This is a genomic window from Bradyrhizobium sp. UBA2491 (genome assembly GCF_002341725.1).
GTDB lineage: Bacteria > Pseudomonadota > Alphaproteobacteria > Rhizobiales > Xanthobacteraceae > Bradyrhizobium.
Genome location: NZ_DDOP01000006.1, coordinates 178,147 through 221,407 on the forward strand (window position 1 = coordinate 178,147; position 43,261 = coordinate 221,407).

The 43,261-nt window shown below is 65.4% G+C and carries 41 protein-coding genes, 1 tRNA gene and 1 riboswitch (1 of these 43 cut by a window edge); of the genes, 23 read left to right on the forward strand and 19 right to left on the reverse strand.

Features of this window, described 5'->3' with window-relative positions; translation table 11 throughout:
* From pimA to B2W55_RS02285, 5 genes are all read left to right on the forward strand, one after another.
* On the forward strand, positions 1-899 hold the 3' portion of the coding sequence (gene pimA, locus B2W55_RS02265; RefSeq protein WP_024581734.1) for a dicarboxylate--CoA ligase PimA. It extends 787 nt beyond the left edge of the window; only the last 899 of its 1,686 coding nucleotides appear in the window; its start codon lies beyond the left edge, outside the window; it ends in the stop codon at positions 897-899.
* Positions 896-2,083 (forward strand): acetyl-CoA C-acyltransferase, encoded by a 1,188-nt coding sequence (locus B2W55_RS02270; protein ID WP_024581735.1) that lies wholly within the window; start codon positions 896-898, stop codon positions 2,081-2,083. Before pimA ends, B2W55_RS02270 begins: the two co-directional genes overlap by 4 nt.
* 166 nt (positions 2,084-2,249) lie before the next feature.
* Positions 2,250-3,440, forward strand: a complete 1,191-nt coding sequence (pimC, locus tag B2W55_RS02275) for a pimeloyl-CoA dehydrogenase large subunit (RefSeq protein WP_024581736.1) — start codon at positions 2,250-2,252, stop codon at positions 3,438-3,440.
* A gap of 162 nt (positions 3,441-3,602) precedes the next feature.
* Positions 3,603-4,748, forward strand: a complete 1,146-nt coding sequence (pimD, locus tag B2W55_RS02280; RefSeq protein ID WP_024581737.1) for a pimeloyl-CoA dehydrogenase small subunit — start codon at positions 3,603-3,605, stop codon at positions 4,746-4,748.
* A 133-nt stretch (positions 4,749-4,881) separates the two neighbouring features.
* Positions 4,882-5,655 (forward strand): SDR family NAD(P)-dependent oxidoreductase, encoded by a 774-nt coding sequence (locus tag B2W55_RS02285; protein ID WP_024581738.1) that lies wholly within the window; start codon positions 4,882-4,884, stop codon positions 5,653-5,655.
* Between the two features lie 149 nt (positions 5,656-5,804).
* Here B2W55_RS02285 and B2W55_RS02290 read toward each other — a convergent pair whose 3' ends face one another.
* Positions 5,805-7,013, reverse strand: a complete 1,209-nt coding sequence (locus tag B2W55_RS02290; protein ID WP_024581739.1) for an O-succinylhomoserine sulfhydrylase — start codon at positions 7,011-7,013, stop codon at positions 5,805-5,807.
* Between the two features lie 76 nt (positions 7,014-7,089).
* Positions 7,090-7,169: riboswitch (SAM riboswitch) on the reverse strand.
* 133 nt (positions 7,170-7,302) lie between these two features.
* Here B2W55_RS02290 and B2W55_RS02295 point away from each other — a divergent pair.
* The 3 genes from B2W55_RS02295 (at position 7,303) to B2W55_RS02305 (ending at position 11,391) form a co-directional block, all read left to right on the forward strand.
* Positions 7,303-8,409: a 2'-deoxycytidine 5'-triphosphate deaminase gene (locus B2W55_RS02295; protein ID WP_024581740.1), complete on the forward strand. Its 1,107-nt coding sequence runs from the start codon at positions 7,303-7,305 to the stop codon at positions 8,407-8,409.
* Positions 8,410-8,763: 354 nt separating this feature from the next.
* Positions 8,764-9,819, forward strand: a complete 1,056-nt coding sequence (locus B2W55_RS02300; protein ID WP_024581741.1) for a hypothetical protein — start codon at positions 8,764-8,766, stop codon at positions 9,817-9,819.
* Positions 9,820-9,948: 129 nt separating this feature from the next.
* Positions 9,949-11,391 (forward strand): MATE family efflux transporter, encoded by a 1,443-nt coding sequence (locus tag B2W55_RS02305; RefSeq protein WP_024581742.1) that lies wholly within the window; start codon positions 9,949-9,951, stop codon positions 11,389-11,391.
* Positions 11,392-11,651: 260 nt separating this feature from the next.
* On the opposite strand, the gene B2W55_RS02310 is transcribed toward B2W55_RS02305, so the two are convergent.
* Genes B2W55_RS02310 through B2W55_RS02320 form a run of 3 tightly spaced genes read right to left on the reverse strand, consistent with a single transcriptional unit; the run spans position 11,652 to position 13,494 of the window.
* The gene (locus B2W55_RS02310) at positions 11,652-12,011 is read right to left on the reverse strand and encodes a VOC family protein (RefSeq protein ID WP_024581743.1); all 360 of its coding nucleotides are present in this window, start codon (positions 12,009-12,011) and stop codon (positions 11,652-11,654) included.
* Between the two features lie 55 nt (positions 12,012-12,066).
* Positions 12,067-12,906, reverse strand: coding sequence for a helix-turn-helix domain-containing protein (locus B2W55_RS02315; RefSeq protein ID WP_024581744.1), 840 nt, complete (start codon positions 12,904-12,906; stop codon positions 12,067-12,069).
* A gap of 9 nt (positions 12,907-12,915) precedes the next feature.
* Positions 12,916-13,494 (reverse strand): methylated-DNA--[protein]-cysteine S-methyltransferase, encoded by a 579-nt coding sequence (locus B2W55_RS02320; RefSeq protein ID WP_024581745.1) that lies wholly within the window; start codon positions 13,492-13,494, stop codon positions 12,916-12,918.
* 185 nt (positions 13,495-13,679) lie between these two features.
* Here B2W55_RS02320 and B2W55_RS02325 point away from each other — a divergent pair, with 185 nt between their 5' ends.
* From B2W55_RS02325 to B2W55_RS02340, 4 genes are all read left to right on the forward strand, one after another.
* Positions 13,680-15,197, forward strand: coding sequence for a 4-amino-4-deoxy-L-arabinose transferase (locus B2W55_RS02325; protein ID WP_035636012.1), 1,518 nt, complete (start codon positions 13,680-13,682; stop codon positions 15,195-15,197).
* A gap of 204 nt (positions 15,198-15,401) precedes the next feature.
* On the forward strand, positions 15,402-15,824 hold the full coding sequence (locus B2W55_RS02330; RefSeq protein WP_024581747.1) for a hypothetical protein: 423 nt from the start codon (positions 15,402-15,404) through the stop codon (positions 15,822-15,824).
* 169 nt (positions 15,825-15,993) lie between these two features.
* Positions 15,994-16,067: transfer RNA gene (locus tag B2W55_RS02335), tRNA-Gly, on the forward strand.
* A 132-nt stretch (positions 16,068-16,199) separates the two neighbouring features.
* Complete coding sequence (locus B2W55_RS02340; protein ID WP_371412471.1) at positions 16,200-16,406, forward strand: DUF3551 domain-containing protein; 207 nt, start codon at positions 16,200-16,202, stop codon at positions 16,404-16,406.
* A 174-nt stretch (positions 16,407-16,580) separates the two neighbouring features.
* Here B2W55_RS02340 and B2W55_RS02345 read toward each other — a convergent pair whose 3' ends face one another.
* A complete protein-coding gene (locus B2W55_RS02345) occupies positions 16,581-17,600 on the reverse strand; it encodes an LLM class flavin-dependent oxidoreductase (protein WP_024581749.1) in 1,020 nt (339 codons plus the stop codon).
* A gap of 249 nt (positions 17,601-17,849) precedes the next feature.
* Between B2W55_RS02345 and B2W55_RS02350 the strand changes: the two genes are divergently transcribed.
* The 4 genes from B2W55_RS02350 (at position 17,850) to B2W55_RS02365 (ending at position 21,429) form a co-directional block, all read left to right on the forward strand.
* Positions 17,850-19,016: an NADH:flavin oxidoreductase/NADH oxidase gene (locus B2W55_RS02350; protein ID WP_024581750.1), complete on the forward strand. Its 1,167-nt coding sequence runs from the start codon at positions 17,850-17,852 to the stop codon at positions 19,014-19,016.
* A gap of 38 nt (positions 19,017-19,054) precedes the next feature.
* On the forward strand, positions 19,055-19,984 hold the full coding sequence (locus tag B2W55_RS02355) for a dihydrodipicolinate synthase family protein (RefSeq protein ID WP_024581751.1): 930 nt from the start codon (positions 19,055-19,057) through the stop codon (positions 19,982-19,984).
* A gap of 141 nt (positions 19,985-20,125) precedes the next feature.
* The gene (locus B2W55_RS02360) at positions 20,126-21,229 is read left to right on the forward strand and encodes a hypothetical protein (RefSeq protein WP_024581752.1); all 1,104 of its coding nucleotides are present in this window, start codon (positions 20,126-20,128) and stop codon (positions 21,227-21,229) included.
* 5 nt (positions 21,230-21,234) lie between these two features.
* Entirely contained in the window at positions 21,235-21,429 is a 195-nt protein-coding gene (locus tag B2W55_RS02365) for a hypothetical protein (protein ID WP_145987201.1), read from the forward strand.
* A gap of 125 nt (positions 21,430-21,554) precedes the next feature.
* On the opposite strand, the gene B2W55_RS02370 is transcribed toward B2W55_RS02365, so the two are convergent.
* The 10 genes from B2W55_RS02370 to B2W55_RS02415 all read right to left on the reverse strand — a co-directional run bounded on the left by B2W55_RS02370 (position 21,555) and on the right by B2W55_RS02415 (position 31,973).
* Positions 21,555-22,787, reverse strand: a complete 1,233-nt coding sequence (locus B2W55_RS02370) for a DUF445 domain-containing protein (RefSeq protein WP_029879201.1) — start codon at positions 22,785-22,787, stop codon at positions 21,555-21,557.
* A gap of 30 nt (positions 22,788-22,817) precedes the next feature.
* Positions 22,818-23,657 carry an EcsC family protein gene (locus B2W55_RS02375; protein ID WP_024581755.1) on the reverse strand — a complete coding sequence of 280 codons (840 nt, stop codon included), beginning with the start codon at positions 23,655-23,657 and terminating at the stop codon, positions 22,818-22,820.
* Positions 23,654-25,771 carry a heavy metal translocating P-type ATPase gene (locus B2W55_RS02380; protein ID WP_024581756.1) on the reverse strand — a complete coding sequence of 706 codons (2,118 nt, stop codon included), beginning with the start codon at positions 25,769-25,771 and terminating at the stop codon, positions 23,654-23,656. Before B2W55_RS02380 ends, B2W55_RS02375 begins: the two co-directional genes overlap by 4 nt.
* 26 nt (positions 25,772-25,797) lie before the next feature.
* On the reverse strand, positions 25,798-26,355 hold the full coding sequence (locus tag B2W55_RS02385) for an HMA2 domain-containing protein (RefSeq protein ID WP_024581757.1): 558 nt from the start codon (positions 26,353-26,355) through the stop codon (positions 25,798-25,800).
* A 245-nt stretch (positions 26,356-26,600) separates the two neighbouring features.
* Entirely contained in the window at positions 26,601-26,993 is a 393-nt protein-coding gene (locus B2W55_RS02390; RefSeq protein WP_024581758.1) for a DUF5132 domain-containing protein, read from the reverse strand.
* 300 nt (positions 26,994-27,293) lie between these two features.
* Complete coding sequence (locus B2W55_RS02395) at positions 27,294-28,463, reverse strand: cytochrome P450 (RefSeq protein ID WP_024581759.1); 1,170 nt, start codon at positions 28,461-28,463, stop codon at positions 27,294-27,296.
* A 93-nt stretch (positions 28,464-28,556) separates the two neighbouring features.
* Positions 28,557-29,306: a haloacid dehalogenase type II gene (locus B2W55_RS02400; protein WP_029879207.1), complete on the reverse strand. Its 750-nt coding sequence runs from the start codon at positions 29,304-29,306 to the stop codon at positions 28,557-28,559.
* A gap of 232 nt (positions 29,307-29,538) precedes the next feature.
* Positions 29,539-30,336 carry a helix-turn-helix transcriptional regulator gene (locus B2W55_RS02405; protein WP_024581761.1) on the reverse strand — a complete coding sequence of 266 codons (798 nt, stop codon included), beginning with the start codon at positions 30,334-30,336 and terminating at the stop codon, positions 29,539-29,541.
* Positions 30,337-30,595: 259 nt separating this feature from the next.
* Complete coding sequence (locus B2W55_RS02410; RefSeq protein WP_024581762.1) at positions 30,596-30,958, reverse strand: nuclear transport factor 2 family protein; 363 nt, start codon at positions 30,956-30,958, stop codon at positions 30,596-30,598.
* 106 nt (positions 30,959-31,064) lie between these two features.
* Complete coding sequence (locus B2W55_RS02415; RefSeq protein ID WP_024581763.1) at positions 31,065-31,973, reverse strand: LysR family transcriptional regulator; 909 nt, start codon at positions 31,971-31,973, stop codon at positions 31,065-31,067.
* 106 nt (positions 31,974-32,079) lie between these two features.
* Between B2W55_RS02415 and B2W55_RS02420 the strand changes: the two genes are divergently transcribed.
* On the forward strand, positions 32,080-33,147 hold the full coding sequence (locus B2W55_RS02420; protein WP_051404294.1) for an aromatic ring-hydroxylating dioxygenase subunit alpha: 1,068 nt from the start codon (positions 32,080-32,082) through the stop codon (positions 33,145-33,147).
* Between the two features lie 131 nt (positions 33,148-33,278).
* On the opposite strand, the gene B2W55_RS02425 is transcribed toward B2W55_RS02420, so the two are convergent.
* Positions 33,279-33,629, reverse strand: coding sequence for a RidA family protein (locus B2W55_RS02425; RefSeq protein WP_024581765.1), 351 nt, complete (start codon positions 33,627-33,629; stop codon positions 33,279-33,281).
* A gap of 105 nt (positions 33,630-33,734) precedes the next feature.
* The gene (locus tag B2W55_RS02430; protein ID WP_035635976.1) at positions 33,735-35,183 is read right to left on the reverse strand and encodes a CDGSH iron-sulfur domain-containing protein; all 1,449 of its coding nucleotides are present in this window, start codon (positions 35,181-35,183) and stop codon (positions 33,735-33,737) included.
* Between the two features lie 104 nt (positions 35,184-35,287).
* Here B2W55_RS02430 and B2W55_RS02435 point away from each other — a divergent pair, with 104 nt between their 5' ends.
* Positions 35,288-35,635: a winged helix-turn-helix transcriptional regulator gene (locus B2W55_RS02435; protein ID WP_029879210.1), complete on the forward strand. Its 348-nt coding sequence runs from the start codon at positions 35,288-35,290 to the stop codon at positions 35,633-35,635.
* Positions 35,636-35,710: 75 nt separating this feature from the next.
* Here B2W55_RS02435 and B2W55_RS02440 read toward each other — a convergent pair whose 3' ends face one another.
* Complete coding sequence (locus B2W55_RS02440) at positions 35,711-36,895, reverse strand: MFS transporter (RefSeq protein WP_024581767.1); 1,185 nt, start codon at positions 36,893-36,895, stop codon at positions 35,711-35,713.
* Between the two features lie 69 nt (positions 36,896-36,964).
* Between B2W55_RS02440 and B2W55_RS02445 the strand changes: the two genes are divergently transcribed.
* A complete protein-coding gene (locus tag B2W55_RS02445) occupies positions 36,965-38,560 on the forward strand; it encodes a PLP-dependent aminotransferase family protein (RefSeq protein ID WP_080891013.1) in 1,596 nt (531 codons plus the stop codon).
* Positions 38,561-38,762: 202 nt separating this feature from the next.
* On the opposite strand, the gene B2W55_RS02450 is transcribed toward B2W55_RS02445, so the two are convergent.
* Positions 38,763-40,421, reverse strand: a complete 1,659-nt coding sequence (locus B2W55_RS02450; protein ID WP_024581769.1) for an FAD-binding dehydrogenase — start codon at positions 40,419-40,421, stop codon at positions 38,763-38,765.
* Positions 40,422-40,698: 277 nt separating this feature from the next.
* On the opposite strand from B2W55_RS02450, the gene B2W55_RS02455 reads away from it, so the two are divergent.
* From B2W55_RS02455 to B2W55_RS02470, 4 genes are all read left to right on the forward strand, one after another.
* The gene (locus tag B2W55_RS02455) at positions 40,699-41,166 is read left to right on the forward strand and encodes a hypothetical protein (RefSeq protein ID WP_024581770.1); all 468 of its coding nucleotides are present in this window, start codon (positions 40,699-40,701) and stop codon (positions 41,164-41,166) included.
* 111 nt (positions 41,167-41,277) lie between these two features.
* A complete protein-coding gene (locus tag B2W55_RS02460) occupies positions 41,278-41,466 on the forward strand; it encodes a hypothetical protein (RefSeq protein ID WP_024581771.1) in 189 nt (62 codons plus the stop codon).
* 19 nt (positions 41,467-41,485) lie between these two features.
* Positions 41,486-42,076, forward strand: a complete 591-nt coding sequence (locus B2W55_RS02465) for an SCO family protein (protein WP_024581772.1) — start codon at positions 41,486-41,488, stop codon at positions 42,074-42,076.
* A 91-nt stretch (positions 42,077-42,167) separates the two neighbouring features.
* A complete protein-coding gene (locus B2W55_RS02470; RefSeq protein WP_291532177.1) occupies positions 42,168-43,175 on the forward strand; it encodes a transporter substrate-binding domain-containing protein in 1,008 nt (335 codons plus the stop codon).
* Positions 43,176-43,261 lie beyond the last annotated feature (86 nt).

Here is a 43,261-nt window from a genome sequence, read left to right on the forward strand (position 1 = left end):
GGCGCGGCCATCTGATCTCGCTGCATCAGCGCTTCGATGTCGAAGCCGTGATGCGCGACATCGAGGTCAAGCGCGCGACGGTGTTTCCGGGCGTGCCGACGATGTGGATCGCGATCGCCTCGCTGCCCGATCTCGACAAGCGCGATCTGTCTTCGCTGGTGGTTGCCGGCTCCGGCGGCGCGCCGCTGCCGGTGGAGGTCGCCAAGATCTTCGAGCGCCGCGTCGGCATGAAGCTAAAGAGCGGCTGGGGCATGACCGAGACCTGCTCGCCCGGCACCGGCCACCCGAAGGACGGACCGGAGAAGCCGGGCTCGATCGGGCTGATGCTGCCCGGCATCGAGATGGACGTGGTGTCGCTGGAGGATTCCACCAGGGTGATGCCGGTCGGCGAGGTCGGCGAAATCCGCATCCGCGGCCCGAACGTCACCAAGGGCTACTGGAACAGGCCGGCGGAGACCGCAGAGGCCTTCGTCGGCGACCGCTTCCTCACCGGCGACATCGGCTACATGGATGCCGACGGCTATTTCTACCTGGTCGACCGCAAGAAGGACATGATCATCTCCGGCGGCTTCAACGTCTATCCGCAGATGATCGAGCAGGCGATCTATACCCATCCCGCCGTGCAGGAGGTGATCGTGATCGGCATTCCCGACGATTACCGCGGCGAGGCGGCGAAGGCCTTCATCAAGCTGCGCGACGGCCAGCAGCCGTTCTCGAACGACGAACTGCGCGCCTTCCTCACCGGCAAGCTTGGCAAGCACGAATTGCCGGCGGCGGTCGAGTTCGTCGACGAGCTGCCGCGTACCCCGGTTGGCAAGCTGTCGCGTCACGAACTGCGCCAGCAACAGCCCAAATCATCTCCATCCACCCAACAACAGACTACAGGATCCCGTTCATGACCGACGCCGTTATCGTCTCCACCGCCCGCACGCCGATCGGCAAGGCCTATCGCGGCGCGCTCAACGCCACCGAAGGCGCGACCTTGCTCGGTCACGCGATCGGCGAGGCGGTGGCGCGCGCCAAGGTCGATCCGAAGGAGATCGAGGACGTCGTGATGGGCGCGGCGATGCAGCAGGGCGCGACCGGCGGCAACATCGCGCGCAAGGCGCTGCTGCGCGCCGGCCTGCCGGTGACGGTCGCCGGCACCACCATCGATCGTCAGTGCGCTTCCGGCTTGCAGGCGATCGCGCTCGCCGCGCGTTCGGTGATCTTCGACGGCGTCGAGATCGCGGTCGGCGGCGGCGGCGAGTCGATCTCGCTGGTGCAGAACGACAAGATGAATGGCTTCCATGCCCAGGATCCGGCGCTGCTCAAGATCAAGGGCGAGGTCTACATGCCGATGATCGACACCGCGGAGATCGTCGCCAAGCGCTACAACATCTCGCGCGAGAGGCAGGACGAATATGGCCTGGAGAGCCAGCGCCGCACCGCGGCCGCGCAGCAGGGCGGCAAGTTCAAGGACGAGCTCGCGCCGATCACCACCATGATGGCGGTGACCGACAAGGCGACCGGTGCCGTCACGATGAAGGAAGTGACGCTGTCGCAGGACGAAGGTCCGCGGCCCGAGACCACGGCCGAAGGGCTCGCCAGCCTCAAGGCGGTGCGCGGCGAGGGCTTCACCATCACCGCCGGCAATGCCAGCCAGCTGTCGGACGGTGCCAGCGCCTCGGTGATCATGAGCGACAAGGAAGCCGCCAAGCGCGGGCTCAAGCCGCTCGGCATCTTCCGCGGCTTCGTCTCCGCCGGCTGCGAGCCGGACGAGATGGGCATCGGCCCGGTGTTCGCGGTGCCGCGGCTGTTGAAGCGCCATGGCCTCACGGTCGACGACATCGACCTCTGGGAGCTCAACGAGGCGTTCGCGGTTCAGGTGCTGTACTGCCGCGACAAGCTCGGCATCGATCCGGAGAAGATCAACGTCAATGGCGGCGCGATTTCGGTCGGCCATCCCTACGGCATGTCGGGTGCGCGGCTCACCGGCCACGCGCTGATCGAGGGCCGCCGCCGCAAGGCCAAGTATGCCGTCGTGACCATGTGCGTCGGTGGCGGCATGGGCGCGGCCGGGTTGTTCGAGGTGTTGCAGTAATCCACCGTCGTCCTGGCGAAAGCCAGGACCCGTACCCCGCGGCCGGGGTGAGGGGCACAGACGGTAGTCGCCTTCGCAAGACAACGAAGGCCGGTGGTAATGGGTCCTGGCTTTCGCCAGGACGACAACGAAACAAGGCGTTAGATTTCGCTCAAAGGAGGATCCGATGGATCTCGCTTTCACCAAGGAAGAGATAGCGTTTCGCGAGGAGGTGCGGGAGTTCTTCAAGAACAACGTGCCGCCGGAGACACGGCGCAAGCTGCAGGAAGGCCGTCATCTGTCGAAGGACGAGATGGTCACCTGGTGGCGCATCCTCAACAAGAAGGGCTGGGGCGTCACCCATTGGCCGAAGGAACATGGCGGCACCGGCTGGACCACCGTGCAGCACTACATCTTCAATGAGGAGTTGCAATCCTATCCGGCGCCGCAGCCGCTCGCCTTCGGCGTCAGCATGGTCGGCCCGGTGATCTACACCTTCGGCAACGAGAAGCAGAAGAAGGAATACCTGCCGCGCATCGCCAATGTCGACGACTGGTGGTGCCAGGGCTTCTCGGAGCCGGGCTCGGGTTCGGACCTCGCTTCGCTGAAGACCACGGCCGAGCGCAAGGGCGACAAGTGGATCATCAACGGCCAGAAGACCTGGACCACGCTGGCCCAGCACGCCGACATGATCTTCTGCCTCTGCCGCACCGACAAGAACGCGAAGAAGCAGATGGGCATCTCCTTCATCGTGTTCAGCATGAAGTCGAAGGGTGTCACCGTGCGCCCGATCCAGACCATCGACGGCGGCCACGAGGTCAACGAAGTGTTCTTCGACGACGTCGAGGTGCCCTACGAGAACCTGATCGGCGAGGAGAACAAGGGCTGGGACTACGCCAAGTTCCTGCTCGGCAATGAGCGCACCGGCATTGCCCGGGTCGGCGTCTCGAAGGAGCGGCTGCGCCGCATTCGCGCGCTGGCCTCCAAGGTCGAGTCCGGTGGCCGTCCCGTGATCGAGGATCCGGCGTTCCGCGAGAAGCTCACCGCCTGCGAGATCGAGCTGAAGGCGCTCGAGCTGACCCAGCTCCGCGTCGTCGCCGACGAGGGCAAGCACGGCAAGGGCAAGCCCAACCCGGCCTCCTCGGTGCTCAAGATCAAGGGCTCGGAAATCCAGCAGACCACGACCGAGCTCCTGATGGAGATCATCGGCCCGTTCGCCGCGCCCTATGACGAGCACGGCGATGCCGGCTCCAACGAGAGCATGGATTGGACCGCGCAGATCGCGCCGAGCTACTTCAACAACCGCAAGGTCTCGATCTACGGCGGCTCCAACGAGATCCAGCGCAACATCATCAGCAAGGCCGTGCTGGGGCTGTAGGCCACACATTCAGCTGTCGTCCCCCGCCTGGTGCGGGGGACCCAGTACGCCGCGGCGGCCGTCATTCGCAATGAACGCCGCCGAGTACTGGATCCCCGCTTTCGCGGGGACGACGAGTGGAGATCAGGGCAAGTGCCCTCGTGATTTTGGAGAGATGGTAAAATGGATTTTGATCTGTCCGAGGAGCAGCGGCTTCTCAAGGAAAGCGTCGACGGGTTGCTGGCGGATGCCTACGACTTCGATGCACGCAAGAAGTACATGAAGGAGAAGGGCGGCTGGAGCAAAGCGCTCTGGGGCAAGCTCGCCGAGCAGGGCCTGCTTGGTCTGCCCTTCGCCGAGACCGACGGCGGCTTCGGCGCCGGCGCGGTCGAGACCATGATCGTGATGGAAGCGCTCGGCAAGGCGCTGGTGGTCGAGCCATATCTCGCGACCGTGGTGGTCGCCGGCGGCTTCCTGCGCCATGGCGGCTCGGCCGAGCAGAAGGCCAAGTACATCCCGGGCATCATCGACGGCAGCAAGACCTTCGGCTTCGCCCAGCTCGAGAAGAACTCGCGCTACGATCTGTTCGACGTCGTGACCACGGCCAAGAAGAAGGGCGACGGTTGGGTGATCGACGGCGAGAAGTTCGTCGTGCTCAACGGCGAGAACGCCGACACGCTGATCGTGACCGCGCGCACCAAGGGCGGCCAGCGCGACAAGAGCGGCATCGGCGTGTTCCTGGTCCCGGCCGATGCCAAGGGCGTCACCAAGAAGGGCTATCCGACCCAGGACGGCCTGCATGCGGCCGACATCACCTTCACCAATGTCGAGGTCGGTGCGGACGCTGCGATCGGCGATCCCGAGAACGGCCTGCCCCTGATCGAGCGCGTCGCCGATGAAGCCCGCATTGCGCTGTGCGCGGAAGCGGTCGGCGCGATGGATCAGTCGCTGAAGGACACCGTCGAGTACATCAAGACCCGCAAGCAGTTCGGCGTCGCGATCGGCTCGTTCCAGAGCCTGCAACACCGCGCCGCCGACATGTTCGTGGCGCTGGAGCAGGCCCGCAGCATGTCGATGTTCGCGACCATGGCGTCGGATTTCAGCGATGCCAAGGAGCGTGCGTCGGCGGTCGCGGCCGCCAAGGTGCAGATCGGCAAGTCGCTGAAGTTCGTCGGCCAGCAGTCGATCCAGCTGCATGGCGGCATCGGCATGACCATGGAAGCCAAGATCGGCCACTACTTCAAGCGGCTGACCATGATCGAGAACACGCTCGGTGATACCGACTACCACCTCCGTCGCGTCAGCGAGGGCGGCGGGTTGCTGGCGTAAGTCTCAACTGTCATTCCGGGGCGTCGCAAAGCGGCGAGCCCGGAATCCATTTCACCACCAATGATGCGGCCCAATGGATTCCGGGTTCTCGCTTCGCGAGCCCCGGAATGACGGAGCCGGGGAGGCAACAACAATGAAAAACACCCCGTTCGATCTCACCGGGCAGGTCGCCGTCATCACCGGCTCGAGCCGTGGCATCGGCCGCTCCTCGGCCGAGTTGCTGGCCAAGCTCGGCGCCAAGGTTGTGGTCTCGTCGCGCAAGGCGGATGCCTGCCAGGAGGTCGCCGACGGCATCAAGAAGGCCGGCGGCGACGCGCTCGTCATTCCCTGCAACATCGCGCGCCGCAACGAGGTCGAGGCGCTGGTCTCCGGCACGATCAAGCATTACGGCAAGATCGACATCCTGGTCTGCAACGCCGCGGTGAATCCGTATTACGGCCCGCTGCTCGACATCACGGACGAGGCCTTCGACAAGATCATGGGCTCCAACGTCAAGAGCAACATCTGGCTCTCCGCGCTGGCGATCCCGCAAATGGCCGAGCGCGGCAAGGGCTCGGTCGTCATCATCTCCTCGATCGGCGGCTTGCGCGGCTCGACCGTGATCGGCGCCTACGGCATCTCCAAGGCAGCCGACTTCGCGCTGTGCCGCAGCCTCGCCGGCGAATGGGGCCCGAAGGGCGTGCGGGTCAATTGCGTCGCGCCGGGCCTGGTGAAGACCGATTTCGCCCGCGCGCTGTGGGAGGATCCGGACAATCTGAAGCGCCGCACCGCGTCGACGCCGCTCCGCCGCATCGGCGAGCCCGACGAGATCGCGGGTGCGGTGGCTTATCTCGCCTCCGATGCCTCCACCTTCATGACCGGCCAGACCATCGTGGTCGACGGCGGCGTCACGACGGCGGCGACGTAAAGTTCGCTCGCTTGACGGAATAGCGCTCGATCGCCCACAATTTCGTCATGCCCGGCCTTGTGCCGGGCATCCACGTCTTTGGCGGTTGCTGCGAGCAAGACGTGGATGGCCGGGACAAGCCCGGCCACGACAAGTCTTTCGCATCAGCCTCAGACCTGCTCCAGCGCGCGCTGGAAATCCTCGATCAGATCGTCGGGATGCTCCAGCCCGGCCGAGAAGCGGATGAAGCCCTCGCTGATGCCGAGTTCGGCACGGGCCTCCGGCGCCAGGCGCTGATGCGTCGTGGTGGCGGGGTGCGTGACCAGGCTCTTGGCGTCGCCGAGATTGTTCGAGATGCGCGAGATCTTCAGCGCGTTGAGGCAGCGGAAGGCGCCAGCCTTGCCGTCCTTGACCTCGAAGCCGACCAGCGTCGAGCCGGCGCCCATCTGCTTCTTCACCGTCGCGGCCTGCGGATGATCGGCGCGGCCGGGGTAGACCAGCCGGGTGACCTTCGGATGGCTCGCCAGCGCCTCGGCGATCTTCGCCGCGTTCTCGGTCTGGGCGCGGACGCGGACGCCGAGCGTCTCCAGCCCCTTCAGCAGCACCCAGGCGTTGAACGGCGACAGCGACGGGCCGGTCTGGCGCATGAAATTGTGGATGTGCTCGGCGATGAAGGCCTCCGACGACAGGATGATGCCGCCGAGGCAGCGGCCCTGGCCGTCGATATGCTTGGTCGCCGAATAGACCACGACGTCGGCGCCGAGCGACAGCGGGCTCTGCCAGATCGGGGTCGCGAACACGTTGTCGACGATCAGCCGGGCGCCGCCACTATGCGCGATCCTGGCGATCGCGCCGATATCGAGCACGTCGAGCGTCGGGTTGGTCGGGCTCTCCAGGAAGAAGGTCTTGGTGTTCGGCCGCAACGCGCGCTGCCACTGGTCGAGGTCGAGCCCGTCGACCAGCGTCGTCTCGATGCCGTAGCGCGGCAGCAAATCCTGCACGACATAGAGGCAGGAGCCGAACAGCGCCTTCGACGCCACCACGTGATCGCCGGCCTTCAGCGGGGCGAGGATCGCGGTGGTCACCGCGGCCATCCCGGTCGCGGTCGAGCGCGCGGCCTCCGCGCCCTCGAGCTCGATCATGCGGCGTTCGAACATCGCAATGGTCGGGTTGGAATAGCGCGAATAGATGAAGCCGGGATCCTGGCCCTTGAAGCGCGCCTCGCATTGCTCGGCGCTGTCGTAGACATAGCCCTGGGTGAGAAACAGCCCTTCCGACGTCTCCCCGAATTGCGAGCGCAACGTGCCGCCATGGACCAGGCGGGTTTCGGGACGGAAGCGGGCGGTATCCTTGGATTCAGAAGACTTGGATTCAGACATGTGACCTCCGAAGTGGCCATTTCCTAGCGAAAACGGCCACAAAAAAACCGGCCTGGAGTAACCTCCACAGACCGGGATCACACTGTCCCCGGCCTGTTTAGCGACTTATTTAACGTGGCTGCAAGCCGGCCGGCTCAAATCACCACGGGATAAGTGCTGCTGATATTCCCTCGCGCCCTTTCCGTCAAGACGGTCATCGGATAACCCGTAAAAGCCTATATTTTGGGGCTTGATGGCCGCTCAGAGGTTGATTTTGGGCCATCTCAAGGGATCGCCGAGGGACCGCATCGTGTCGTTCACGCTGGAAGATGAATCCAACGGAATCCTGCCCGACCGCATGATCGCGGAGATGGCGGAGGCTGGCCTCATCCTGCCCGCCTATGATTTTGTCGAGAGCCAGATCCAGCCGGCGAGCCTCGATCTGCGGCTCGGCGACATCGCCTATCGCGTCCGCGCCAGCTTCCTGCCGGGACCGGACGCCACCGTCGCCGAGCGGATCGACCAGTTGAAGCTGCACGAGATCGACCTGTCCGACGGCGCGGTGCTGGAGACCAATTGCGTCTACATCGTCCCGCTGCTGGAGAGCCTGGCGTTGCCCCGGGAGATCGTCGCTGCGGCCAACCCGAAGAGCTCGACCGGCCGGCTCGACGTCTTCACCCGCGTGATCGCCGACGGCACCCGCCGCTTCGACATGATCGGCGCCGGCTATCACGGCCCGCTCTATGCCGAGATCTCACCAAAGACGTTTCCCGTCCTGCTGCGTGAGGGCTCGCGGCTCAGCCAGGTCCGCTTCCGGATCGGCGAGGCGACGCTGTCCGCCGACGAGCTCGATGCGCTGCATGCCGCCGAGCGGCTGGTCGATATCGACGATGCCGATCTCACCCATGGCGTCGCGCTGTCGGTCGATCTGTCCGGCGAGAGCTCGGGTGGCTTCGTCGGCTATCGCGCCAAGCGTCACACCGGCGTGGTCGATGTCGATCGCCGCGGCGGCTATGCCGTTGATGATTTCTGGGAGCCGATCAAGGCCCGGTCCGACGGCAGCCTGATCCTCGATCCCGGCGAGTTCTACATCCTGGCTTCGAAAGAGGCCGTGCAGGTGCCGCCGGACTACGCCGCCGAGATGGTGCCGTTCGATCCCTTGGTCGGCGAATTCCGCGTCCACTATGCCGGCTTCTTCGATCCCGGCTTCGGCTATGCCGGCGCCGGCGGCAAGGGCGCGCGCGCCGTGCTCGAAGTGCGCTCGCGCGAGGTGCCGTTCATCCTCGAGCATGGCCAGATCGTCGGCCGCCTGGTCTATGAACGCATGCTGGAGCGCCCCGATGCGCTCTACGGCCAGCGCATCGGCTCGAACTACCAGGCGCAGGGTCTGAAGCTCTCCAAGCATTTTCGCGTGTAGCGATCTCTCCCCGTCATCCTGAGGTGCGAGCCCAGCGGCGCAATTGCGCCGCAAGGCTCGCACCTCAGGATGACGGGATCGATAGTCCTTGACCCGGAAGCCCTCAAAGCATTCTCGCGTGTAATTCCGCGCGCCGGATTTCATGTCGCGAGATAACGTGATCTCGCCGTCATTCCCCGCTGTCATTCCCCGCGAAAGCGGGGAATCCAGTACGCCGCGGCCTCTCCATCGATAACGACCGTTTCTGGAATACTGGATCGCCCGATCGAGTCGGGCGATGACACCGAGTGTGGGTTGGTTGCACCGCCGCTTCGGCGATGACACATTCCGGCAAACAGCAAATCGGGAGTGAACATGAGCGCCGCAACAGATTCAGCGCAGCAAGAAGTGCAATGGCAGAAGTGGCGCAGCGTCGCCGATCTCTATCACGCGTTCTTCACCGGGCTGATCCTTACCGTGGTGACGCGGCGCGGCACGGCTGACGCCGCCGAGTTCGTCTTTCGCGTGTTTCGCCGCCAGCAGCAGGAGCGCTTCCTGCCCGGCCTGAAGAAGCTCGGCCTCGACGGCCTGCCGCCGGCGGTCGCGGCCGCGCGGTATCACTATCTCTCCAACTGGATCGGTGGCGTGCATGTCGAATACATGTACGAGACCGACCGCAAGGCCTGGATCCGCTATCCGCCGCCGCGCTGGATCTGGAAGGGCACCGCGATCTGCGGCGTGCCCGGCGAGGTCTCGCGCGCGATGCTGCGCGGCTGGCATGCCAACAATGGCGTGGCGCTCGGCGATCTCAGGCTCGGCTTCGTCTGCACCAAGCAGAGCGTCGACGGCCAGGACGGGCTCGAGGGCTATTACTGCGAATACGATCATCCGCTCGAGCTCGATCAGCGGCTGGTGTTCGCGCGCCACCTCGAGGCGCCGGCATTTGATGCGAAGGCCGCACCGGCGCTGCCGGTCGATAGTTGGCCGCGTCGGCGGTTGGAGAAGGCCTATCGCAACTACGCGATGGAATATGTGAAGACGGCAGCTCCCGTCATCGTGCAGGTGTTTGGCCCGGAGGATGCGAGCTATCTGCTGCATCTCACCGGAAAGCTGATCGGCATGCAGTATTACGACGAGGTTGCGCAGGCGCTCGGCGCCAGCCGTGGCCGTGCCACGGAATTTGCCGCATTCCTGCGCGCGCTGTTCGAGTCGCAGGATGACGTCGCCGAGATCAGCGAGTCCGAAGGCCAGTTCGAAATCCGCCAGCAGGGCTGGAAGCTGATGGCCGATGTCGCCGATTATCATCCGGCCTGCGCCAGCGTGCTGACGGGCCTGTTCGATGGGCTCGCCGCAGGCTGCGGACGGCACATTCCGGTGCATCTGAAGCCGAACAGCACCGCCGGCGCGCCGTTCGTCTGGTCGATCGGCTAGGTCAGAGGTTCATCAAGCGTCACCTGCAATCGCGCAGGCCCCCATTGCGTCCCGCGCACGTGGAATCCGCCGCCGCCATGGTAGGGAAACACCATGGCGCGCTTCCGAACGACGCGCTCGGGAGCAGAAATGTCCGATCTCGGCCTCGCCGAAATACCTGTCGACGAACAAGAGCGGCCGCTGCCGCCGCCGGTCACGAAGCCGGCGCGCAACGCGCTGCTCGACGGGCCGATCCTGCGCACGCTGGTGTGGCTGGCATGGCCGAACGTGATCGCGCTCTCCGCCGGCACCTGCGTCGTGATCGCGGAGACCTCCTATATCGGCCGGCTCGGCGTCGAGTCGCTCGCGGCGATGGCGCTGGTGTTTCCCTGCGTGATCCTGACCATGACGATGTCCGGCGGCGCGATGGGCGGCGGCGTCGCATCCGCGATCGCGCGCGCGCTCGGCGCCGGCGAGATCGAGCGCGCCTCGACCTTGGCGATGCATGCGCTGCTGATCGGCCTGACGTTTGGTTTGACCTTCATGCTCGGCATGCTGATCTTCGGCCCGCGCCTGCTCGAACTGCTCGGCGGCCGCGGCAATGTGCTGGCGCAGGCGATCGCCTATTCGCAGATCTTCTTCGGCGGCGCGATCCTGCCCTGGCTGATGAACACGATGGCCGGCATCCTGCGCGGCACCGGCAACATGAAGCTGCCGTCGACCATGATCCTGTCGTCGGCGGTGTGGCAGATCATGCTCGGCGGCACGCTCGGGCTCGGCCTCGGGCCGGTGCCGCAATTCGGCATGCGCGGCGTCGCCGCCGGCTCCCTGATCGCCTATTCGATCAGCATCAGCGTGATGGGCTGGTACCTGTTCTCCGGCCGCGCCCGCGTCAAGCCGAAGCTGAAGGGGCTGCGCGTGCAATGGGTGATGTTCATCGACATTCTCAAGGTCGGTGCGGTCTCCTGCTTCTCGCCGCTGCAATCGGTGCTGACGATCTCGATCTTCACCCACATGCTGGCGCAGTTCGGCACCGCGGTGCTCGCCGGCTACGGCATCGGCGCGCGGCTCGAATTCATGCTGACCTCGGTGGCGTTCGCGGTCGGCATCGCCTCGGTGCCGATGATCGGCATGGCGGTCGGCGCCGAGCGCGTCGCGCGTGCGCGGCGCATCGCCTGGACCGCGGGCACGGTGTCGTTCCTTTCGGTCGGCGTGGTCGGCAGCTTCATCGCCGTATTCCCCGACCTCTGGGTCAATCTGTTCACCAGCGATCCGCATGTGCGGGCGACCAGCCACCAGTATCTCTCGACCGCCGCGCCGATGTACGCCTTCATCGGCCTTGCGATGTCGATGTATTTCTCCTCGCAGGGCGCCGCCAAGGTGCTAGGGCCGGTGCTGGCGCAGACCGCGCGGCTGATCTTCATCGGCACCGGCGGCTGGTGGCTGTCGACGCATGACGCCAGTGCGCAAGACTTCTTCACACTCGCCGCCGCCTCGATGGGCGTGCTCGGCGTGCTGTCCTGCCTCAGCGTGATCCTGACGCGCTGGGGCAAGTCAGTGCCGCTCACCGAAGCGCAGCCGGCGTTGTCGTAGGGCTCTGCGCTGTTATCCCCGGCTCCCACACCGTCATCCCGAGAGAATGTGATTGTATTCGGCGTCCTCCTGGCGAAAGCCAGGACCCATGACCCCAACCGTTTGTTGTTGAGCGGCGCTGCGGCCACTGGATTGTGATCCTCCGATTGTAAGGCGTCATTGCGAGGAGCAGGGCGACGAAGCAATCCCTGCTTCCCCGCATGCGGTGCTATGGATTGCTTCGCTCTGCGCGCAATGACGGCGGAGATTGTGGCAAGCGCTTACGTCGACACCGCCTCGACATTGTTGCCGTCGGGGTCGAGCAGGAAGGCCGCGTAGTAGGTCGGGCTGTAGTCCTTGCGATGGCCGGCCGCGCCATTGTCCTTGCCGCCGGCCTTCAGGCCAGCGCCGTGGAATGCCTTGATCGCCTCGTGGCTCGGTGCGCGGAACGCGATGTGCGCGCCGCCTTGCGCCTTGCCCTTGTGCAGACGCAGCCAGAGCGCGGGCTCGCCCTTCGGGCCGAAGCCGGCGCCGCTGTCGTCGCGCGAGCACAGCACGAAGCCGAGCGGCGCCAGCACCGCGGTGTAGAAACGCACGCTGGCGTCGAGGTCGGCGACGCGCAATCCGATGTGATCGTACATGGTGGGATCTCCAGTCGTTGGGCGCGTCGGTGACGCGCGGACCGGAGCAACCCTGCTATTGCAGCGCAAGCCGTTCTTGGAGAATCTTGCGGTCGCCGCGGGAGGCCTGGCGGAACTTGAGCGGCGAGGCCCCGGCGGCGCGGTGGAAGCTGCGCACGAAATTGGAGAGGTCGCCGAAGCCGACATCATAGGCGATGTCGGTGATCGGGCTGTCGTCGTCGACCAGCCGTCGCGCCGCATGGCGCAGCCGCGAGCGCACCAGATATTGATGCGGGGTGACGCCGAGCACGGCGGAGAACAGCCGCAGGAAGTGGAACGTGCTTAGGCCCACCTGCTCGGCGGCATCGTCGAGATCGATCTGATGTTGCGAATGGGCGTCGATCCACAGCGCGGCCTCGACGGCGCGGCGGCGATCGCGCAAGCCTGCGGTGAGCGGCTTTGCCTTGCGGTCGGACACCAGCTCGACGAGGCGGCTGGCGAGGATGTGACCGATCTCGTCGAGGCCGACATCGCTGTTGCCCGCTGCCGCCGTCTGGGCGAGCTCGCCGATCACCATCAATTCCGGCAGCGGCGGCACCGAGCCGACCTGCCAGACCTCCGTGCGGTCGCCGATCGCCTCGACCAGCTCGGGGTCGAGGAAGAACGACAGGCATTCGTCGCCGACCACGTGGTCGTGCGTGCAGGTGTATTCGTCGCCGGGATGGCCGACCAGGATCGAGCCCGCCACCAGCTCATGGAAGCGGCCGCGGCAATGGCAGCCGAAGCTGCCGCTGCGCACATAGGATACGGAATGGCAGGCGAATTGCTCGGCGAACGGCCTGTCGCCGGGCTCCGCCGTGCAGCGAAACTCGTTCACCGTGATGCGATCGCGCCGCAACAGCGTGGTCCGGTTCATGCCCCAGATCTAGGCTTGGGGTCGGGGCCTTGCAACTGGCAGCAGCACGTCGAACAGCGTCTTGCTGGTGGTCGGCTGGCCGCCTTCGATCGAGAGCAGCCGCCGCTTCGAGACGCTGCCGCCATTCGGCGAAATCCGGTCGGCATAATGGCCCGTCTCCAGCACGCGGTGGCAAGGGACGATGATCATGAACGGATTGCGGCCGAGCGCCTGCGCCACCGAATACACCGCCCCGGATGCGCGCAGCGCACGCGCGACCTCGTCATAGGTCCACGTCTCGCCGCGGGGAACCGCGCGGACGGCCTGGTAGACGCGCTGGTTGAACGCTGGAATGCCGGTCATGTCGAGCGCAACGCCGGCAAGGTCGCCATCGCCGCCGCGCAGGGTCGCCGCGATCCCCTCGATCGCGAAAGCGATCTCCTCCGGCGGCCGCGTCTCGCGCGCATCGGGATAGAGCTGGAACAGGCGCTTGCGGGTGTCGATCTCGCGCAGTTCGGGGAGCTGGACGCCGGCAACGCCAAGCTCGCCCCATGCGATGCCGCATCGGCCGATTGCCGTGTCGAAAATGGTGTACCCACGCCCCGCCATGACGCCACCAACCCCCACACGATCATAACATTCCCGCAGTTCCGCGCATCCGGAATCTTGACGTTCGGTTAAGCATGTCGTGGCCGGGCTGAGTGCGGTCCAGCCAGGCCGCAGTCATTCATCTTAAAGGCTTTGCCCGCTATCTGGTCGCCAGCATGCTGCTCCACGATACGATCGGCGGAACGATGACGAGCACGAGCGCCACGGCCGCGCCCGGCAGTGCCGGCACGGTCGGCAGGGCGACGGGGTGGTCTCATCCGCTGTTCGCATTGCTGCTGCTGGCGCTGGTCGTCCGGCTTGCCGCCGCCGTCTGGCCCAATGTGATGTATCCCGACGAGATCTTTCAGTATCTCGAGCCGGCGCGGCAGATGCTCGGTCACGACAGCATCCTGACGTGGGAATGGCGTACGGGCATCCGCGGCTGGCTGTTGCCGACATTGCTGGCCGGACCGGTCGCGATCGGTGATGCGGTTGCGCCCGGTGGCACCGGCGCTTTCCTGGCGGCGCGGCTGGTGGTCGCATCCGCGTCATTGTCGATCGTGGTCAGCGCCTGGTTCCTTGGCGCGCGGATCTCGCGCGTCCACGCCATCGTCGCGGCCTTCGTCGCCGCGGTCTGGTTCGAACTGGTCCTGCTCGCGCCACACACATTGGGCGAGCCGCTGGCAACGGCGCTGATCGTGCCGGCGGCGCTGCTGGTAACCAACGGTCCATCGCCGCGGCGTCTCGCGATCGGCGGCGCGTTGCTCGCCTTCGCCTTTGTCTGCCGCTTTCAGTATGCGCCGGCGATCGCCGTGCTCGCGCTCGGCGCCTGCTGGCCGCGCTGGCGAAACCTGTTGCCGCTGGTCGCCGGCGGGCTCGCCGCGCTGTTGCTGGCGGCCGTGATCGACCTCGCGCATGGCGTGGTGCCGTTTGCCTGGCTGGTCGGGAATATCGAGGAGAACCTGCTGCACGATCGCGCTGCCGACTTCGGCGTGACGCCGCCATCGGCCTATCTCGGCAACTTCCTGGTGGTCTGGTCGGCGGCAATCATGCTGCCGATCGTCGCGATCTGGCGCGGCTGGCGGCACGCGCCGCTGCTGCTCGCCGTGGCGCTGGTGAACCTCGCCTTCCACAGCCTGATCGCGCACAAGGAATACCGCTTCGTCTTCCTCTCGGTGGTGTTGCTCATTCTGGTTGCCGCGCTGGGGTCGGCCGATTGGGTCCAATCGCTCCGTGCCAAACCCGGATGGCGCCGCTGGGCGCTGCCGGTCGTCACGGCCGGCTGGGCCTTGCTCTCGGTGGCGCTCGCCGGTGCCAGCGAAGCGATGCGCGACTACTGGACCCGTGGTGTCGGCGCGGCACAACTCGCCGCCGAGCTGCGCCATGATCCGCAGATGTGCGGCCTCGCGCTCTACAACGTGCGCTTTCAGCTGCTGCCGGGGCGCGACCGGCTGGTCGGATCGGTGCCGCTCTATGTGCTCGCGCCCGCCGACCCGCTCGCCGAGCTGATATTGCCGCCGCTGTTGCAGGCGACCAGCCCGGCCTTCAATCGCATCATCGCCCGGCCCGCGGCGGCCGGCGATCTGCCGGCGGATTTCTCACGGCAGAGCTGTACCCATGTCGGCATCGGCGACGCCTGCATCTATGCGCGCAGCGGCAGTTGCGACGCATCTGTCGGGGCGCCGTTTGTGATCAACGACGTGCTCGTGCGCATGGGGCACTAAGGTGTGATGAATGCGGTGGGTCGTCGTCTTGCCCGAGCGTGTGGCAGGCCGGCCCTACCGGCAAGTAGCGCGATCACGCTGATTCAGACCGCCGACGTTGCGGTGTGGCCCATGCCGCTGACAGGTCGATTGGCGATATGGGACTGTTTGCTGGCTGTTCCCAGACAGATTAGAATGACGAGCGGCTAGCGAGGCTGGAGCAAGATGGCCAAGGTCGAGCCGATCGATGCTTCGATTTTCTCCGCGTGGCGAGCTGCGTGGGAAGACGCTGCGCTTTTCTCAGATGACGCTATTCGCGATCTCCGGGCGCGGATCGGTTCTCATCATTTTTACGTCGTCATAAGTGTTACAATTCACGGCCAGCCGATTAGCTGCGTATTCCAAAATGTGCCGCCCCGACCCCAGCCTGTGCGGTCGACCGACCGGTCCAAGGCCGCCCATTTCAGCCCGGACGGGTGGGGCTCGGACCCAGGAATCTACCTGAGAAGGTTTGATCCGATCATCTCGATGCAGGGCGAACAGCCGTGCTCTTTCGCGGAGGCGCTGGCGCACGCCGAGGAATTGGCACAGTGGGAGAACTGTCCGACGATCTATGCTCATGACGATACGTTTCACGGGCGGGCCTGATGAGGCAGTTGCCCGACGCGCCCAAGGGATCGTCCCCCGCGTCTTGTCGATCAACGCTAACCGGCGCGCGCCGCGGCGGTGGGGGCTAGATTTCGCAGACCTCACGCGGTACACCTTAAGCACGCGGCCGCTGTCGACGGACGGATTGTGCCGCTAAAGCATTGGTTTTGCGGGCGTAGTTCAATGGTAGAACGGCAGCTTCCCAAGCTGCATACGAGGGTTCGATTCCCTTCGCCCGCTCCAATCTTCAGGCCCATTCGCGAGGCAGTTTTGTCGGCGAGACGACCGCTCCGCGAACTGGGGCGGCATAGGTGACGCGGGAGACCGGACGTGAAGTGGCTTGGAGTGTTGTTGCTGGCGCTGGGCGCGCTCTGGATGGCCACCCCGGCATCCGCACAAACGTATGATCCGCGCTACCCGATCTGTATGCATGTTTACGGCGTGCTGATCGGCGAACGAATGGATTGCAACTTCACGTCGCTCGATCAGTGCCAGGCCGGAGCTGTGGGACTTCCGGCGACCTGTCTGGTCAATCCTTATTATGCGCCAGCCTCGCCGCGCCGTTACAGGCGGGAGCGCTAACCGGTCGGCTTGCGTCGCCGCTCCGGGAGACTACGGCGATCTGTTCACGCAACGTCCGCGTTTTGCGAACGGTACCCGACCTGTTCTTCACATAACGCGCCGTTGTGTTTCCGTAGTTCTCCGCGTTTGCGAACAAAGTTCCGGCGGAACGGTCGCGCTGCTGCCGGTGTCGATTCAGCGCCACCCCATCGCCGGCGCGACATGGGTCAAGATGCTCTCGATCACATGCGCGTTGTAGGCGACGCCGAGCTGGTTGGGGACGGTCAGCAGCAGCGTGTCGGCCTCGGCGATCGCCTCGTCGGTCTTGAGCTGCTCGATCAATTTGTCGGGCTCGGCGGCGTAGCCGCGGCCGAAGATCGCGCGCGTCCGCTCGTCGATAAAGCCGATCTGGTCTTCCTCCTGCCCGTTGCCGAAATAGGCGCGATCGCGATCATCGACCAGCGCGAAGATGCTGCGGCTCACCGAGACCCGCGGCTCCCTTGTGTGGCCGGCCTCCTTCCAGGCGGCACGGTAGGCCCGGATCTGCGCGGCCTGCTGGATGTGAAAGGCTTCGCCGGTCTCGTCGCTCTTCAGCGTCGAGCTCTGTAAATTCATCCCGAGCTTCGCCGCCCAGACCGCGGTGGCGTTCGATCCGGCGCCCCACCAGATCCGCTCGCGCAGGCTTTCCGACAGCGGCTCGAGCCGCAGCAGGCCCGGCGGATTGGGAAACATCGGCCGCGGATTCGGCTGCGCGAAACCCTGTCCGCGCAGCATGTCGAAGAAGATCTGGGCATGACGCCGGCCCATGTCGGCGTCGGTCTCACCTTCGCCCGGCTGGTAACCGAAATAGCGCCAGCCATCGATCACCTGCTCGGGCGAGCCGCGGCTGATGCCGAGTTGCAGGCGACCGCCCGCGATCAGGTCGGCCGCGCCGGCATCCTCGATCATGTACAGCGGGTTCTCGTAGCGCATGTCGATCACGGCGGTGCCGATCTCGATGCGGCTGGTCCTGGCGCCGACTGCCGCCAGCAGCGGGAAGGGCGAAGCGAGCTGCCGGGCGAAGTGATGGACCCGGAAATAGGCGCCGTCGGCGCCGAGCTCCTCGGCGGCGACCGCGAGGTCGATCGATTGCAACAGCACATCGGCGGCCGAGCGGGCCTGCGATTGCGGCGAGGGCGTCCAGTGCCCGAAGGAGAGGAATCCGATCTTTTTCATGAGCGCAATGTAGGCATGTCCGCGACGAATTGCGATTGTCCGCGTGACCCGGCCATGACGGAAAGCATTTACCGACCGGGAAAAATTTCTGCGGCAGACGCTGCGGGTTACGCGGAGCGCGCCATCGCATATCGGCGGCATGCGCGCAGGTCTTGCGGCCTGCGCCACCGCGCCGCTTGCGATCGGGGGGCGCGCCGCATAGCTTTCCCGCCGCCATCTCGCCCCGCCACAACATTCGCACAGGTTCCGATGTCGCAGCCGCTTCTGTTTCAGCCGATCACGCTTCGCGGCGTGACCTCCCGAAACCGCATCCTGATTTCACCGATGTGCCAGTATTCGGCAACCGATGGCCTCGCCAATGACTGGCATCTTGTTCATCTGGGTAAGTTTGCCCAGGGCGGCGCCGGGCTCGTGATGGTCGAGGCCGCGGCGGTGGCCGCCGAGGGCCGCATCACTCATGGCGATGTCGGCATCTGGAACGACGAGCAGATCGCTCCGCTCGAGCGCATCGCCGCTTTCCTGAAGGACAACGGCGCAGTGCCCGCGATCCAGCTCGCGCATGCCGGCCGTAAGGCCAGCATGCAGCGTCCGTGGTATGGCAATGCCGCGCTCGACGATGCCGACCACGCCCGCGGCGATCTGCCGTGGCGGACGGTGGCGCCGAGCGCGATCGCGATGGAGCAGGGCTGGCTGATGCCGCACGCGCTCGATGTCGAGGAGCTCGCCGCGTTGCGCGAGCAATGGCGGCGCGCCACCTTGCGCGCGGTGGAGGCCGGCTTCGAGTTCGTCGAGGTGCATTGCGCGCACGGCTATCTGCTGCACCAATTCCTCTCGCCGCTGTCGAACCACCGCAGCGACGCCTATGGCGGCGACCGCGCCGGACGGATGCGCTATCCGCTCGAGATCATCGAAACCGTGCGCGCCGCCTGGCCCGCGGAGCGGCCGCTGGCGGTGCGGATCTCCTCGGTCGACGGTGTCGACGGTGGCTTGACGCTCGAGGATCAGATCGCGTTCGCCAGCGAAGCCAAGGCGCGCGGCGCTGATCTGATCGATTGCTCATCGGGCGGGCTGCTCGGCTCGGCGACCGCGGCGCGCATTCCGCGCGGCTATGGTTTTCAGGTGCCCTATGCGGACGAAATCCGCCGTTCCGCCGAGATCGCCACCATCGCGGTCGGCCTGATCCTGCATCCGCAGCAGGCCGAAGACGTGCTGGCCAATGGCCACGCCGATCTGGTGGCGATCGGCCGCGAGGCGCTGTTCGATCCGAACTGGCCGCTGCATGCCGAGCTTGCGCTGGGTGGCGGAGCCGGCGAGGTGTTCGCATCCTGGCCCCGGCAGTATGGTTGGTGGCTGGAGCGCCGCGAGCCCGGCCTGCGCCGGCTCGAAGGCCCGCCGCTGCCGTTCCGCAACGCGTGACCAAACAAGCCGCGACGGATCATGAGGGAGGATTTGAGATGACGAGTTCAGCGCAGCGTCCCTATCGCGGCGTCTTCCCGGTCGCGCCGACCATCTTCGACGCCAATGGCAATCTCGACCTCGACGGACAGCGTCGCTGCATCGATTTCATGATCGATGCCGGCTCGCACGGCATCTGCATCCTCGCCAACTTCTCCGAGCAGTTCGTGCTGACCGATGCGGAGCGTGAGACCGTGATGCATGCCGTGCTCGAGCACGTCGCGGGCCGTATCCCCGTCATCGTCACCACGACGCATTTCTCCTCCGCGGTGTGCGCCGCGCGCAGCCGCGAGGCACAGGCCGCCGGTGCCGCGATGGTCATGATCATGCCGCCCTATCACGGCGCGACCTTCCGCGTCGGCGAGCCGGCGATCTACGAGTTCTATCGCGTGGTCTCCGACGCGATCGGCATCCCGATCATGATCCAGGACGCGCCGGTCGCCGGCACGCCGCTGTCGGTCGATTTCCTGGCGCGGATGGCGAAGGAACTGGCCAATGTCAGGTACTTCAAGATCGAGGTGCCGATGGCCGCGAACAAGCTGCGTGGCCTGATCGAGAAGGGCGGCAGCGTGATCGAGGGGCCGTGGGACGGCGAGGAGGCGATCACGCTGATGGCCGATCTCGATGCCGGCGCAACCGGCGCGATGACCGGCGGCGGCTATCCCGACGGCATCCGCCAGATCATGGATCCGTTCTTCGCCGGCCGCCGCGACGAGGCGATCCAGGCCTATGCGCGCTGGCTGCCGCTGATCAATTACGAGAACCGGCAATGCGGGCTGAGCGCCTGCAAGGTGCTGATGCGCGAGGGCGGCGTCATCAAGTCGGACATGGTCCGCCACCCGTTGCAGCCGTTGCATCCGGCGACGCGCGCCGGGCTGATCGAGATTGCCCGCACGCTCGATCCGGTCGTGCTGCGCTGGGGGCGCTGAGCGCGTGACCCGGTAAGGCACGCGCCGGCCCGCATTCACATAACCGTCAACAACGGCCTCTACCGTTCTTCAGCGGTACGGGGGGCGGGCCCGTTGTCTCGCGGGCATCATGGACATGTCGGACCGGTCAGGCAGCGACGGATGATCGAAACCTTCCGGGTTGGCCGTTTTGCCATGCGCTACGGTCATTTCGTTCCGCGGCTCTACAATTATTGCCGTTCGCTTGGCTTCCAGCGCCAGCACATGCTGCCATCGCGGGCGTTCTGCTCCGATGAGAGCCAGGGCTATCCGGTGATGCTGTTGGCCCAGCATTTCGGAACGTTTCCGTTCGACCACGGGCGGGTTGGCGGCAAGGTCGCGATCAACCGCCACGGGCCCTATGCCCATCATGGCGAGGACCTGGTGCTGATCCAGGCCAGCCATGTCGGCTACAATCCCGATGACGGCCGCTTCGGTGTCTATCAGCGCCACCGCACCGACGGCTGCCGGTTCGGCGATTGCTGCGGAAAGCTGTGCGGCGTGTTGCGCTGGTATCAGGACGAACACGCCCATGCCTGCCGGCAGGTGCAATGCGTCCGGATCGATGGCGAGCCGGCGTTCCAGATCGACAATCAATATCTGGATGACAGTCGTGGCGAAGGGCTCTTCCTCCGGCTCGACCGGATGGTCGAGATGCCGCTTCAGCCGCTCAAGGTGCTCAGCACATCGAAGCTGTTTCGCGCCGGTCCGGCGATCCGCGAGCGGCTCGGCGAGAGCCGTTTCCGCGAGGAGCCTGCGCCGATCGGCGCTGCGCTGTCGCCGGAGCTGTTTCACTTCCGTCGCGCGCCGGCCGAGGGTCCCGAGGGCCACGACATCCTCGAAGCGGCGCTCGGCCCGGTGATGCCCGCGCTGGTGACGTCGCCGCACCCGGCATTGGATGCCGCGCGCTACGTCACCCAGGCCGAGTTCGACCGCACCTATCGCAGCATCCGGCGCGAGCCGGCGTTCCAGGGCAAGAACGTGCTGTTCGTCTCCGGCCTCAACATCGACGTCTCGCCGCGCGAGGGCTTCCCGTTTCCGTTCACCAAATTCGTGCCCTGGGCGGCCTATGCGCGGTTGCGCGACGGCCGCTCGTTCCTGCTCGAGCAGGAGCAACTGGCGGAGACGCTGCGCGGGATGCCGGGCGACAATCCGGACTGCCTGTCGTTCGACGGAACGATCGAGCAGATGACCGCCGCGCCGGAAATCCGCATTCCGATCGGTTGATGCACATGACGACGCTCCCCGCCCTGCGTACGCCCACTGCTCTCGAGCCGCGCCTCGAGCGTCTCGAATTCGCGGACCGTGAGCGTGGTCTGACCCGCCGTCACTTCATTTTCGCCTGCCTCGGTCTGGCGGCAAGCCAGGTGGTTCGGCTGGTCGACAAGCTCGAACAGTTGCCGCTGCTCCGCATTCGCTTTCCCTGATCGTGGGCAGGCCTTAAAGCCTGATGAGTTTGAATAGAATCGGTCCGGCCTCGCACTGCTTCACCTCTCCCCTGGGGAGAGGTGAAGCCCGCTGTCGATCCATTTCAAACTAATCTCATGACGCGCTACAGCCAGCGTGACACTGAGAAGATCAATAAGCCGACGAGACCGCCGACGACGGTGCCGTTGATCCGGATGAACTGCAAATCGCGCCCGACCTGCAATTCGATCCGCATGATCAGCGTTTCGGTGTCCCAGTTCTCCACCACCTTGCGGATGAAGGCCGCGATCTCCTGGCGGCGCGATGCAACGGCGCGCAGCGCGGCGACGCGAAGCCAGCGGTTGATGCGGTCGCGCATCTCGGCATCGTCCCGGATCCGCGCGGCGACCGACATCAGGGCGGTTTCGATCGCGTCGGCGATCGCCGCCGACGTCGCCGCGGAATTCAGCCGCACCTCGATGGCGTGCCACATCGCGTCGATCTGTCCGATCACGGCGGGATTGTCGAGCATCTGCTGCTTCAGCTCCTCGCCTTTGGCGAGGTATTCCGGATCGGTGGCGAGCCGGTCGATCAGGCGCTCGATCTCGGCCTTGAGCTCGACGCGCCAGGGATGATCCGGCTCGCGCATCTCGTCGAGCGTCTGGCTGACGCCCGATATGACGCGGTCGGCCACCATGCCGTCGACCCATTTGGGAACGAACCGGTAGGAGCGCTGCGAGACCTTCTTGCGGATCGTCTCCTTGTTGTTGGCGAGCGCGACGCTTGCCGAATTGATCAGGCGCTCGACCAGCGCCTGCGCATTGCCATGCGCCCACAACAGTGCCAGCACGCGGGAGGCGAGCGGCGCGGCGGGAATCGCCGCGATGCCCTGCCGGGTGCGGCGGGTCAGAAAGGCGTTGAGGTCGGCGCTAGGCGTGGTCTGCATCGCCTGGTGGACCGCCGAGACCGTGCGCTGCGCCGCGCTGCGGGCATGCGACGGCCGCTCGATCCATTGCGCCGCCCAGCCCGCGATGTCGACGTCGCGGATGCGATCGCCGACCACGCGCGGCGACAGGAAGTTGTTGGCGATGAAGCGGCCCAGCGCGACCGCGATGCGTTGCTTGCTCTGCGGAACGATCGCGGTGTGCGGAATCGGAATCCCGAGCGGATGACGGAACAGTGCCACCACGGCGAACCAGTCGGCGCAGGCGCCGATCATCCCGGCCTCGGCGAAGGCGCGCGGATAGGCCAGCCACGGCCAGTGCGGTTGCGCCATCGAGGTCGCCAGAAACACCAGCAGCATGAATACGAGCAGACCCGTGGCCAGCGTGCGCATCCGGCGAAGGTCGCGCAGTCTGGTGTCCTCAGGCGGAAGCACGGCGCCGATGTCCAATTGCTGCCGATCGCCTCATGCGGTCGCGACGCCGCGCTGCGGCGCCAGCCGGGCTGCGATCGCCGCATAATGTTGCCGAACGCCGGCGCTGCCGTGGAGCCGCTCCAGCCGGCGAACGGTGAAGTGGCCCTTCGCGATCTTCTGGAAATGGTCCATGAAGATGACGTTGACGGTGGCGCCGAATGCCGCGCCGATGATCGGCACCGCGCCGGCCGCGGCCTTGTCCGAGACCACCAGCCCGAACCGGGAGACGATCTCGCTGACCAGATTGGAGATCACCGGCGCGGACGCATCGACCGCGCCGCGCTCCAGAATATAGGCGGCGGCGTCGCTGGTGTATTTGCTGATCAGCGCGCGCGCGGCATAGTAGCCGACGTCGATCGTCTCGTCGGTTCGCTTGGTGCCGTAGGCGAACACTTCGAGACAGGCGAGTCTGGCCTCGATCTTGGAGAGATCCTCGCCCTGGTGCCGCGCGATCTCTGCGATCGCACGCAGCATTAATGTCGTCGTCAGCGGCAACTCGACCGCGAGCGCGCCGAAACCGAACAGGCCGCTGACGCCTCCGGTCACGCCGGCGAGGAACGACGAGAAGGTGACCGCGGGTGCCGGCGGTGGCTTCTCGTCGAGCGTGTCGACCGCGACTTCCAGCCCCTTCATCACCGCCGTGCGCACCAGCCCGCTGAGTTGACGGTTGGCGGCCTTCGGCAGCAGGTTCAGGACGCGGTTGACGGGGACGCCGGCATAGTCGGCGATCCTTGCCGCGAGATTGGAGCTTTCCAGCGTCTTGACCGCGGCCTGGAGTGCGGCGTGATCGCCGGGAGGGAGAAGGACGAGCTGGGTGACATCCTGGCTCATTGATACCTGAGAATTGGCCGGATGCCGTTGAGGCTCGCCAGGATCGCCGAGCCGTTGCTGATGATGGCGGTCACCTCGGGCGTGATCAGGCCGCCCGGCAACGCCAGTCCCAGCGCCAGCGTGTTGAGCGCGGCGACGATGCCGTAGTTCTGCTTGATGAGCTGGACCGCGCCCTGCGAGATCTCGACGGCCTTGACGAGCTTCCACAGCGAATCCTCCATCAGGATGACGTCGGCGGATTCGTGCGTGACCTCGGCGCCGTGCTTCATCGCGATTCCGACATCGGCGAAGCTGAGCGCGGGAGAATCGTTGATGCCGTCGCCGACCATGGCGACCCGGCGTCCCTGGCGTTGCAGCTCCTGGATGACGCTGGCCTTGTCGGCGGGCAGCATGTCCGCGAAGTGCTCGGTGAGCCCCAGCCGGTTGCAGACGGCGCGCGCCACCACGGCATTGTCGCCGGTCAGCATGATGCTGTTCTTGACGCCCAGCTCATGCAGGCGCTGGATCACCGGGCGGCTCTCCTCGCGGATCTCGTCGGAGTAGGGCACGAGGCCCGCGAGCTTGCCATCGACTGCGATGTAGAGGCTCGAATAGCCGCGCTCGTCGAGCGCGGCGCGGTCGTGCACCGCGGCGTCGACGATGATCTCGCTCTGGCGCATGAAGCGCTGGTTGCCGACATGGACGTAATAGCCATTGACCTGGCCCTCGACGCCGAGGCCGAGGCGGTAGGTGGTCTCGTTGCACGGCGGGATGTTGACCGCGAGCTGGCGGGCCCGGCTGCGCAACGCCTCGGCGACCGGATGTTGCAGCTTGGTCTCGGCCGCCGCGGCGAGCCCGAGCAGATGGTTCGGCGTGATGTATTTCTGATACGAGATCACATCGATGACCGCCGGCGTGCCATGGGTGAGCGTGCCGGTCTTGTCGAATACCATGGTGTCGATGCCGGCGAGCTTCTCCATGTGGCCGCCGCTCTTGATGATCATGCCGGTGCGGGCGGCAAGCGTCATCGAGGACAGCACCGAGGTCGGCGCCGCGACGCGGATGCCGGTGCCGTAGTCGACGATCACCAGCGAGAGGAAGCGGTTGAAGTCGCCGGAGACCATGGCGGTGCCGGTGGCGAGCGCCAGCGTCGGGGCCACCAGCCGGTCGGCGAAGCGCTCGGCATGGTTCTGCATCCGGGTGTCGCCGATCGGCGCCGATTCGATCAGCCGCACGATCTGGCCGGCGGTGGTGGCCGATCCGACGCGCAGCGCCCGCAACGTGATCTGGCCTTCGCGGATCACAGTAGCGGCGAAGGCGGCTTCGCCCTTGCTTCGATGCACCGGCAGCCCCTCGCCGGTGATGGTCTTCTGGTCGATGGTGGCGGAGCCTTCGATGATCTCGCCATCGACCGGGATCATTTCTCCGGGATACACCACGACGATGTCGCCGTTCTGCAATTCCGCGGCGGGGATCGAGACCACCTCGCCCTCGCGCAGCACCCAGGCGGTCTTCGACTGGAACTCGAGCAGCTCGTTGATCGCCTTCCGCGAGCCCGCGGCGGTCAGGTCGCGGATCCAGTCGCCGAGCTTGATCAGCCAGGTGACGATGCAGCCGGCCAGCGGATTGCCTTGCAGCACCGACGCGCTGATCGCGAGCGTATCGAGCACGTCGATGTTCAGCCGGCTCTCGTTCGCCCACACCTTCCAGGCGCGCTTGGCGATCGGGATCGCGTTCCACAGCATCAGCGGCATGTTGATCGCCGTGACCACCGGATTGGCGCTGAACGCCATGAACAGCGACAATGTCGGCAATGTGAGGGGTGAGCGCTTCGAGACCTCCGGTGCGCCGGCGCGTGGCATATCGGCGGTTGGCGCGGCGCGCGCGCACAGCGCCTTGAAATCCGCCAGGCTCATGGCCTTGAAGCCGCTCAGCAGCGCGAGCAGCCGCTGCTCATGTGCCGGATCGTATTCCAGCACGAGGCTCGCGCAATCGTAGTTGATCCGCGCGGTCCTGATGCCGTCCTGCGCCCGCAGCCATCCAAGGCATGCCTCGCCGAGCTTGCGGTTCTGCCCGAGCGCGGGGATGCTCAGACGAATGCGCCCTGGCATGGAATGGCAGAAACTGAAATCCATGACGTTGCAATCTCACCCCTGGCGGGTCAGGCCGTCGCGCGCGCCGGCTCCGCCTGCTCGGTGGCGGCCATGTTGGCCTGGATCATGTGGTTGAGTGCAAACACCGCCAGGGTGACCCAGACCGGCGTTGCGGCGGTGGCGCCAACCTCGAACACGGTGAAGCCGGCGATGCCGGCCGCCAGCACGATCTTCAGATCGATCACGTTGCCGCTGGCGACCTTGATGCCGTGGTCGAAATCCCGGAAGAAGTCGACGATGACCTTGGCCGTGTGCGAATGCTCGGCGAGGTACTCGGCTTCCTGTTCGATCTTGTTGGCCAGCGCGTCGATCTCGTTGGTCGGCGGCCTGTAGTGACCGCCGGTGTGATGCTCCAGCCGGCCGTGAAATTCGTCATGCCGGTCGGTGTCGTAGTGCAGCACGACGCTTCCCGTAGTCGGGTTGATCGTCACTTCCTCGATGCCGGGGATGACGCTGAAGGTCTGCTTGATCTGTTCGAGAAGCTCGGGATTTTCCTTCGCCGACGGAACCTTCATGCGTATCCGGCCGGGCACCTGATGCGCAATTTGCAGCTTCATCTTGGTCATCGGATTCCTCTAAGGCATGATCCGGAAAAGTGCGAAGCGGCTTTCCGAAAAGATCATGCGTCAACAAGAAGCTGAGGCGAGATGACGGTTCAATCTCATCTCATCTCATCTCGCTTGAGCAGCGTTCCGACGCCGGCATGGCACGCGAATGAGGCCGTCGTGAAACACGATTGCGCGCCGCGCCGAGGTCGCAAGGTCGATCATCGGCGCGGTGCGTCGCTTTGCATCGATCGGTCCGACCTGGTTCAGGCCGCCGACGACGTCCGGCTGCTCGCCGCCTTGGTATCTGCCTGGTTCTCGGACTTCACTTCCGCGACGATGTCGTTCACCTGCTCTTGTGCCTCGGCAAACATCTCGCGCGATTTCTGCGCGAACTTGTAGGTGCCGCGAACGGTCGATTTGAAGAGCGGGTTGAGCGCACCGGCCAGCTTCGGCAGGTACTTCGGCGCCGCCACTGCGGCAACGCCAAGCGCAAGTCCCGGGAGCAAGGCAGCTTCGAACACGGCAGCACCCACAGCCACCACCGCGACAACCGCGACCGTCTTGTTGATGCCGCCGCCCTCCTCGGATTCCTGCTCGGGGGCTTCATGGTGGAAGGCGGTATCGTCGTGACTGCTACCGTTGGTGTTCGGGTTCATCGGAAATCCCTTGTGACAGCTCAACTGACTGCAGTTTCATCAATAACGGCCGATTGAAATGGATTCATGACAGTTTGATAACAGTCGTCCGACCCTTGGCGGCGGCATGATGCCGCGGCGCAGCCGGACGCGTGTTCGCGGCTGAAACCGCGACATCGGCACAGCTTGCGATGTGATTGCGCAATGAAAAACGCGCGGGCGCGCGATTGCCGTGTATCTGGATCTACCTACATTGCTGGATTTACATCAATGTGACGCGCGCCTCACAGATCGGCGGCTTGCGCGTCCATGGGCTGGGTCCTACCGATCCCACGTCACCGGCAGATCGAGCAGGCCGCGGAAGGCCCAGCCGCCGATCCGCGGCGGTCGATCGTCGATCAGGCGCAGGCCCTTCAGCCGGCCGAAGATCGCGGGCAGCGCGACGTCGGCGACCATGGCACGTGAGGCCCAGGCACCGGCGCAGAAATGCGGACCGGCACCGAACGCGATGCTCTTGCTGGCGTCGCGCCGCACCTCGAAGATGTCGGGCCGGTCGAAATGCTTCTCGTCGCGGTTCGCCGAGCCGAACATCAGGAACACCCGTTCATCGGTCTCGAACGCGATGTCGCGGATCGTCCATGGCTTGGCGATCCGCCGCGGCGACATGCCGATCGGCGAGATCCAGCGCGCATATTCCTCGAACGCCTGCAACCACGGGACCGCGCCGCTCGTCGCCAGCGCCAGCTGATCGGGATGGGTCAGCAGCGCCCACACCGAGCCGGCAATGGCGTCGCGCGGCTCGTTCTGGCCGCCGGAGATCGCCAGCTTGATGTTGGCGCGTATGCTGTCCATCGGCATGTCGGTCTGCAACAGCACGCCGAGCAGGCTGAGGTCGGGCGTCTTGCGCAACACCGGCACCATGTCGTCGATCGCGGCATCGATGCCCGAGGTGGCGGCATGGCAACGCGCCTCGATCGCGGGATCGCCGACATAATTGGCGATGCCGTCGATCATGTTCTGCGACCAGGCGTTCATGTCCTGGAAGCGCATGTTGGTGAGGCCGGTGATCGATTTCAGGCACTCGGCCGAGAACGGCAGCGCGAACGCCTGCACGAAGTCCACCACGCCGTCCGGCTCCAGTTCGTCGAGGATGCGGTTCGCGTGTCCGGCGAACTGCGCCGTCCAGTGCGACCTGACGGTCTTCGGCGAGATCGCCGGGAAGATCGCCTTGCGCTCGTTCATATGCGCATCGCCGTCCTTGCGCATCATGTTGTGGCCCATCAGTCGGTTCATCAGCCCCTCGGGCTGGTGCGACGAGAACACGTCGATCTGCTTCTCGGAGACGAAGATGTCGTCGCGATTGCACAGCAGCGTGCTGCCGAGCTGCGGCACGAAGGCGATCGGCGCCTCCTTGCGCATGCGCGCCAGGGTCGGATAGGGGTCCTGCCAGAAGGCGGGGACATCGATGTCGAAACGGGGCGCAGTGCTCACGGCAGTATCCTCGGGGCTCGATCCGCGCCAGGATAATGCCGAAGCCTGCCGGCGGTCTGTCCCCACGTCAGGGGACAGGCGGCGAGACGCAGCTCAGGCGGGCGACCCCGCACCGAGCGCTTCGGCGAGTGCGGTGAAGCTGTCGACATGGAGGTCGAGCCAGTCCTCTGCTGTCACATCGGGCGTCACGTCCGGCCCAAATTCGAGCGGACGCGCGACGAACGCCGTGCGCATGCCGAAGGCGCGCGCGGCCCTCAGATCATATTTGTGGCAGGCCACCATCACAATCTGATCCGGCCGATAGCCGAGGAAGTCGACCGCCAATTGATAGACTGACGGGGCCGGCTTGTAGCTATGGGCGAGTTCCGCGGTGAGGATGGCATCGAACGGCAGGTCGGCATGCTTCACGACAGCCACCACCGCCGCCATTCCGGCGTTCGACAGCGTTGCGGTGGTGAAGCGCCGCCGCAAGCGCGCAAGCCCCGCCGCGGTGTCAGGCCAGGCGTCGAGCCTGGTCCAGACATTGTTCAACTCGTCGCGCTCCTGTGGCGTGAACGCCTCGCCGAGGCCCTGTCGCTCCAGTAGGAGGTCAAGCGCTTCACGATAGATCCGATCGACCCGCAGCCACGGCCGCTGTCCGGCGATCACGGCATCGAGCGCGACGCGATACAGATCGCGCCATTCCGCCAGCAGCCTGGTCCAGTCGATCGCCAGTCCCTTGTCGCGATTGATCGCCGCACCGGCGCGAAGCACCGGTTGATAGAAGTCGACGCAGGTGCCCTGGACGTCGAATGCGAGCGCCTTGATATCGTCGACGTTGCGAAATTGCGTGAATGCCTGCACCTGTGCCGTCCTCTTCCAACTGATCTTGCTGATCTCTCCCAAGGGAGAGGTGAGTCTCCGCTGCCGATCATGTTCAACCTGATCCCACGCACATCACTAGCAGCCGCGCCAGGAAACGGTACATCGTTCAGGGAATAACGATGAGATGATGTCACAGATGTCACGCGGACTCTGTAAGGTTGTCACATCGGACATGCGTGTCCGGCCGCAGCGGCTGCGCGTGCGATCGGCTCTAATTCAGGCTGCGGGCCGAGGCCATCAGGCGCAGCGCGATCGCGAACAATTCGTTCTGCGAGGAGATGCCGAGCTTGTCGTAGGCGCGCTTGCGGTAGGTGAGGGCGGAGTGCAATCCGATGCCGAGGTCGGCTGCGATCGCTTCCGAGCTGAGGCCCGAGAGAATGCGCAGGCAGACCTCTTTCTCGCGCCCGGTCAGCCTGGCGAGCGGCTCGGCGGTCGCGAACAGGCCCGTCAGGCGCTCGACCGGATCGACATCCGCCGCCGTTTCGCACTGGAAGTGCCGCGCCACCGCGGCCGTCAACGCCGGCGCGACCGCGGAGAGGCGTGCGATCTGTTCGCGGTTGAAGCGGCCCTGCGCGGTGATCTGGTAAAAATTGACATAGAAGCAGGTGTCGCCGGTCCAGATCGCGGCGGCGAATTTGTCGACGATGTCGGAATCGTCGAAGAAGATCTTGCGGTAGCCGTCGCTGTACATCCGGCGCGCAAAGGTCGGCAGCATGATCGCCGTGGCCTGTGCCTGCCCCTCGAACACCGCGTCCCGATTCGGGTCGGACCGGTGGAAATGTTCGGAATAGGCGATCCCGAGGTCGCGCCCGGTCGGGATGTTGCCGACGTCGAGCAGGCACGACGCGGACCGCGGGCCGGTGAACGAGAACACCATGCAGTGGCCGACCCCGGCGACGCGGCGCAGCGCGCCGATCAGGGCCTGCGGAAAGCCGTCGCGGCCAATCGCCAGCAGCGCCGGCGTGATGTCGCTGACGACAGACGTGGTGAAGGCGAAATCTGCCTTCATGGTGTCCTCCCTGTGTTTCGGGAAGACTAGCAGCGGGATCGCGGGCGTGGAAGCCGTTGGCGCTATTGCCCTGGGTCTCAAACCCCCCGTCGTCATTCCGGGCGACGCGTAGCGTCGAGCCCGGAATCCTTTCGCCGCAGGCTCTGTGGCCCGATGGATTCCGGGCTCTCGCTTCGCGAGCCCCGGAATGACGAGGGTGGAAGTTGCCCGATGGATTCCGGGCTCGACGCTACGCGTCGCCCCGGAATGACGGAACCGGTTAAGCCCCCGGCACCTGGTCGAGGAAGCCGGTGATGCTCCTGATCCGGCCGTCCTTCAGCATGGCGAAGTCGGTGCCCTTGATCGGGCTGTCGACGCCGTCGGGTCCGAGGCCCCAGGAGAAGCGGACATGGTCGCCGAAGCCGTTCGGCTCGCCGATCAGCTTGAAGGTGAAGTCCGGAAACTTCTGCTGCACGCCCGCGATCAGCGCGTCGACGCCCTCATGGCCGTCGCCGGCCATCAGCGGATCGACATAGCGGGCGTCACTGGTCCAGTTTGCGCTCAGCATCTCGCGGCGGCGGCTCGGCGTTCGCTCGTTCCAGAGTGCGATGTAGTTGCGGGCGACGGTGGCATGATCGGTCATGGTGCTCTCCTGATGTGCCGGACTGTGCGGCTGTCCGGACTATCGAAGGTTTGCGGGCGTCGATCGATTACCTCTGACGTCATCGCGCGCGTGACGGGGGTGCGGGCTATGGCTTGATGTAGGCCTCGGGATCGCCGCGCGCATGCGCTTCCATCGCATCGAGGAAGCAGCGCACCTTGGCCGGGACAAATTGCCGCGCGGGCAACAGCGCGTGCACGTTGAGTGGTTCGCAGGCATGGTCGGGCAACAGCCGCCGCAACTGGCCGGCCGCGACCGCGGCGCGGGTGTAGCTCGCGGTGACCCGCAGCACGCCATGGCCGGCGAGCGCAGCTTGCAGGCGGACATGGGCATTCGAAGAGGTGAGCCGCGCGCGATCGACCGCGAGATGCTCGACCGCGCCGCCGGGTGCGGTGATCGCCCATGGCGGATCGCTCGGGCCGGTCAGCAGCGGCAGCTTCCTCAACTCGTCCAGCGTGCGCGGCTCGCCTGATGTCTCGAGCAGCGCCGGCGCTGCGAACAGGCCGCGCTCCAGCGTGAAGACGCGGCGGATCACGATGCCGGCCGACGGCAGCGGCGCTTCCAGCATCGCGAACACGATGTCGTAATTCTCCGCGATCGGGTTGACGATGTCGTGCTCGACATCGATCCGGATCGCGAGCTCCGGATAGCGGCCCATCACCGCGCAGGCGACCGGCCCGGCGTGATGCGCGCCGAATTCGTACGGCGCCTTGATGCGCAGGGTACCGGCGACCGCGCTCGACATCGCCAGCGCCTCGCTGTGGGTGTCGTGCAGCGCGGCGAACAGCGGGCGGACCTTGCGATAGATCGTCTCGCCGGAATCGGTCAGCCGCAGATGCCGCGTGGTCCGCTCGATCAGCCGCAGCCCGAGATTGGCCTCGAGCCGTTGCACCGCAGCACTCAGGCTCGATTTGGGGTGCCCGAGCACGCGCGCAGCCGCGGTGAAGCCGCCATGCTCGACAACCTCGCAAAACAGCTCCCAGTCACGCCACTCCATGGCCGATTGTCCATCCACCGGTACAGTGTGTCCAGCCAAATCGGATTATCCCGACGGCTGCAATCCCCTAACCTCGTTGCAAGCAATATTGCATCGGGAGGGTGAATTGGCTGACGACGACGGAATTTTCCTGCGCAACGCCTGGTACGTGGCGGCGCTGAATCACGAGCTAATCGACGGCAAGAAGCTGGCGCGCACCATCCTGGAGCGGCCGATCGTGATCTATCGCGGCGCCAGCGGAAAGGTGGTCGCGCTCGACGACCGTTGCTGCCATCGCGCCGCGCCGCTCTCGATGGGGCGGGTCGAGGGCGATGACATCAGGTGCATGTATCACGGCATGAAGTTCGCGGCCGACGGCAAGTGCATCCAGATCCCTGGCCAGGACGCGATCCCCGCCAAGCTCGGCGTGCGCAGCTATCCCGTGGTCGAGCGCTACAACATGATCTTCATCTGGACCGGCGATCCCGAGAAGGCCGATCCGAAGCTGATCCTCGACTATCCGCCGCTGGAAGATCCCACATGGCGCGGCCTGCCGGGCTACATGCACTACAAGGCCAACTGGCTCCTGATCGTCGACAATCTCAGCGATTTCGCGCATCTCGCTTTCGTGCACACCAACACGCTGGGCGGTTCGGAGGAATATGCCTACAAGACCAAGCCGGTCGCGATCGAGAAGCTGGACGACGGTTTCCGCGTCGAGCGCTGGCACATGGGCGCCGATGCGCCGCCCTACCACAAGAAGGTGATCTCCAACCGGGACGACATGGTCGATCGCCGCAATGTCGGCCGCATGATCGTGCCGGGTATCTTCACGCTCGATACCATGTTCGCGCCGGCCGGGCAGGGCGCGGAGAAGGGCGTCCAGGTTCCGGGCACGCGGCAATACCGTAACGCGCAGTTCATGACGCCGGAGACGCGCTCCTCGACGCATTTCTTCTGGAACTATCTGCACGATTTCGATATCGGCGACCCGAACATCGCGCTGTCGCTGCGGTACTCCCTGGAGGAGGCCTTCAACGAGGACAAGGATTTCATCGAGGCGCAGCAGAAGGTGCTCGACGCCGATCCGGATTATCAGTTGCTGGCGATCGGCGCCGACGCGCCGCTGACCTATTTCCGCTGGCTGTTTGCGCGCAGGCTCGATGCGGAGAAGGGCACGGCGCGCGCCGCATAGACACAGCGGCAGAAATGAGAATGGCGCGGTGGCCTGTGGCCGCCGCGCCATTCTGCAAAGCGGGATGAGTTTTGGTTCACTCGGCTCGGCGCGCTCTCGATTCACCTCGCCCAAGGGAGAGGTGAACGCTCTTACTTCGCCGCGACAACCATGATCTCGACATTGTACTGCGGCGCCGCGAGCTTGGCCTCGACGGTGGCGCGCGCCGGGGTGTTACCCTGGGAGACCCAGGCGTCCCACGCCGCGTTCATTTCCGGGAACGTCTTCATGTCGGTGATGTAGATGGTCGCGCTGAGCAGCTTCGACTTGTCGGTGCCGGCCTTGGCGAGGTGGCCGTCGATGATCGACAGGATGTCCTTGGTCTGGTCGGTGACGCTGCCGCCGGCGGCCTTGCCGGCGACGACGCCGGCCAGATAGACGGTGTTGCCGTGCACCACGGCCTGGCTCATGCGCGGGCCGGTTTCGAAACGCTGAATGCTCATTTGGGTCTCCACTTGAATGGCGGAAACTCTCTAGCCTGCCGGCGCGCCCGCCGCCACTGCGCAATTTGCAGCACGGCTCACGGAAATCGCCCAATTGCACCGAGGTCACCTCGGCGCAATCGCTTCGGCCCAGCGTGCGAACAGGGCGATCCGCTCAGCCGGCCACGCGCCGTCGCACGGCATCGTGCCGGCCTCGAGGCGAGCCAGAATCTGCCGACTGTGCTTGTTGACGTCCGCCTCGTTCCAGAGATCGAAGGCGAACAGCATGGAATTGCGGTCCATCGGCCGGAATAGCGGCCGGATGTGTTGTTCAAACCGCACCTGTTCATCGGAGCCAGGCAGCGTGACGCTGATGCCGTTCGTGTCCTGCGCATCGTCCGCGATGGCAGGCGGCCGCGCGGCGGGCGTCGCGTTGCAGACCCACCACCAGCGCGGCACCGGCATGTTCGGCGGCGGCTTCGCGCCGGCGCCGGAATTCTCCACCGCGATTCGCGAACCCCATTCGATATAGGCGACGAAGGCGGCGCGGAATTCCGGATCGGACGGCAGCCCGGCGTCGTCGGCACTCTGCACCATGTAGGTCGCCCACAGCGCGCGCTGCTCCGGCCTGATCTCCTTGCCGATATGTTGCGACACCATCCGCCGATAGCCGCCATAGCGTTCGGTGTAGAAGCGCGGCCCGCCGAACACCTCGCTCAGCCAGGCCGCGACCCGTTCGGGATGATCCGGCGACATCTCGGCGAACAGCGGGCCGAGCAAGGGATCCTCCGGCACGTAGCGGCTGTAGAAGATCCGCGTCATGTCGAGCAGCGCCGGATAGCCGCCGGCCCATTCGAACAGCGTCGGCTCGCGCATCGGATCGGGAATGGGGTCGTGAAACGCAACGTTCCAGTGCATGCCGCTGCAAAACGGCTTGTTCAGCGAGGCGCCGCAGCGGCACAGGCTGGCATGCTCCCGCGACGCACCGGCGTTTCGTGCGATCGGCGCACCGTCCTCATCGACCAGTTCGACATCACCGGTGACGCGATAGGGGCCGTCCTTCGACACTTCGATCTGTGGTGGCCGGCTGACATCCGACAAATTGGCCTCGCGCGCCGGGCCGATGCCGATGCCGAGCGCTCCCGATGGGCATCGGCGCACCGCATTGATGAGGTCATCGAGGCGTGCGCCGCTCGGCGCGACGAAGGGCTCCTCGCCGAGATGAAACACGGAATTGAGCCGATCGGTGCAGAAGCCGGAATGCGCGCAGGTGCCGCGATTGTCGAACACATGGGCCTGCTGTCCGGCATAGACATCGAGCTTGTCGGGCACCCGCCGCGCATCCTTGGCGTCGGTGAAGCCGCGCGCGGCGTGGCTGTCGTCGCAGAACGGCTTTGTCCGCGATTGGCCGCAGCGGCACAGCCGCGCCGGCGCCTCGGTTTCAACAGGCACACCGAGATGGTCGACGATCGCAATGCCGGGCTCGGTTTCGTAAGGGCCGTTGCGTCTGACGATGATGCGTTTGCGCGGCTGCTGCTTGTCGCTGGGGCCTTGGGCGGAGTTGCTGTCTGTCATGCCTTGCAATGATCCCTAAGCTCGCCCAACCCGTGCAAGCCGTGCTTAGATGGGTCGATGGCGGCGCTCAACGAACCAGATGGAAAGTGCCGCGGGAGAAGGCGATGATCCGCAAGACCAAGCGCAAATATGGTTGCCCGGTCGAGTTCTCGATCGATCAGCTCAGCGGCAAATGGAAGACCGTGATCCTGAGCCGGCTGAAGCTCCGCCCGATGCGCTATGGCGAGTTGCGCCACGACATCCCGCAGCTCAGCGACAAGGTCCTGACCGAGCGCCTGCGCGATCTCTGCAATTCAGGCTTCGTCAAGCAGGAGCGCGGCGGCGGCTCCTCGCGCTACTGCCTGACCAAGCGCGGCGAGATGCTAAAGCCGATGCTGCAAGCGCTGTACGACTGGGGCGAGGCCAACGCCGACACGTTCGGCGTCCGCTTCGCGAGCGCGGAGGCGGAGTAGGGACACCGGGCGCGTTGCCCAATGTCGAAAACAACGCCATGCCCGGAATTGACCTGAATCGAGCGTGGTGACGGATCAGGCGGTCGTCGAGTTTGTCCGCACCCCGTCGCTGGCCTTTGCGCTTCCGCTGTAGAGGATCGCCAACTCTGACAGTGCGGCGGCAAGCAGCGCGCCCAGAAAGGCGTTGCGGCCCAGATCCACCAGCAGCCATCCCCCGATGACAGGAAATCCGAAGATGCCGATGAAGTATGACAGCACGAACCAGGTGAGTGCGGCGTGGCGGTATTTTGCGTCTGTGTCGTTGACCGCCCAGGTCTGGATGACGGTGTAAACCAGACCATACCCAATGCCGGTGAGGACTGCGGACAGGATTTGAAACGCCGGATGGATGCCGACGCCGAACATCGCCACCACACCAAGCGTCATCGAAACCAGCAACCCCTCTGCAAGCCGCCTCTGCGGCAGCGATGCCAGGATACGGGCAAACAGCAGACGTGCAGCAACCACCGTGATGGCATAGACGGCAAAGAAGGTTGAGGCCTTCGCCGATGTCCCCGCGACGAGTGACGATTGGAAGGTCAGGAGGCCGGAAAACGCGCAGGCGCCAAACCCGACCATCAGGATCGGACGGACGGATGCGCTTCGCGCAATGACGCTGATCGGGCGGACCCAGGAACGGAGCGACGATGAACGCCGCGCGCCCGGGGCTATCGTCGAGAACATCCAGAGCGACAGCCCCGCAACCAGACAGGCAATGCCAACCAGCTGAAAAGTTGCCGCGATGGAGAGCCCTGCCTGATCGACCGCCAGGTTGAGAACGAGCGGGCCTCCCCCGATGCCGGCCATCTGGAAGGCGCCGAAGCGCGTGAACCAGAAGCCGCGATCGCGATCCGTCACGCGCTCCGAAAGCGACATCGGTGCGCCAACATAGAACATGCCCCAGCCCAGGCCGATCAGGAAACCAGATGCCAGCGACATCGCCAGAGTGCCGCCAGCGCTGACGGCAAGCAGCAGGAAGCCACACCCGACAGCGCATGCGGCGATCGCGCTCATGCGCGCGGCATCGAAACGTCCCGAGAACCAGCCGACAAGCGGTACGCCGACGAAGGTTCCGATCATCGCGGCACCAAGCGTGGTGCCGGTGTCGAGGTCGCTGCCGCCGTTTGCGCGGAAGTAGGCCGACAACAGGAATGTCGCGCCGTAGCCGGCCGCGGCGAGCATGGTGCCAAGAAACAGGAACTGTGCGGATGATTTCGGCATTTGCGCGGGCCCTCTTGAAAGTGGCCTGATATTATTGGACCATTGGCTCTTTCAAAGGGCCACTTCCTGATGTCCGAGCGGGCCACTTTCCCGAAACTGCCGATGCGCCGTGCGATGCGACGTGAGAGTGCTGCGGCTGGTTTCCGGCCTGCGATCGACTCGAGTCTGCCGGTTCCAGCAGTGCGGCAGCTCTATCTCCAGCTCCGGGACGCGATCGTCGGCGGCGCGCTGCGGGCGGGCGATCGCCTGCCTTCGACACGCACGGCGTCCGCCGAATGGTCATTGTCGCGAGGGCTTGTCGCCGAAGCCTATGACGTGCTGATCGCAGAGGGCTATGCGATCGGAAAGCATGGATCGGGCACCTATGTCACCGACGATCTGCCGTTGCCGAAAATCGAGGGCAACAGCTCCCGCAATGCCCGATCCAGTGCCAGCAGGCGTCGCATTTCTGCGGCGGCACGATTGGCGATGAGCTTCGAAACCCATCCCGGGCAGGTAGCCTTCGCGACCGGGCGGGTCATTCATGATATGCGAACCGCGGTCCTCCTGAAGCGGCTCGCGCATCGCCACATCGACTATGCCAGTGACGGCTATCGCGATGCACAAGGCGAGCCCGCTTTGCGCGAGGCAGTCGCCGCCTATCTGACCGCATCGAGAGGCGTGCGCTGCGACCCGCGTCAGGTTTTCATCACGTCGGGCACGCAACAGGCGCTCGATCTCGCCATTCGCGTGCTGATGTCTCCGGGCGAAACCGCTTTGATCGAGAATCCCTGCTATCCACCAGCGCGGCAGGCATTTCTCCTGAATGGTGCGCGGCTGGTTGGTGCGCCGGTCGACTCAAAGGGCATGATCACCGAGACGCTTGCATCGTCGGACGGCCTCGCGCCTGTCGTGATCTACGTCACGCCGTCCCATCAATATCCCTCCGGTTCGGCATTGCCGCTGACGCGCCGGCTGCAACTTCTGGCCTTCGCGCAGCGGCAAGGCAGTTGGATCATCGAGGACGACTATGACAGCGAGTTTCGCTATGAAGGCCACCCGATTGCCTCGCTTCAGGGGTTGGATACCGGCGGCTGTGTGATTTACGCGGGGTCTTTCAGCAAGGCGCTGCTGCCCGGCTTCCGGGTCGGCTATCTCGTCGTACCCGACGATCTGGTCGCCGCGTTTCGAGCTGTACGACCGATCGTCGATCGCTTCCCGGCACCGCTGCACCAACTGGTCGTGGCTGACTTCCTCAGCGAAGGCTACTTCCCTGCGCACCTGCGGCGCCTGCGCGAAAGCTCTCGCGCCTCACGCGATCTCCTCTTCGATCTGCTCAAAGAGAGGCTGTCGGAACACCTCGTTGCACTCCTTCCGGAGCAGGGCGTTCATCTGACGGCGCGCAGCACCGGCAGTTGGCGGGACGATTGCGCCTTGGCACGAGCTGCCCTCGATGGCGGCGTCGTCGTGATCCCCACGTCACCGATGCACATCGGCGCGCCGGCTGAACCACGATTGCTGCTCGGATTCTCCGGTTTGACGGCCGCCGAAACCGACATTGCGACCCGGCGGCTCGCAGAGGTGTTTCGGAGCTCGGCGAAGACGGCAAAGCTCAGACCTGATGAGTCCAAGCAATCGAAACGTGACCGACGCCAGGCCAGGTCCCGGCCGCTAAAGTCGGTTTGATCCGCCTGAGCATCTCATCTTAAGGACGCGTACTTACAAATCGTCGCCGACGTCCGGTTCGCCCCGACATCGAGGCCGCTGCACTATTTCGGGATAATAGAAAATACCCCTGAGTTGCCCGACGCGTCAAGCCACTTTCGGGGGGCGGCGGTGGCCTGCTGCTTTGCATGGGGTTGTTTTCGATGTTTTTGAGCATGCGCCCCTAACCCACCGCCTTCGCCGCCGCGCGCCCCGCGTTGCGGCCGGAGAACAGGCAGCCGCCGAGGAAGGTGCCTTCGAGCGAGCGATAGCCATGCACGCCGCCGCCGCCGAAGCCGGCGGCTTCGCCAGCGGCATAGAGCCCGCGGATGATCTGATGGTCGTTGCCGAACACGCGCGACTCGAGGTCGGTCTCGAAGCCGCCGAGCGTCTTGCGGGTCAGGATGTTGAGCTTCACCGCGATCAGCGGGCCGTGGTCGGGATCGAGGATGCGGTGCGGCTTCGCGGTCCGGATCAGCCGGTCGCCGATATAGCGCCGCGCGTTGTGCAGGTTCATCACCTGCGCATCCTTGACATAGGGGTTGGTGATCTCGCGGTCGCGCGCCTCGATCTGCGCCTTGATCGCATCGAGCTTCAGCAGGTCGTTGCCCGCGAGCTTGTTCATGGCGCCGACGAGGTCGGCGAGGTTGTCGCGCACGATGAAGTCGGCGCCGTGCTGCTTGAACGCCTCGACCGGCGCCGGCGCGCCCTTGTTGGTGGCGCGCCTGATCGTCATGCGCCAGCTCTTGCCGGTCAGGTCAGGGTTCTGCTCGGAGCCGGAGAGCGCGAACTCCTTCTTGATGATGCTCTGGGTCAGGATGAACCAGGAATAATCGTAGCCGGTGCTCATGATGTAATGCAGTTGCCCGAGCGTGTCGGAGCCCGGGAACAGCGGCGCCGGCAGCCGCTTGCCCGTGGCGTCGAACCACATCGACGACGGTCCCGGCAGGATCCGGATGCCGTGACGCGGCCAGATCGGGTTCCAGTTCTGGATGCCCTCGACATAGTGCCACATGCGGTCGCGGTTGATCAGCCGGCCGCCGGCCTGCTCGGTGATGCCGATCATGCGGCCGTCGACGTGTTCGGGCACGCCGGAGATCATGAACCTCGGCGGTTCGCCGAGTCGTTGCGGCCAGTTCTGCCTGACCAGGTCGTGATTGCCGCCGATACCGCCGGAGGCGACGATGACGGCCTGCGCGCGCAGCGAAAAGTCGCCGGTCACGTTGCGCGAGGAACTCTTGCCGCGCTCGACCGAGCTCGGTTCCAGGATCGCGCCGCTGACGCCGTCGACCGTGCCGTTGCTGACGCTGAGCGCATCGACGCGATGCCGGAACTTGAACACCAGCCGTCCGCTGTTCGCAGCCGCGCGCGCACGGCGCTCGAACGGCTCGACGATGCCGGGGCCGGTGCCCCAGGTGACATGAAAGCGGGGCACCGAATTGCCGTGGCCCATCGCGTCATAGCCGCCGCGCTCGGCCCAGCCGACCACCGGGAAGATGCGATGGCCCATCGCGCGCAGCCAGTCGCGCTTCTCGCCGGCCGCGAAGCCGACATAGGCCTCGGCCCATTTGCGCGGCCAGTGGTCCTCTGCGCGATCGAAACCGGCGGTGCCCATCCAGTCCTGTAGCGCGAGGTCAGCGGAGTCCTTGATGCCGAGCCGGCGCTGTTCCGGCGAATCGACCAGGAACAAGCCGCCGAACGACCAGAACGCCTGGCCGCCGAGGCTCTGTTCCCCTTCCTGATCCAGCACGATGACGCGTTTGCCGGCGTCGGCGATCTCGGTCGCGGCGACGAGGCCGGCGAGGCCCGCGCCAATCACGATCACATCTGCATCGTCAGCCATGTTTTGATTCCCCCGTCCCGGCGCGGATTCAAGACCGCGTCATTGCGCGCGGTCAACGCCAAATGGACCTTGCCTGTGGCGGCGAGGCACCAAGCAGTTGCGGCAAGTTGTTCCAGTTTGGGACCTTTTCCGTGCGTCACTGCAGCGTGCGCGCAACACCCAATTTGAATTTGTTTTGATCGGCTTTGCTCGTCTGGACAAAAATCGACTCTCGCAACACGCTCCCATCATCTTGCATCACAAGACCAACAGATTCGGTTTCGACTGGGGCTGGCCAATGAAGTTGATGACGGGGTTGCTCGCGGCGGTTCTCTTGCTGGCGGGAATGGGGGCGTCACAGGCAGTGGTCAGGATCGCCGACGATCGCGGCGGCAAGATCGGGGTCTATGTCGACAAGTACCAGGACCTGCGTACGTCAGGTGAGACGGTCATCATCGACGGGCTTTGCGCCTCGGCCTGCACCATCGTGCTCGGCAAGGTTCCTCACGACCGGATCTGCGTGACCTCGCACGCCAGCCTCGGCTTCCATGCCGCCTGGGATTACGGCGACAATGGCCGCCCGGTGCCCAATCCGGAAGCCACCCATATGCTGTACCTGATGTACCCGCCGGCGGTGCGCAAATGGATCAACGACCGCGGTGGCCTGACCCGCAACATGATCTTCCTGCGCGGCAAGCAACTGCAGGCGCTGTACAAGCCGTGCTACCTCAACGCCCAGGCCTCGGCGCCGAAGCCCGCGCGCTGAGTTCAGTTCGGTCGTCCCGAGACATGGTGGGCATTCGCCTCGCCATCATTTGACAGCCGGCAACCGGCATTGTGCTTGCCGCCTGCCGGAACCCGGCCTATCTGAATCCCCATGGTTCAGCCGATCTCCACCCCAACCGAGCTCGTGACGGCTCCGCAGGGCCGGGTGGCGTCTGCGATCCTGTGGGGCGCTGCCGGGATCGGCGGATTGGCCTTGCTTGCCGCCGCTGCGCTCTGGTTCCACTACGGGACCGCGGTGTTTTTCGAAATGATCACGGCCGGCATCTCCGCCTGCTTCTGACAAGGACGCGCCTCGTATCATGCCCCAGACCACCCGCCCGCTGGTGATCTTCGCCGCCTTCGCCGCCAGCCTGGCGGTCGGCCTGTTCCTCATGCTGTGGGCGATCGGTGGCCTGCGCACCGTGGCCGCGCCGGCCGCGATCGGCGGTCCGTTCCAGCTCACCGACCAGTCCGGCCAGACCGTCACCGACAAGAATCTGCAGGGCAAGCCGACCCTGATCTTCTTCGGCTTCACCCATTGCCCGGACGTCTGCCCGACCTCGCTGTTCGAGATCTCCGAGGTCCTCAAGGCGATGGGCAAGGATGCCGACCGCGTGAATGCCTATTTCGTCTCGGTCGATCCGGAGCGCGACACCGCCGCCGCGATGAAGGACTATCTGTCGAGCTTCGATCCGCATCTCAAGGGCCTGACCGGCGACCCCGCGTCGATCGCCAAGGTGCTGTCGAGCTACCGCGTCTACGCCAAGAAGGTGCCGCTGAAGGATGGCGACTACACGATGGATCACACCGCGCTGATCTATCTGATGGACCGCGACGGCCATTTCGTTGCGCCGTTCAATCTGAAACGGACGCCGGAAGAGGCCGCGGCCGATCTCAAACGGTATCTCTGACCGCCATTTGCGGTCGAGAATTAACCCATTCGGCGCTCGCAACGGGCGCCGGATGGTCTATAAGCCGTTCAATTCCCTAAAATTGCCGGTTATGCCCAACCCGTTCACCCAGCCCTTTGCCGTCCGCTCGCGCCAGCTCTGCCTGGCGGTGGGGATGATGGCGGCCGGTTTGCTGGTCCTGGCCGGTCCAGCGTCCGCGCAGGAGCACGAGCACCGTGACCGACACCGCGAGCAGGACGAGCGGGCCGCTCCTGCTCAAGCTGTGCCCGCGACGCCTCCGGCAGCCGCTGCGCCGACCGCCCCGGCTCAACCGCCCAAGGCCGCCGCGGCCGCGCCGCAGGCCGTGCCCGGGTTCTGGGACCCGCGCCGCCGGCCGGATCGCCCGGACCTGTCGCGCCTCACCGTGATCCGCTTCCTGACCGAGACCGATTATCCGCCGTTCAACTTCACCGGTCCCGACGGCAATCCTGCCGGCTTCAACGTCGACCTGGCGCGGGCACTCTGCGACGAGATCAAGGTCACCTGCACCATCCAGATGCGCCGCTTCGAGACCCTGATCGATGCGCTCGCCACCAACCGGGGCGACGCCATCATCGCGTCGATGGCGGTGACGCCGCAGTTGCGCGCCAAGGTCGATTTCACCGATCCCTATTACCGCGCGCCGGCACGCTTCGTGTCGCGCCGCGACAATGTGATGCCGGAAATCCGCCCCGAATATCTCGAGGGCAAGAAGGTCGGCGTGATCGCCGGCACCTCGCACGAGGCCTACCTCAAGGCGATGTTCACCGACGCCGAGATCCACTCCTACCCGGATAACGATGCGCTGCGCGCGGCGCTGCGCCGCGGCGAGGTCGACTTCATCTTTGGCGATGCCATCTCGCTGGCGTTCTGGATCAACGGCACCGACTCGGACGGGTGCTGCGCCTTCTCCGGCGGACCCTTCGTCGAAAGCCGCTATTTCGGCGAGGGCGTCGGCATCGCCGTGCGCAAGGGCAACGACCTGCTGCGGCAGTCGCTGAACTGGGCGCTGTTCAGGATCTGGGAAAAAGGCCGCTACACCGATCTGTGGCTGCGTTACTTCTCGATCAGCCCGTTTTGACTCGGTCGGTCTTCACCTCGCCCCGCTTGCGGGGAGAGGTCGGAATTCAAGCGTAGCTTGAATTCCGGGTGAGGGGGACTCTCCGC

Excerpts from the sequence above, each read along its gene's own strand:
- B2W55_RS02270 (WP_024581735.1), top strand. The coding sequence starts at position 896 with ATGACCGACGCCGTTATCGTCTCCACCGCCCGCACGCCGATCGGCAAG.
- pimC (WP_024581736.1), top strand. The coding sequence starts at position 2,250 with ATGGATCTCGCTTTCACCAAGGAAGAGATAGCGTTTCGCGAGGAGGTG.
- pimD (WP_024581737.1), top strand. The coding sequence starts at position 3,603 with ATGGATTTTGATCTGTCCGAGGAGCAGCGGCTTCTCAAGGAAAGCGTC.
- B2W55_RS02285 (WP_024581738.1), top strand. The coding sequence starts at position 4,882 with ATGAAAAACACCCCGTTCGATCTCACCGGGCAGGTCGCCGTCATCACC.
- B2W55_RS02290 (WP_024581739.1), bottom strand. The coding sequence starts at position 7,013 with ATGTCTGAATCCAAGTCTTCTGAATCCAAGGATACCGCCCGCTTCCGT.
- B2W55_RS02300 (WP_024581741.1), top strand. The coding sequence starts at position 8,764 with ATGAGCGCCGCAACAGATTCAGCGCAGCAAGAAGTGCAATGGCAGAAG.
- B2W55_RS02305 (WP_024581742.1), top strand. The coding sequence starts at position 9,949 with ATGTCCGATCTCGGCCTCGCCGAAATACCTGTCGACGAACAAGAGCGG.
- B2W55_RS02310 (WP_024581743.1), bottom strand. The coding sequence starts at position 12,011 with ATGTACGATCACATCGGATTGCGCGTCGCCGACCTCGACGCCAGCGTG.
- B2W55_RS02315 (WP_024581744.1), bottom strand. The coding sequence starts at position 12,906 with ATGAACCGGACCACGCTGTTGCGGCGCGATCGCATCACGGTGAACGAG.
- B2W55_RS02320 (WP_024581745.1), bottom strand. The coding sequence starts at position 13,494 with ATGGCGGGGCGTGGGTACACCATTTTCGACACGGCAATCGGCCGATGC.
- B2W55_RS02325 (WP_035636012.1), top strand. The coding sequence starts at position 13,680 with ATGACGAGCACGAGCGCCACGGCCGCGCCCGGCAGTGCCGGCACGGTC.
- B2W55_RS02330 (WP_024581747.1), top strand. The coding sequence starts at position 15,402 with ATGGCCAAGGTCGAGCCGATCGATGCTTCGATTTTCTCCGCGTGGCGA.
- B2W55_RS02340 (WP_371412471.1), top strand. The coding sequence starts at position 16,200 with ATGGCCACCCCGGCATCCGCACAAACGTATGATCCGCGCTACCCGATC.
- B2W55_RS02345 (WP_024581749.1), bottom strand. The coding sequence starts at position 17,600 with ATGAAAAAGATCGGATTCCTCTCCTTCGGGCACTGGACGCCCTCGCCG.
- B2W55_RS02350 (WP_024581750.1), top strand. The coding sequence starts at position 17,850 with ATGTCGCAGCCGCTTCTGTTTCAGCCGATCACGCTTCGCGGCGTGACC.
- B2W55_RS02355 (WP_024581751.1), top strand. The coding sequence starts at position 19,055 with ATGACGAGTTCAGCGCAGCGTCCCTATCGCGGCGTCTTCCCGGTCGCG.
- B2W55_RS02360 (WP_024581752.1), top strand. The coding sequence starts at position 20,126 with ATGATCGAAACCTTCCGGGTTGGCCGTTTTGCCATGCGCTACGGTCAT.
- B2W55_RS02365 (WP_145987201.1), top strand. The coding sequence starts at position 21,235 with ATGACGACGCTCCCCGCCCTGCGTACGCCCACTGCTCTCGAGCCGCGC.
- B2W55_RS02375 (WP_024581755.1), bottom strand. The coding sequence starts at position 23,657 with ATGAGCCAGGATGTCACCCAGCTCGTCCTTCTCCCTCCCGGCGATCAC.
- B2W55_RS02380 (WP_024581756.1), bottom strand. The coding sequence starts at position 25,771 with ATGGATTTCAGTTTCTGCCATTCCATGCCAGGGCGCATTCGTCTGAGC.
- B2W55_RS02385 (WP_024581757.1), bottom strand. The coding sequence starts at position 26,355 with ATGACCAAGATGAAGCTGCAAATTGCGCATCAGGTGCCCGGCCGGATA.
- B2W55_RS02390 (WP_024581758.1), bottom strand. The coding sequence starts at position 26,993 with ATGAACCCGAACACCAACGGTAGCAGTCACGACGATACCGCCTTCCAC.
- B2W55_RS02405 (WP_024581761.1), bottom strand. The coding sequence starts at position 30,336 with ATGAAGGCAGATTTCGCCTTCACCACGTCTGTCGTCAGCGACATCACG.
- B2W55_RS02410 (WP_024581762.1), bottom strand. The coding sequence starts at position 30,958 with ATGACCGATCATGCCACCGTCGCCCGCAACTACATCGCACTCTGGAAC.
- B2W55_RS02415 (WP_024581763.1), bottom strand. The coding sequence starts at position 31,973 with ATGGAGTGGCGTGACTGGGAGCTGTTTTGCGAGGTTGTCGAGCATGGC.
- B2W55_RS02425 (WP_024581765.1), bottom strand. The coding sequence starts at position 33,629 with ATGAGCATTCAGCGTTTCGAAACCGGCCCGCGCATGAGCCAGGCCGTG.
- B2W55_RS02430 (WP_035635976.1), bottom strand. The coding sequence starts at position 35,183 with ATGACAGACAGCAACTCCGCCCAAGGCCCCAGCGACAAGCAGCAGCCG.
- B2W55_RS02435 (WP_029879210.1), top strand. The coding sequence starts at position 35,288 with ATGATCCGCAAGACCAAGCGCAAATATGGTTGCCCGGTCGAGTTCTCG.
- B2W55_RS02440 (WP_024581767.1), bottom strand. The coding sequence starts at position 36,895 with ATGCCGAAATCATCCGCACAGTTCCTGTTTCTTGGCACCATGCTCGCC.
- B2W55_RS02445 (WP_080891013.1), top strand. The coding sequence starts at position 36,965 with ATGTCCGAGCGGGCCACTTTCCCGAAACTGCCGATGCGCCGTGCGATG.
- B2W55_RS02450 (WP_024581769.1), bottom strand. The coding sequence starts at position 40,421 with ATGGCTGACGATGCAGATGTGATCGTGATTGGCGCGGGCCTCGCCGGC.
- B2W55_RS02455 (WP_024581770.1), top strand. The coding sequence starts at position 40,699 with ATGAAGTTGATGACGGGGTTGCTCGCGGCGGTTCTCTTGCTGGCGGGA.
- B2W55_RS02460 (WP_024581771.1), top strand. The coding sequence starts at position 41,278 with ATGGTTCAGCCGATCTCCACCCCAACCGAGCTCGTGACGGCTCCGCAG.
- B2W55_RS02465 (WP_024581772.1), top strand. The coding sequence starts at position 41,486 with ATGCCCCAGACCACCCGCCCGCTGGTGATCTTCGCCGCCTTCGCCGCC.
- B2W55_RS02470 (WP_291532177.1), top strand. The coding sequence starts at position 42,168 with ATGCCCAACCCGTTCACCCAGCCCTTTGCCGTCCGCTCGCGCCAGCTC.